The organism is Streptacidiphilus alkalitolerans (assembly GCF_042511045.1).
GTDB lineage: Bacteria > Actinomycetota > Actinomycetes > Streptomycetales > Streptomycetaceae > Streptacidiphilus > Streptacidiphilus alkalitolerans.
In genome coordinates this window covers 1-48,709 of sequence record NZ_JBHEZX010000030.1, presented here as the reverse complement: position 1 = coordinate 48,709, position 48,709 = coordinate 1, and the positions used below count along the sequence as shown (strand labels likewise).

The window sequence follows — 48,709 nt, the reverse complement described above, 5'->3', positions numbered from 1 at the left end:
CCCGTTCGCCACTGATCCACCCCGAAGGGCTTCACCGTTCGACTTGCATGTGTTAAGCACGCCGCCAGCGTTCGTCCTGAGCCAGGATCAAACTCTCCGTGAATGTCATCCGGATATCCGGAAAGCACCCGCGTTGAGCGGCACAGCAGCCAGCGGAATAGCCGACCCTGTGCACTGCGTCCTCGCTAGTGTTTACTACTCTATTTTTTCCCAAAGGAACCACGACCAACCACCACAAAAGCAGCTGGACGGGGTATCAACATTTGGCGTTGACTTTTGGCACGCTGTTGAGTTCTCAAGGAACGGACACTTCCTTCAGGCGGCTTTCACACCGACCCTCCGGGCGCTTCGTTCTGTTTCTCAGCTTAGCGGATTCCTGCTGTACAAGCCAATTCCGCTAATTCCCTGAAAAGCGGCACAGCAAAACAGAGCCATGCCATCTGATCAGGGGTTTCGTCGCCACAACTGTCTGCAGGGCAACTCGAAGAACACTACGCGACCCGTCACCCACCCGCAAACCGAGGTCGTTACGGCAGGCTGCGCCGGGGGCGCACGCCCCCGCGGCGTGGGAGGCGGTCGATCATGACCGGTACGCCGTCGCGCTGGTTGAGGCGCCGACGGCGGTCCGCGGTGCAGAAGAGGCAGGCGTTGTCGGCGGTGGGGTCGGTCGGCGCCCCCGGGTGGATGTCGCAGCCGGAGGTGTTGCGGGGGCGGGAGAGCTCGCGGGCCACGATGAAGGACTGGTGCACGGTGTCGGCCAGTTCCGTGAACTCGGCGTCGCTGGAACGCAGCGACAGGCCGTAGGCCACCTCCGTCGTCCTGCGAAGCAGCTGCTTGAGCAGCTCGAAGCTGTACGGGCCCTCCGGGACCGGGTAGCCGAGGTTGCTGGTGCGGGACGCGGGCCCCGGGACGCCGGCCGCCGTGGTGCCGCGGCGGCGGGCCTCGTTGCAGAGCAGGCAGCGGGTCCAGCCCTGGGGCGGCTCGGGGTCGATGGCACCGTTGGGGTGGCGGTCGCAGCCCGTGTAGGTCTTCGCCGGGGCGAGATTGCGGGCGATGGTGAAGAGGAGGTAGGTCTCGTCGGCCACCGTCTCCAACTCGGCCGGGTGCGCGTCCGCGTAGAGGGCGCGGACCGAGCCCTCGATGGCGGCGAGCTTGGTGCGCAGCTCGCCGAGCAGGAACGGCCTACCGGTGGGCACGGTGTACTGCTGGCCCCGCCTCGTCTCGTTCATGGCCCCAGCGTGCCACGCCCGCGCCCGTCGGATCCACGTTGTGCGGCGCGGTGCCGCACTGGTGTGCGGTGCTGGGCGCCCTGGGCGAAGCGCTGCGCCACGCCAAATGCCACGCCAAGTGCCGCGCCGAGTGCGGCGCTCTACCGCGCTAGGTCACAGGCAGCTCCGCGAGCAGGGTCCTGACCTGCGTCGCGAGCTGGTCGGCGGCGCAGGCCCCGGCCAGGACCAGGGCGCTGCGCAGTTGCTCGGCGGCTTCCTCGGGGCGGCCCGCGTCGCGCAGCGCCAGGCCGAGGTCGACGGCGGCGCGGGTGTGCTCGTACGGGGCGGTGCAGCGTTCGAACTGGGCCAGCGCGCGGGTCAGCAGGTCGAGCTTGCGCTCGCCCTCGGCGTACGAGGCGCAGGAGCGGAGCTCCATGCCGATGGCGGAGGCGGTGCCGTAGCGCTCGGCCCGGGCCAGGGCGTCCTCGGCCAGGGTTCGGGCCTGGTCCGGGTGGCCGAGCGCGGCGTGGGCCGCGGCCAGTGTCCGCTGCCAGCCGCACCAGCCGGGGTTGCTCATCTCCCGGCGGTCCAGCCGGTCCCCGGCCCCTGTGAGTTCGGCCACGGCGCCGTCCGGGTCGCCCAGGGTGAGCAGCAGTGCACCGCGCACGGTCTGCGAGTCCGGGAAGACCACGGCCGCCGAGTAGGGGGCCTGGAAGTGGTAGCGCTCGGCCAGCTCGCGTGCCTCTTCCACGCCGCCCCTGGCGAGCAGGACGGCGATCAGCGTGCCGACCGCGTACCAGTGCACCGGGATGCCCTCGCCGACGCGGTTGGCGGTCGCCAGGCCCTCGCGGGCGCTCTGCTCGGCCTCGGCCAGATTGCCGGTGCGGTAGCGGATGTAAGCCAGGATGGTGTGTCCGAAGGCGAGGTGGGCGCCGCGCCAGCCGGCCTCCTCGTACTCGGCGATGCCCTTGGCGAAGAACCGCTCCGCCTTCTCCGGCAGGTCGGCGAACATGTAGACGAGCGAGGCCAGGGTCGGTACCTCGAAGGCCCACTCCTGGTCGGTCCAGCTGAGGCCGCCCTGCTGCTGGGCCAGGTCGGCATAGTGGACCGCGGTCGCCACCGGTTCGCCGCGGACCACGGCGTCCCAGGCCCGCAGCCCGAACACATAGCGCTCGGCGATGCCGATGCGCTCCTCCTCGCGCTCCAGCAGCAGGGCCAGGTCGGCGAGCCGCTGGGAGCGGTCGCCGGAGCCCTGCTCCTCGGCGTCGAAGGCGCACCACATGAAGTTCCAGACCAGCAGCCGCAGCCGGGCCTGCGCCGAGTCGGCGGCATCGGCCGCGTCCGCCGTGGTCGATGCCGCTTCGAGCAGGTGGTTGCTGTGCGCCAGGGACTGGGCCAGCCGCACGGTGATGCCCTCGTGCAGCTGCTCCGAGCACACCGGCTGCTCCAGCGCCGCCCGCAGGTGGCCGACCGTGGCGGCCGGGTCGTAGAGCAGGGTGGAGCAGCCCAGTTCGAACAGCACCTCGGCCCGCTGGGCCGGGGACGGGGGCTCCTTGAGCGCCCTGGCCAGGCAGCGCTGCGCGGTCTCGGGTGCACCGGCCTGCATGAACAGCCGTGCGGCCGAGCGCAGTTGCTCGACCAGGGTGCTGTCGCCCTGCGGCGGGACCTCCAGCCAGTGCCGGGCCGCGGTGACCGGGCTGCCGCCCGCGCCCAGCACGGCCCAGCCGGCCTCGGCGTGCATTCCGGTCCTGAGCTCCTCGGGGATGCCCCGGTAGACCGAGGTGGCGACCAGCGGGTGGATGAACTCCAGGATCTGATGGCCGGTCAGTATCCGTTCCGCGCGCAGCCGGTCGGCGGCGTCGGCCGCGTCGGACGGCGAGAGCGAGGCGACCGAGGCGGCCAGTTCCAACGGGGTGTGGATGCCGAGCACCGAAACCGCCCAGGCCAGCCGCACCGAGGAGTGGCCGAGCCGCTCCAGCCTGGCGACCAGGCCGCTGCCCCGGTTGGCGGCGGCCAGCCCGCGCAGCAGCGGGCAGGACTCCTCGACCGGGGTGATGCCGCGTTCCAGGGCCTTGGCCAGCAGCTCGACCGTCTCGAACGGGTTGCCGCCGGTGACCGCCCACACCTCGCGGCAGAAGGCGTCGTCCGTCCGCACCTCGGGGGTTCCGAACATCCGGTTGACCAGGGCAGCGACCGCGTCCGGGGTGAGCGCGGCCAGCCCGAGCGGTTTGGTGCCGTTGCTGTCGGCGATGGTGCGGAAGGCGGCCGGGACCTCCGGCAGCTCGTCCGGCCGGTAGGCGACCACCAGCAGCACCGGCAGTTCGTCGACCCGTCCGGCGAAGGAGGCCAGCCAGCTCAGCGACTCGGCATCGGCCCAGTGCGCGTCGTCGACGACCAGGACCAGCGGGCCGTGCTGGATGGCGAGGTTGGTGACGATCCAGTCCAGGCCGTCGCGGACGCCCTGCGGGTCGGGCGCGACGGCGGCAGCGGCTCCGGCGACCGGGGCGGCGGCGGTCAGGCCGAGCGCCGGGCCGACGATGTCGTTCCAGCCGCCGAGCAGTTCCCGCTGCTGCTGCTCGCCCACCCGGGCCAGCAGTGGCCGCAGCAGTGTGCGCACCAGGTGGAAGGCGGACAGTTGCTCCTGCTCGCCGCCCCGGGCGGAGAGGGCCAGCAGACCGCTGTCGGTCGCGGTCCGTTGGACGGCGGCCAGCAGGCTGGTCTTGCCCAGCCCGGCCGCTCCGGTGTAGACCAGCAGCCGCCCGCCCGGGTCGGACGGGCCCGCGCCCGCCGCGAGGTCCGCCAAGGCCCGTCGCGCGGCCCCGAGTTCGCTGTCGCGTTCCAGCAACAACCCGGTCTCAGCTGCGTACTTACGCTCTGCCACGACTGTGAGCGTAGCGCGGAGCCGCGCGGCGGGCAGGGTGCTTGCGCACCTTCTCTCAGCCTCTCAGCGGTGCTCGAGCTCCGGCCGCGCCGCCTCGGCCGGGGCCTGAGCCGCCTGCTGCGCCGACTCCAGCCGCTCGGCCTTGCGGGAGGCGAGCAGGCTGGTCACCGTGGTGACCGCGAGCACGATGACGATGAAGCCGAGCGAGAAGGGGATGCCGATCTCCGGGGCCCAGTGCGCACCGGCCTCGTGCAGGGCGTGCAGCAGCAGCTTCACGCCGATGAAGCCGAGGATCACCGACAGGCCGTAGGAGAGGTGGACCAGCTTCTTCAGCAGCCCGCCGATCAGGAAGTACAGCTGGCGCAGGCCCATCAGCGCGAAGGCGTTCGCGGTGAAGACGATGTACGGGTCCTGGGTCAGGCCGAAGATCGCCGGGATGGAGTCCATCGCGAAGAGCACGTCGGTGGTGCCGATGGCCAGCATCACGATCAGCATCGGCGTGATCAGCCGCCGCCCGTTCTCCCGGACGAAGAGCTTGGTGCCGTGGTAGCGGTCGGTCGCGGGGAAGCGCTGCTCAACCGCCTTGAGCAGGCGGTTCTCCTCGAACTCCTCCTCCTCGTCGTCGTCCGACCTGGCTTCCTTGATCAGCTTCCAGGCGGTCCAGATCAGGAAGGCGCCGAAGAGGAAGAAGACCCAGGAGAAGCTGGCGATGATGGCGGCGCCGGCGGCGATGAAGACCGCGCGCAGCACCAGGGCGATCAGTACGCCCACCATCAGCACCCGCTGCTGGTAGATGCTGGGCACCGCGAACTTCGCCATGATCAGCACGAAGACGAAGAGGTTGTCGACGCTGAGCGACTTCTCGGTGATGTACCCGGCGAAGAACTGCCCGGCGGGTTCGGATCCCGAGTGCCACCAGAGGAACCCGCCGAAGGCGATCGCGAGCAGGACCCAGACCACGGTCCAGGCCCCCGCCTCCTTGAGCGAGACGTCGTGCGGCTTACGGCCGCCGATGAAGAAGTCGGCGGCGATGAGTGCGATCAGCACCCCGATGGTGGTGGCCCACATGGCCACGGACACGTGCATGAGTGATTGCCTCCGGAGGTCGTGACGGCCTGCCGGAGGTCTCCTCCGCCCACCGGTCCGCAGAAGCGGCCGGGTGGGCCGACATCTCCGGGCAGTGACCAGATCCGCTGCCGTGCTGACGGAGATGCCGTTCTAGGGAGTACTCCCCTCCGAGCTCCCATCTTCCCCAAGAGACGGTAAAACAGCGGTAAAGGTCATGCCCGGAGGCACGCCAGGAGAACGTCAGAGGTACGGCTGGATAGCCGGAAGCATGTCCTGGAAGGTCCGGCCGCGGGCGGGCGCGCCGATGGCCGACATCTGCCAGCCGCCGGCCGCGTCCCGCTGGACCTTGGCCATCACCTGGCCGGTGTGCGCACCGCCGCCGCTGAGGCTGTAGCGGGCGAGCTCCTGCCCGTTGGACTCGTCCACCAGGCGGCAGTGGGCGTTCTCGACCTCCTGGAAGGTCTGCCCGGTGTAGGAGTTCACCGTGAAGACGATCTGCTTGACGTTCTCGGGGACCCGGGAGAGGTCCACCAGGATCGACTCGTCGTCCTCGCCGCCCGCACCGCCGGTCAGGTTGTCGCCGGTGTGCCGGACCGACCCGTCATTGCTGACCAGGTGCTGGAAGAAGACCACGTCGACCAGGTTCTGCTCGCCGAACATCACCGCCGAGGCGTCCAGGTCGATCGACCGGGCCCGGCGGCCGAACAGGCCCTTGCGCGGAGCGGCCTGCCAGCCGAGGCCCATCCGCACGACCGTCAGCTCACCGCCGCCCGACTTCTTCAGGCTGACGCTCTGACCCTTGTTCAGACTCACCGACATGGTGCGCACCCTCCCCGTTCCGGACGTTCAGCCGTCGCTCGGTCGTCCCTCGACAAACCTTACGCATTCCCCGGCTACAGCGGGCACTGCGGTCATGCCATTCCCGCCTCACGCATTTGGCGGAGCTCCTTCTTCAGTTCGTTGACCTCGTCGCGCAACCGTGCGGCCACCTCGAACTGCAGCTCGGCCGCGGCATTGTGCATACGCTCCGTCAGTTCGGCGATCAGGTCGGCCAGCTCGGCGGCCGGCAGGCCCTTGGCGTCGGCCGCGCCGCGCTTGCCGACCGCGCCCAGCGCGGGGACCGGCGCCTTGCTGCCCCGTCCGCCCTTGACCCCGCCCGGCTGGCGGTAGCCGGTGCTCAGCAGTTCGCCGGTGTCGATGTCCTCGCGGGCGATCGAGTCCAGGATGTCGCCGATCTTCTTCCGCAGCGGCTGCGGGTCGATGCCGTGCTCGGTGTTGTACGCGATCTGGATGTCGCGGCGGCGGTTGGTCTCCTCGATGGCCTTCTCCATCGCCGGGGTGATCCGGTCCGCGTACATGTGCACCTGGCCGGAGACGTTGCGGGCGGCGCGGCCGATGGTCTGGATCAGCGAGGTGCCGGAGCGCAGGAAGCCCTCCTTGTCCGCGTCCAGGATGGCGACCAGGGAGACCTCGGGCAGGTCGAGGCCCTCGCGCAGCAGGTTGATGCCGACCAGGACGTCGTACTCCCCGGCCCGCAGCTCGCGCAGCAGCTCGACCCGGCGCAGCGTGTCGATGTCGCTGTGCAGGTACCTGACCCGGATGTCCAGGTCGAGCATGTAGTCGGTGAGGTCCTCGGACATCTTCTTGGTGAGGGTGGTGACCAGGACCCGTTCGTCCTTCTCCACCCGCAGCCGGATCTCGTGGATCAGGTCGTCGATCTGGCCCTCGGTGGGCTTGATCACCACCTCCGGGTCGATCAGGCCGGTCGGCCGGATGATCTGGTCGACCTGGCCGTCGCCGCGGGAGAGCTCGAACTTCCCGGGCGTGGCGGAGAGGTAGACCGTCTGTCCGATCCGCTCCAGGAACTCCTCCCACTTCAGCGGGCGGTTGTCCATCGCCGAGGGCAGCCGGAAGCCGTTCTCGACCAGCGCCCGCTTGCGCGAGGCGTCGCCCTCGTACATCGCGCCGATCTGCGGGACGGTGACATGGGACTCGTCGATGACCAGCAGGAAGTCCTCGGGGAAGTAGTCCATGAGGGTGTTCGGCGCGGTGCCGGAATCACGGCCGTCGATGTGCCGGGAGTAGTTCTCGATGCCCGCGCAGCTGCCGATCTGACGCATCATCTCGATGTCGTAGGTGGTGCGCATCCGCAGCCGCTGGGACTCCAGCAGCTTGCCCTGCTTGTCCAAGGTGGCGAGGGTCTGCTCCAACTCCTCCTCGATCCCGTTGATGGCGCGTTCCATCCGCTCCGGGCCGGCGATGTAGTGCGAGGCCGGGAAGACGTAGAGCTCCTGGTCCTCGGTGATCACCTCGCCGGTGAGCGGGTGCAGGGTGGTCAGCGCCTCGATCTCGTCGCCGAACATCTCGATCCGGACCGCGAGCTCCTCGTACACCGGGAAGATCTCGATGGTGTCGCCGCGGACCCGGAAGGTGCCGCGGGTGAAGGCGACGTCGTTGCGGGTGTACTGGATGTCGACGAAGCGGCGCAGCAGGGCGTCCCGGTCGACCTCCTCGCCGACCTTGAGCCGGACCATCCGGTCGACGTACTCCTGCGGGGTGCCGAGGCCGTAGATGCAGGAGACGGAGGCGACCACGATGACGTCGCGCCGGGTCAGCAGCGAGTTGGTGGCGGAGTGGCGCAGCCGCTCCACCTCCTCGTTGATGGAGGAGTCCTTCTCGATGTAGGTGTCCGTCTGCGCGATGTACGCCTCGGGCTGGTAGTAGTCGTAGTACGAGACGAAGTACTCGACCGCGTTGTTGGGGAACAGCTCGCGGAACTCATTGGCGAGCTGCGCGGCCAGGGTCTTGTTCGGCGCCATCACCAGGGTGGGCCGCTGGAGCTTCTCGATCATCCACGCGGTGGTGGCGGACTTGCCGGTGCCGGTCGCGCCGAGCAGGACGATGTCCTTCTCACCTGCACGGATGCGCTTTTCCAGGTCGGCGATGGCGGTGGGCTGGTCGCCGCTGGGCTGGTAGGGACTGACGACCTCGAAGGGCGCCACGGATCGCTCAAGATCGGTGATGGGTCTCACGCAGTCAACCGTACGACCTGCCACTGACAATTCCCGGCGGTTCCCTGCGCCGGGCTACCGCCGGGCCGGGACGGGGGCCTCCGCAAGCCGGGGCGGGGGCCCGGTTCAGGCCACCGCGGCGCTGTCGCGGGCCAGCGCGACCAGCCGGGACACCGCGCGCAGGTACTTCTTGCGGTAGCCGCCGTTCAGCATCTCCTCGCTGAATATCCGGTCGAACGGCAGCCCGGAGGCCACCACCGGCAGCTCCCGGTCGTACATCCGGTCGGCCAGCACCACCAGGCGCAGCGCCGTGCTCTGGTCCTGGACCGGGACGACCCCGGTCAGGCAGACCGCGCCGACGCCGTCCAGCAGCGCCCCGTAGCGGCTCGGGTGGACCGCGGCGAGGTGCGCGAGCAGCTCCTCGAAGCCGTCCAGCGAGGCTCCGCCGCCCAGCCGGGCGGCCACCGCCCCGACCTGGGCGTCCGAGTAGGGGGCCGGGGCCTCGGGCAGGCCGCGGTGGCGGTAGTCCTGGCCGTCGATCCGGACGCTGCGGAAGCGCGAGGACAGGCCCTGGATCTCGCGCAGGAAGTCGGCGGCGGCGAAACGCCCCTCGCCGAGCTTGCCCGGCAGTGTGTTGGAGGTGGCCGCGAGCTTCACCCCGGCCTCGGCCAGCCGGCTGAGCAGAGTGGAGACCAGCACGGTGTCGCCCGGGTCGTCCAGTTCGAACTCGTCGATGCAGAGCAGCTTGTGTCCTGACAGCGCCGCGACGGCCTGCTGGAAGCCGAGCGCGCCTACCAGGTTGGTCAGCTCCACGAAGGTGCCGAAGGCCTTGGGGCCCGGTGCGGCGTGCCAGAGCGAGGCCAGCAGATGGGTCTTGCCGACGCCGTAGCCGCCGTCCAGGTAGACCCCGGCCGGGCCGGCCTGGACCGGGGCGGGGCGGCCGAACCAGCGCTTCTTCGCCTCCGGCGCGTCCAGGGTGGCCGCGAACGCCTCCAGCACCCGGACCGCCTCGGCCTGGCTGGGCTGGGCCGGGTCCGGGTTGTAGCTGCTGAACCGGGCGCCCTGGAAGCGCGGCGGCGGCACCATTTCGGCGACCATCCGGTCGGCGGGCACGACCGGGCGGCGCGAGGTCAGCGCGACCGGCTGGGCGTCCGGCTGGCTTTCGGTCGCGGCGTCGCGGAGGACGGCGGGGAGGTCGGCGGGAGCAGGCACAGCTCCCAAGCGTACGGTCCCGCAGGGCGTGGAAGACTCCTGGTTATGCGACGACTGCTGCCCACAGCATCCGATGTGACAGACCTCACCACCCTGCAGGGTCTGGCCGAGGCGTACGCCTACCCCGAGGCGGTCACCCGCGGCCGGCCCTGGCTGCGCGCCAACATGGTCTCCAGCCTGGACGGCGCGGCCCGGCTGGACGGGCTGTCCGACGGGCTGTCCTCCGAGGCCGACAAGCGGATCTTCGGCGTGCTGCGCGCGCTCGCCGACGTGGTGCTGGTCGGCGCGGAGACCGTACGCGCCGAGGGCTACCGCCCGGCCCGGGCGCGGGCCGAGTTCGCCGCGGCCCGGGAGGCGAACGGCCAGGCCGCGGTGCCTGCCATCGCCGTGGTGACCGGCCGGCTCGACCTCGACCTGAAGTCCCCGCTGTTCACCGAGCCGCTGGTGCCGACCCTGGTGGTCACCGCCGCGAGCGCCCCCGCCGACGCGCTGCGGGCGGCCCGGCAGGTGGCCGACGTGGTGATCGCCGGGGACGAGCGGGTGGACCCGGCGGCCGCGGTCGCGGCACTGGCCGAGCGCGGCTGGACCCGGCTGCTGACCGAGGGCGGCCCGGGTCTGCTGGGCCAGTTGACGGCCGCCGGAGTGCTGGACGAGCTGTGCCTCTCGCTGGCGCCGCTGCTCGCGGCCGGCGACGCCCCTAGGATCTCCCATGGCCCCGCGGCACTGGCGGAGCGGATGGATCTTGTTTCGCTGCTTGAGGAGAAAGGTTTCCTCTTCGCCCGCTACGCCCGTAGCGTGAACCCCGCCGACTAGCGGAAGCAGATCTTCCGGGTAGCAGGTGTATTCCCTCCTCAACGGGCAGGATGGACAACCAGTGGGGCCGGGGGAACCGGAACGAGAAGGGACGCGCGTGTTCACGACCGTACTGTTGATCGAGAAGGCTCTCTCGGATGCCGACATCGAGCTGATCACCACGCTGCACGGCGACGAGCAGGTCGCCTTCCACGTCCTGATGCAGCCGCGCGGCAAGCAGGACGAGTTCCTGCGTGCGGTCGACGACGTGGCCTTCGGCTATCTCGACCGGGCCGCGCACGAACGCGAGGAGCCGCAGGGCGAGGACGCGGTGAGCGCCGCCGCGGCCGGCCTCGACCACACGCTGCAGGGGCTGCGCACCGCCGGGGCGACCGCCACCGGGCGGGTGGTGGACGAGAACCCGCTGGAGGATCTCAAGGCGCTGGTGGAGAACGTGGAGGCGGACGAGGTCATCGTGCTCGCCGCGCCGCACTGGATCGAGGGGCTGTTCCACCGCGACTGGGCCTCGCAGGCCAGGCACAAGGTCGGTGTGCCGGTGCTGCAGCTCTTCGCCCAGCAGGACTGAGCCTGCCAGAACCGGGCCCGGGAGGTCGGGCCCGGAAGGACGGGTCCGTGCGGCCGGTACTGGCAGAATCATGCCTGACCGCCCCGCCAGCACCCGACCACGGGAGAGCACCAGTGACGTCCCCCGCCTCCGCCCCCCTTGCCGCACCGCACTTCATCGGGATCGGCGGCGCGGGCATGTCCGGCCTCGCCAAGATCCTGGCGCTGCGCGGGGCCCAGGTCTCCGGCAGCGACGCCAAGGAGTCCACCGTCGTGCTCGCGCTCAAGCAGCTCGGCGCGGAGGTCTTCGTCGGGCACGCCGCCGAGCACCTCCCGGCCAGGGCCAGCTGCGTGGTGGTCTCCAGCGCCATCCGCGCCGACAACCCCGAGCTGGTCGCGGCACAGCAGCGCGGCCTGCCGGTGCTGCACCGCGCCGACGCGCTGGCGGCGCTGATGAGCGGCCACCGCGGCCTGGCCGTGGCCGGCACCCATGGCAAGACCACGACCACCAGCATGCTCGCGGTCAGCCTCACCGCGCTCGGCCTGGACCCGTCCTTCGCCATCGGCGGCGACCTCAACGAGCCCGGCAGCAACGCCCACCACGGCACCGGCGAGATCTTCGTGGCCGAGGCGGACGAGAGCGACCGCAGCTTCCAGAAGTACTCCCCCGAGGTCGCCATCGTCCTCAACGTGGAACTGGACCACCACGCCAACTTCGCCTCCATGGACGAGATCTTCGAAGCCTTCGAAGCCTTCGTGGCCCGGATCACCCCCGGCGGCACCCTGGTCCTGGACGTGGACCACGCCGGCGCGGCCGAGCTCGCCGCCAAGGTCGCCGGGCGCGAGGACTTGCGGATCGTCGGGGTGGGCGAGTCCGAGGCCGCCGACCTGCGGATCCTCCGGATCACCCCGCGCGGGATGACCAGCGAGGTCACCGTGCTGCACCAGGGCGTCGAGCTGGCCTTCACGGTGTCCGTGCCGGGACGGCACTACGCCCACAACGCCGTCGCCGCGCTCGCCGCTGGGATCGCCCTGGGCGTGCCGGCCGCCGAGCTCGCGGAGGCGCTCGGCAGCTACCAGGGCGTCCGGCGCCGGCTCCAGCTCAAGGGCGAGGTGCGCGGCGTCCAGGTGATCGACTCCTACGCGCACCACCCCACCGAGATCGCCGCCGACCTGGAGGCGATCAACGAGGCCTCCGGCGGCGGCCGGGTCCTGGTGGTGTTCCAGCCCCACCTGTTCAGCCGTACCCAGCAGCTCGGCGCGGAGATGGGCGAGGCGCTGTCGCACGCGGACGCGGTCGTCGTGCTCGACATCTACCCGGCCCGCGAGGACCCGGTGCCCGGCATCACCAGCGCCCTGGTGGTCGACGCCGCCCGCGCCCACGGCGCGGACACCACCCACGCCCACTCCCTGGCGGACGTCCCGGACCTGATCGCGGGAATCGCCAAGGAGGGGGACCTTGTTCTCACCATGGGCGCCGGGGACGTGACCTATCTCGGCCCGGAGATCCTCGCCCGTCTCGCCCTCGCCTGAAAGGCAGGTCCCGCCATGTCGTCCTACGAGATCGAGAAGACCGACGCCGAGTGGCGTGCGCAGTTGACCCCGCAGGAGTACGCCGTCCTGCGCCAGGCCGGCACCGAGCGCGCCGGCGTGGGTGAGTACACCGACACCAAGACCGAGGGCGTCTACTCCTGCCGCGCCTGCGGCAACGAGCTGTTCAGCTCGGAGACCAAGTTCGACAGCCACTGCGGCTGGCCCTCGTACTTCTCCCCCCTCGCCGAGGACCGGGTGCAGTACATCGAAGACACCACCATGGGCATGCGCCGGGTCGAGGTGCGCTGCGCCAAGTGCGGCTCGCACCTGGGGCACGTCTTCGAGGGTGAGGGCTACGGCACCCCCACCGACCAGCGCTACTGCATCAACAGCATCTCGCTGAAGCTGCGCCCGACCGAGGGCTAGCAAGCCGGAGGGTCAGGCCCTGAACGGCACCCGGGGGATGCGGATGCCCAGCTCGTCGCGGAGCGCGGTGCGGGCGGCGAGGTAGCCGGGCATGCCGTGCACCCCGGGCCCCGGCGGGGTGGACGCCGAGCAGAGGTAGGCGCCGCGGATCGGGGTCCGGTACGGGTTCCAGCGGGGGGCCGGGCGGAGCACGGACTGACGGAGCGTCATCGCGCCGGCGCCGATGTCGCCGCCGACGTAGTTGGGGTTGTAGCGCTCCAGCTGCGCGGTGGTCAGCGAGCGCCGGGCCAGCACGGTGTCGCGGAAGCCGGGGGCGTGCTCCTCGATCAGCGCGGTGATCGTCTCCGCCGCGTCCTCCGGGCTGCCGTGCGGGACATGGGCGTAGGCCCACAGCGGGTACGCGCCCGGCCGGCCGCGCCCGGGATCGGCCGCGGCCGGGTCCATCACCAGGACGAAGGGCCGGTCGGAGCGGATCCCCCGGGCGTTGCGGCTCTCCTGGGCGAAGACCTCGGCCCGGGTGCCGCCGAGGTGCAGGGTCCCGGCCCGGTGCAGCTCCGGATGGGTCCAGGGGACGCGCTCGGAGAGCAGGAAGTCGGTCTTGGCGGCGCCGGGGCCGTACCGCACGGCGGCCAGCGCCCGGGCGTAGCGGGCGGGCAGTTCCGGTCCGGCGATCCGCAGGAACTCGCGCGGGCCGAGGTCGGCCAGCACGATCCCGGCCGGGCGGACCTGGTCCAGGCGCTGGATCCGGACCCCCGTGCGGATGCTGCCGCCGTGGGCCAGCAGGTCGTCGGCCAGGGCCCGGGCGATGCTCGCGCTGCCGCCCTCGGGCACCGGCCAGCCGCTGGTGTGGGCGAGGTGCCCGAGCAGCAGGGCGACCCCCGCGCCCGGGACGCTGGGCAGCGGGCCGAGGACATGGGCGGCCACCCCCGCCAGCAGGGCCGGGGCCAGGTCGCCGCGGAACTGCAGCCGGGCCAGCGGGGTCCCGTGCCGCAGCACCCTGGGGGCGAGCAGCAGCGGGGCGGCCGGGCCGCGCGGCGGGTGGCGCAGGTCGGAGAGCAGCAGCTCGACCAGTTCGCCGCTGCGGGCCGCCAGCGGGGCCATCAGCCGGGTCCAGGCGGGCCCGTCCGGGCCGAGCCCCTCGGCGGTGGCGGCCAGGTCGCGCCAGGCCAGGGCCGCACGTCCGTCCGCGAGCGGATGGGCGTAGGAGAGCTCGGGGGTGAGCAGCCGGACGCCGCGCCCCGGGAGGTCGAAGGCGCGCATGAAAGGCGAGGCGGCGGCCATCGGGTGGACCGCGGCGCAGATGTCATGGACCACGTCCGGTTCGAACAGCGGCACCGAGCGCAGTCCGCCGCCGTAGCTGTCGGCCGCTTCGTACACGGTGACCCTGAGCCCGGCGCGGGCCAGAGTGACGGCGGCGGCCAGACCGTTCGGGCCGGAACCGATGACGGCGGCGTCGCCGGGGGCCGTGGCGCTGCTGCGCGGGAGTCGGGGCACCGGGCCAGCAAAACACAGGCCGCGACGCCGACGCGAGGGGCGAATGGGACCCATGCGGGCAAGTGGCACAACAGGCTCAGGCAAAGCTCAAATCTAGCTCTGAGAATCGCGGCGGCCTCTTCCCCGCTGTCGGAAGGCGAGACATGCTCAGCGTTATGGAGCCGGGTGCGGGGGACCCGGCTCCTCTCGCTTTCCGGAGGTGCGGGATGAGCATCGATCTGGAGTACGCCGAGTTCGCGGTGTCCGGCGCGGCGGTGGGCGCGGCGGCGGTGCGCCAGCTGTGGTGCGCGGCCAGGACCCGGCGCCGACGGGGCGCCAACCGGATGATGGCGGCGGCGCTGCTGCTGAACCTGCTGCTCGGTGGCGCGGCCACGCTCGACTGGGCCGACGACAGCATCAAGGGGACCCAGACCGGAGCGTATCCGCCGCTGCTGTGGCCGCTGGCGCTGTTCGCGGTCGGAGCGGTGGTCTCGCTCGCGGTGAACGCACGCCCGGGGCCCGCGGCGGGCCCGGTGCGCACCGCCGTCCCGGTGCGGTTCCGGGACAGCGGTGTGCGGGAGCGCGAACGGCGCCGCGCCGCCTAGGGTCTGCTCCTGGCGGCGATGTGACCGGCCGTCAGGCCAGGCCGGCCAGCAGGTCGGCGATCGGCTTGCGGCGCCCGGTGAAGAAGGGCACCTCCTCGCGGACGTGCAGCCGGGTCTCCGAGGCACGCAGGTCGCGCATCAGGTCCACGATCCGGTAGAGGTCGTTCGCCTCGAACGCCAGCAGCCACTCGTAGTCGCCGAGCGCGAACGAGGCGACCGTGTTGGCCCGCACGTCCGGGTAGCCGCGGGCCAGCATGCCGTGCTCCATCAGCAGCCGGCGGCGCTCGGCGTCCTCCAGCAGGTACCACTCGTACGAGCGGACGAAGGGGTAGACGCAGATGTAGTCGCGCGGGGTCTCGTCGGCCAGGAACGCCGGGATGTGCGACTTGTTGAACTCGGCCGGGCGGTGCAGCGCCATGTTCGACCAGACCGGCTCCAGCGCGCGGCCGAGCCGGGTGCGGCGGAAGCGGTTGTACGCCTCCTGCAGGTCGTCGCTGTTCTCGGCGTGCCACCAGATCATCAGGTCGGCGTCGGCGCGCAGCCCGGAGACGTCGTAGGTGCCGCGGACGGTGACGTCCTTCTCGGCGAGCTGCGCGAACAGCTCCTCGACCTCGGCGGCGTGGACGCCGCGGTCGTCCGGAAGCACGTCCTTCAGCCGGAACACCGACCAGAGGGTGTACCGGATGACCTTGTTGAGGTCGCGTGCCTTCTTCGTGGGTTCGGTGCTCTCGGTCATGCGGACATTCTCCCCTCCGCCGTGAGTGCTCCCCGCACCAGGTCCGCCGCCTTCCAGCCGCTGGCCACACAGGCCGGGATGCCGACCCCCTGGTAGGCCGCGCCGCACAGGGCCAGGCCCGGCAGCTCGGCGGTCAGCTTCTCGATCCGGGCCACCCGGTCCAGGTGGCCCACCGGGTACTGCGGCAGCCCGCCGCGCCAGCGGGTGACCGTGCTCGCGTACGGGACGGCGGCCAGGCCGGCCGCCGCGCCCAGGTCCCGGAGCGAGCGGGCGACCAGCTCGGCGTCGTCCAGGTCGAGGTCCTGCTCCTCCTGGTGGCGGCCGACCGAGGTGCGCAGCACAAAGCTGTCCGGGGCGGCCTCGGCGAGCCAGCGCCACTTGTTGCTGGAGAAGGTGGACGCCTTGATCGCCCGGCCGTCCACCGGCGGCACCAGGAAGCCGCTGCCTTCGAGCCGCCCCAGTTCGGAGCGCTGGAAGGCCAGCGTGACCAGGGCCATCCCGGCGTACTCGACGGCGGCCAGCTCGGCCGCGGCGGCCGGGGCCTCGGCGGCGAGCAGCCGGGCGGCGACCGGCGCGGGCACGGCCAGCACCACGGCGTCGGCGGTCAGCTCGGCCGTATCCGTCCGGACGCTCCAGCCCTCGGCGGTACGGCGCAGCGCGCGCGCCTCGGTGCCCATCCGCAGCTCGACCCCGGCGGCCCGGCAGGCCTCGGCGACGGCGAGCGGCAGCCGCCCGATGCCGCCGTCGATGCCCTGGAACACCGGCGCCGGGTTGGCCGGGGCCGCCGCCTGCAGCGCGCGCACCCCCTCGATCAGCGAGCCGCCGCGGCGGGCCAGCGGCAGCAGCTGCGGGACGGCGGCGCGCAGCGAGAGCTGGTCCGCGTGCCCGGCGTAGACCCCGCCGAGCAGCGGTTCGACCAGCCGTTCGACCACCTCGCGGCCGAGCCGCTCGCCGATGTAGGCGCCGACCGCGACGTCGTCGGCGACCTCGGCCGGGGGGCGGGTGAGGTCCTCGGCGATCCTGGCCATGCCCTGCGCCGAGACCACGCCGGAGGCGGCCAGCGCGTCCAGGTCGCCGGGGACGCCCATCAGGTGGCCGGTGGGCATCGGGCGCAGCTCGCCCCTGGTCCAGATCGCGGCCCTGGCCGTGGCCGGCGGCTGCAGGGCCTCGCCGAGGCCGACGGCGCGGGCCAGCGCCACCGCCTCCGGACGGCGGGCCAGCATCGACTCCGCGCCCAGGTCCACCGGGATGCCCGCGAGCTCGCCGCTGCGGAGCTTGCCGCCGGGCCGGTCCCCGGCTTCGAGCAGGACCACGGTGGCGCTCGGTGTACTGCCGTCCGCGCCGCTGAGGCGGGCGGCGGCGGCGAGACCGGCGATGCCGCCGCCGATCACGATCACCCGGGGGCGTGCGGGGGTCCCATCAGCGCTGCTGTGCATGCCTTTCACTCTCCCACAGCGCGATTCCGACTCCGGATCGAGACCCTGATGTGACGCACCGTCCGGAACCCGCCCCCGCCCGGCCGAGTCCAATCCGCAGATCGGCCCGCGAGGGGCGGGCCGTACAGCGGGAGGGGACACCATGGGCGCTACGGCGGGCACAGGGGGCGCGCACAGACGGAAGGGCGCGGCACTGGCGGCGGTGGTACTGGCGGCAGGGCTGGCGCTGGGCGGCTGCGGTGCCGCGGGTGGGCACAGCAACTCCAGTGCCGGGGGCAAGGCCGCGGTCGCGCCGCAGGCGGCGGACGGCGGCGCGGCGAGGAACGCGGCCGGCTCCGACGCGGCTCCGGGCGGCACCGGCACCGCCGGCAAGGCCGGGACCGGGACCAAGGTCACGCCGAACGCCCCGACCGGCCGGTCGATCATCTACACCGGCGAGATCCAGCTGCGGACCAGGGGGAGCGGCGGCGCGGACGGTGTCGACGCCGCCGTCGCCAGCGCCGAGCAGCTGGTGAGCGCGGCGGGCGGGTTCATCGACTCGGAGGTGGCCGGCAGCGACGGCCTGCTGCCCGAGCCCTACGCCGACCAGGCGCCGGCCGGGGACACCGGGGTGGGCAGCGCCGCGTCCCGGCCGCTGCCGCAGCCCGACGCGGTCGGCGGCGAGTCGGCGCAGCTGGTGCTGCGGATCCCGGTGGACTCCTACGACCGGGTGTACCAGCAGCTGCTGAAGCTGGGCACGGTGCTGGCGCACCAGCGCCAGGCCCAGGACGTCACCCAGCAGGTGGTCGACACCAGCAGCCGGGTGAAGACCCAGCAGGCCAGCGTGGCCCGGGTCCGGGCGCTGATGGACCGGGCCCAGAGCATCGCCGACATCACCGCGCTGGAGCAGGATCTGACCCAGCGTCAGGCGGACCTGGAGTCGCTGGAGTCGCAGCTGGCCGCGCTGCAGTCGCAGACCGCGATGTCCACGGTGACCCTGCAGCTGTACTCGAAGGCGGTGCCGCCCCCGGCCGCCGGGTCGAAGAGCGGCGGGCTCTCGGTGCTCGGCGCGCTGAAGGACGGCTGGCACGCCCTGTACGAGACGGTACGGGCCCTGCTGATCGCGCTGGCGGCCTCGCTGCCGTTCCTGGTGCCGCTGGCCGTGCTGGCCTGGCTGGTGCGGCTGCTGCTCCGGCGGCGCACCGTGCCGGCGCCGGAGCGGCAGCCGCTGCTCCAGGAGCCGGAGCCGGAGGACTGACCCGTCGGCGACCGGGCGCCGCCGCTCGGAGGAACCGGGCGGCGGCACCCCTGCGCGCGGACCGTCAGACCGCGCTGCGCTCGTGCACGTGGGCGACCAGCTTGGTCAGCGCGTCCGGGTCGGTGCTCGGCAGCACCCCGTGGCCGAGGTTGAAGATGTGCCCGCGCCCGCTCGCCTTCGCCGCCGCCAGCACCTCGTCGGCCTTGGCGCGGACCACGGCCTCCGGGGCGAACAGCAGGGTCGGGTCCAGGTTGCCCTGCAGCGCCTTGCCGGGGGCGACCCGGCGGGCGGCCTCGTCCAGCGGCACCCGCCAGTCGACGCCGACCACGTCCGCGCCGGCGTCGCCCATCAGGCCGAGCAGCTCGCCGGTGCCCACGCCGAAGTGGATCCGCGGCACGCCGTACCCGGCGACCGCCTCGAAGACCTTGGCGCTGGCCGGCATCACCGAGCGGCGGTAGTCGTCCGGGGCCAGCGCGCCGACCCAGGAGTCGAACAGCTGGACCGCGGAGGCGCCGGCCTCGATCTGCACCTTGAGGAACGCGGCGGTGATCCCGGAGAGCCGGTCCAGCAGCTCCTGCCACAGCTCCGGGTCGCCGTACATCAGCGCCTTGGTGTTCTCGTGGTTCTTCGAGGGGCCGCCCTCGACCAGGTAGCTGGCCAGCGTGTACGGGGCCCCGGCGAAGCCGATCAGCGGGGTCGCGCCCAGCTCGGCCACCAGCAGGCCGATGGCCTCGGTGACATAGGAGACGTCGTCCGGCTCCAGCGCGCGCAGCTGGGCCAGACCGGCCCGGTCGCGGATCGGGTTGGCCACCACCGGGCCGACGCCCGGCTTGATGTCCAGGTCCACGCCGATGGCCTTGAGCGGCACCACGATGTCGCTGAAGTAGATGGCCGCGTCCACCTGGTGCCGGCGCACCGGCTGCAGGGTGATCTCCTTGACCAGCTCCGGCATCATGCAGGAGTCGAGCATGGCGATGCCCTCACGGACCTTCAGGTACTCCGGCAGCGACCGCCCGGCCTGGCGCATGAACCACACCGGCGTATGCGGCACCGCCTCCCCCCGGCAGGCGCGCAGGAACGCGGAGTCGTGAAGCGCCCCGGTCGGCCCGGTGCTTCGGTTGCTGTTCTCGGTCACGGTCCCACTCACACTCTCGCTCACGGTGCAAATCCTCGCACGCGGCGAACCCGGCCCACGCCGCGCCCGTGGTGCCTCCGCGACGGGAAGGTGCCAGCGTCCTAGTCTTCCGACATGGCAGCCGTCAGCAGGGACCCAAGCGAGGACGGAGCGCCCGGCGTTCCCCCGGCCTTCCGGGAGGCTGTCGAGGCACTGCGCGGCGCGCGGCTGCGTCCCGAGGTGGTGATCGGCGACACCCCGGCGCCCCGGAAGCTGGCCCCGTACGCCTTCGCGCTGACCGCGACGATCGAGGTGGACGGCGAGGAGCTGGCGGACGGACGCCTGGTCCTGCTGCACCAGCCGGGCGGCCACGAGGCCTGGGACGGCGAGTTCCGGCTGGTCTCGCTGGGGCGCGCCGAGCTGGAGGCCGAGATGGCCGACGACCCGCTGCTCTCCGACGTCGGCTGGTCCTGGCTGATGGACGCCCTGGAGCAGCAGGGCGCCCGCTTCACCGAGCCGAGCGGCACGGTCACCCGCTGCTCCTCGCACTACTTCGGCGCGCTGGCCGAGCGGGAGACCTCGACCGAGATCGAGATCCGGGCCTCCTGGACGCCGGTGCAGGACGGGGCCCCCGGTTCCGCCGCGGGCTTCGCCGAGCATCTGCGGGCCTGGTGCGAGCTGCTGTGCCTGTGCGCGGGGCTTCCTCCGGCGCCGGGGGTGCCGGAGCCGGCGGCGGCGCGTTCCGGCGGTGTGGTGCCCATGCCCACCCGGCGACGCCCGGTCTGATGAACAGCTGACCCGACTACCGAGGATTTCGGTCAGGCGTTCGGCGTGTCGACCGCTTTTGATCACTTTAGGGTGACTTACGCTCGGTCGAGCTGGTCAAAATGCGCGTTGTGCCCGATTTGATACTCACTCAATCGTGATCTTTCGCTAAAGCCGGGCACGTTTCATGCCGAAGCAGTCAGTGACCCTTTCCACACGAGGACCCCACCCCATCAGCACCCGCCCGGGTCCCCGCGCCATCCCCTCAGGAGGCCTGGTGTCTGTTCTTCTGGAGCACCCCGCAAACCTGGTCGCCTACCGTCCGACCAAGCCCACCGCGATGGTTGTCGTTGCCGACCCCCGGGTACGCAGCACCGTCACCCGCCAACTGTGGGCACTGGGCGTTCGCGACGTGATCGAGGCTTCCTCCCTCGCCGAGGCCCGTCCCCGGGTCGGCACCCCCCGCGACATCTGCGTGGCCGACGTCCACCTCCCGGACGGCTCCGGCCTGGCGATCCTCGCCGAGACCCGTGCCGCGGGCTGGCCGAACGGCCTGGCCCTCTCCGCCGCCGACGACATCGGCGCCGTCCGCAGCGCCCTGGCCAGCGGCGTCAAGGGCTACGTGGTCACCGGCACCCGGGTCAACGCCGGACTGCCGCAGCGTCCCGGCATGGCCGGCGCGCCGGGCATGAACGGCCGGCAGCTGCCCGGCCACCTGCGCCGCCCCGGCATCCCCGGCGCTCCCGGCGCCGCGCCGGGCGCGGCCCCCGGCGTCCCCGGCACTCCCCCGCCGCCCGCCTACCGCGAGCTGTCCGGCCGTGAGGTCGAGGTGCTGCGACTGGTCGCCGAGGGGCAGTCCAACAAGGCCATCGGGGTCGCGATGGGCCTGTCCGCGCTGACCGTGAAGAGCCACCTGGCCCGGATCGCCCGCAAGCTGGGCACCGGCGACCGGGCCGGCATGGTCGCCGTCGCGCTGCGTACCGGAATCATCCACTAGTACGCCCTGTGCCCCGGTTGTCCGAGGGAACGTTCCTCCTCCTCGGACCGCCGGGGCGCAGCCATGTTCACGTGCTCACGCACGGGCGGGCGCGGGGGCGCACGGGCGTAGGCTTGGCGCGTGACCGACGCCCCAGAAACCACCACCGACAGCCAAGAAGCCACCCCAGCGCTCACCACTCCCCCGCCTGCGGCTGGGACCACCGGTGTGGTTGACGCGCTGGAGGCCGTCGGTCCGGTCCCGCTGCTGGAACCCCGCGAGGGCATCCCCCCGGTGGTGGCGGACGCCGCCGCCCTCGCCGCGATCGTGGCCCGTTTCGCCGCCGGAACCGGCCCGGTCGCGATCGACGCGGAACGCGCCTCGGGCTACCGCTACGGCCAGCGCGCCTACCTGGTGCAGCTGCGCCGCGAGGGCGCCGGCAGCACCCTGATCGACCCGGTCGGCTGCCCCGACCTGTCCTCCCTGGGCGCGGCGCTGGCCGACACCGAATGGGTGCTGCACGCCGCCACCCAGGACCTGCCCTGCCTGGCCGAGCTGGGCATGCACCCCACCTCGCTGTTCGACACCGAGCTGGCCGGGCGGATCGCCGGCTTCCCGAGGGTCGGCCTCGGCCCGATGGTCGAGGGGGTGCTCGGCTTCACCCTGGAGAAGGGCCACTCCGCCGTCGACTGGTCCACCCGCCCGCTGCCCGAGCCCTGGCTCCGCTACGCGGCACTGGACGTCGAAGTACTGGTGGATCTGCGGGACGCACTGGAGCAGGAGCTCGCCGACCAGGGCAAGCTGGAGTGGGCCAAGCAGGAGTTCGCCGCCATCGCCGCGGCCGGCCCGCCGCCGCCCCGGGTCGACCCGTGGCGCCGCACCTCAGGGGTGCACAAGGTGCGCAGGCGGCGCCAGCTCGCCGCGATCAAGGAACTGTGGCAGACCAGGGACCGGGTGGCCCGCGAGCGCGACATCTCCCCCGGCCGGATCCTCTCCGACGCCGCGATCGTGGCCGCCGCCCTGGCCATGCCGGTCAACCTGCAGGCGCTGCAGGCCCTGCCCGGCTTCGGCCCGCGGGTGCACCGCCGGGCGCTGGAGCAGTGGTTCGCCGCCCTGGACGCGGCCCGGGCCATCCCCGAGGCGCAGCTCCCGCCGCCGTCCGCCCCGCACGAGGGCCCGCCGCCGCCCCGCTCCTGGGCCGAGAAGGACCCGCTGGCGGCGGCCAGGCTGTCGGCCGCCCGCGCGGCCGTCGGCACGCTGGCCGAGTCGCTGAACCTGCCGCAGGAGAACCTGCTCTCGCCGGAACTGGTGCGCCGGGTCTCCTGGACCACGCCCGGCGACGGCGGCCCCGAGGCGGTCGGCACGGCGCTGCGCGGCCTCGGCGCCCGGGCCTGGCAGGTGGAACTGGCTGCCCCGGTGCTCTCCCACGCCTTCACCGAGGCCCGTGCCGCCGTGGCGGCGAACCGTACCCAGGCGCCCGGCAACTGAGCCGGGGACGTGACCCCGGCCACTCCTGGGGCCCCGGACCGGTCCGGTATGGGCAAGCTAGTTACTAGCGGGTAGCATCAGCGTTGTGTCGCCGCCGACGCAGGTCGCCTGCGGCTGCCCGCACCGGTCCAGCTGGGCCGCCACGTCATTTGGGCCCCCACTTGGGGACTTGGGAGGAGAGCCACCGTGCCTCGTACCGCGAGGGACGTCGTCTTCGTCGACGGCGTCCGCACCCCGTTCGGCAAGGCCGGACCGAAGGGCATCTACGCGGAGACGCGCGCCGACGATCTGGTGATCAAGGCGATCCGCGAGCTGCTGCGCCGCAACCCGAGCCTGGACCCCGCCCGCGTGGACGAGGTCGCCATCGCCGCCACCACCCAGATCGGCGACCAGGGGCTGACCCTGGGCCGCAGCGCCGCGCTGCTCGCGGGCCTGCCCAAGACGGTCCCCGGCTACTCCATCGACCGCATGTGCGCCGGCGCGATGACCGCCGCCACCTCGGTGGCCGGCGGCATCGCCTTCGGCGCCTACGACATCGCCATCGCCGGCGGCGTCGAGCACATGGGCCGGCACCCGATGGGCGAGGGCGTCGACCCCAACCCGCGCTTCCTGTCCGAGAAGGTCGTCGACGAGTCGGCGCTCTTCATGGGCATGACGGCGGAGAACCTGCACGACCGCTTCCCGCACCTGACCAAGGAGCGCTGCGACGCCTACGCCGTGCGCAGCCAGGACAAGGCCGCGAAGGCGTACGCCAACAACAAGATCCAGCCCGACCTGGTGCCGGTCGCCGTGCGCCGCACCAACGAGGCGGCCGGCGAGACCGGCTGGGGCCTGGCCACGGTCGACGAGCCGATGCGCCCGGGCACCACCCTGGAGATGCTGGCGGGCCTGAAGACCCCGTTCCGCCCGCACGGCCGGATCACGGCGGGCAACGCGGCCGGCCTGAACGACGGCGCGACGGCCTCGCTGATCGCCGCCGAGGACGTGGCCCGCGAGCTGGGCCTGCCGGTCAAGATGCGGATGGTCTCCTACGCCTTCGTCGGCGTGGAGCCCGAGGTGATGGGCATCGGCCCGGTCCCGGCGACCGAGAAGGCGCTGGCCAAGGCCGGTCTCGGCATCGCCGACATCGGCGCGTTCGAGATCAACGAGGCCTTCGCCATCCAGGTCCTCTCGATGCTGGACCACTTCGGCCTGGCGGACGACGACGAGCGGGTCAACCCGTACGGCGGCGCGATCGCCTACGGCCACCCGCTGGCGTCCTCCGGCGTCCGGCTGATGACCCAGCTGGCGCGGCGCTTCGAGGAGCGCCCCGACGTCCGCTACGGCCTGACCTCCATGTGCATCGGCATGGGCATGGGCGGAACGGTCATCTGGGAGAACCCGAACTTCGAAGGCGGCAAGTGATGAGCGACACCACCGCGCTGCTGAAGCGCGCTCACGAGCTGTTCCCGGACGAGGTCGTCACCTCGGCCCACGTCCGCCACCTGGACCTGCCGCTCGGCGCCGGCCGGCTGGCGCTGATCACCCTGGACAACGGCTTCGACCACACCAAGCCGACCACCTTCGGGCCCGGCTCGCTGGCCAAGCTGTCCGAGGCGCTGGACCAGGTCGAGGCCGAGGCCGCGGCGGGCTCCATCGCCGCCGTCGGCATCACCGGCAAGCCGTTCATCTTCGCGGTCGGCGCCGACCTCAAGGGCGTCGAGGTGCTCAAGGAGCACAGCGACGCGCTGGCCATCGGCAAGGGCGGCCACGACGTCTTCAAGCGGATCGCCGCGCTGCCGGTCCCCACCTTCACCTTCTACAACGGTGCGGCGATGGGCGGCGGCGTCGAGATCGGCCTGCACTGCGACTACCGCACCGTCAGCACCGGGGTCCCGGCGTTCTCGCTGCCCGAGTGCTTCCTCGGCCTGGTGCCCGGCTGGGGCGGCTGCACCATCCTGCCGAACCTGATCGGCCCGGCCAAGGCGATCTCGGTCATCATCGAGAACTCGCTGTCACAGAACCGTCAGCTCAAGGGCAAGCAGGTGTTCGACCTGGGCATCGCCGACGCGGTGTTCGCCCCGGCCGACTTCCTGGAGCAGTCGCTGCTCTGGGCCGCCACCGTGCTCAAGGGCGAGACCGTGGTGGAGCGGCCCGAGATCGACCGCGGCGAGGCCTGGGACGCCGCTGTGGCGCACGGGCGGGCCGTCGCCGACTCCAAGGTGCACGGCGCCGCTCCGGCCCCGTACCGGGCGCTGGACATCATCGCCGCGGCCAAGGACGGCGACTACCAGGCCGGCTTCGACGCCGAGGACGCGGCGCTGGCCGACCTGATCATGGGCGGCGAGCTGCGCAGCGGCATCTACGCCTTCAACCTGGTGCAGAAGCGCGGCAAGCGCCCGTTCGGCGCGCCGGACAAGTCGCTGGCCCGTCCGGTCACCAAGGTCGGCGTGGTCGGCGCGGGCCTGATGGCCTCGCAGCTGGCGCTGCTGTTCGTCCGTCAGCTCAAGGTGCCGGTGGTGCTCACCGACATCGACCAGGCGCGGGTCGACAAGGGCGTGGGCTACGTCCACGAGGAGATCGACAAGCTGCTCGGCAAGGGCAGGATCAACCAGGACACCGCCAACCGCTTCAAGGGCCTGGTCAGCGGCTCGCTCGACAAGGCCGCGGCGTTCGGCGACGCGGACTTCGTGATCGAGGCGGTGTTCGAGGAACTGGGCGTCAAGCAGCAGGTGTTCGCGGACGTCGAGGCCGTGGTCTCGCCGACCTGCATCCTGGCCACCAACACCTCCTCGCTGTCGGTCACCGAGATGGCCGCCAAGCTGGAGCACCCCGAGCGGGTCGTCGGCTTCCACTTCTTCAACCCGGTGGCGGTGCTGCCGCTGCTGGAGATCGTCCGCGGTGAGCGCACCGACGACGCCTCACTGGCCACCGCGTTCGGCGTGGCCAAGCAGCTGCGGAAGACCGGCGTGCTGGTCAAGGACGCTCCGGCGTTTGTGGTGAACCGGATCCTGACCCGCTTCATGGGCGAGATCCAGCACGTCATCGACGAGGGCACGCCGATCGACGTGGTCGAGAAGGGCGTGGAGCCGCTGGGGCTGCCGATGTCGCCGATCGTGCTGATCGAGCTGGTCGGCCCGGCCATCGCGCTGCATGTGTCGGAGACCCTCCACGCGGCCTTCCCTGAGCGGTTCTCGGTGTCCGAGAACCTGGCCCGGGTGGTCAAGGCCGGCAAGCGCGGGTTCTACAGCTGGGCGACGGGTCAGCAGGAGATCGACCCCGAGGTCGCGGCGCTGCTGCAGGTCGGCGACGTGGTGCTGACGCCGGAGCAGGTGCTGGACCGGGCGCTGACGGCGGTCGCCGAGGAGATCGCGCTGATGCTGGACGAGGGGGTGGTCGCCGAGGCTCAGGACATCGACCTGTGCCTGATCACCGGCGCGGGCTGGCCGTTCCACCTCGGCGGGATCACGCCGTACCTGGACCGCAGCGGCGTTTCGCTCCGCGTCAACGGGAAGCCGTTCCTGGCCCCGGGGATCGCCAGCGTTCCGGTGTAGCCGTCAGTTCTGAGCAGGGGCGCGGGGCTGCTGCGCGGCGATACGTGCACGTAAGTGCATGGCTTGTCGCGCAGTTCCCCGCGCCCCTGCTGTATTGCCTGGCTGAGGCCTCGCGGCAGGTGACCGCCTCAGGGGCGCGGGGAACTGCGCGGGCTAGGCTCGCAGCGCGTGGATGAGGCCGCCGGGGCCCTCGTCGCCCCGGGGTTCGGTGGTGATGGGGCGGCCGTAGGCCGCAGCGCGGTCACGGAGGGTGTGGGCCTCGGCGGCCCAGCCGTGTGCGGCCAGCCAGCCGATCGGGTCGTCGGGCATCTCCGACACCCACATCGACGCCGCCGTCCCCGCCGCGGCGTCCGCCGCGAAGCGGGAGACCACGCCGCGGGAGCCCAGGGTCAGGCCCATCCGGCTGCCCGGCGCGGACTGCTCGCCGATCAGTCCGATCAGCCGCTCCACCGCCTCCTCCGGCAGGTAGATGAGCAGGCCCTCGGCGATCCACACGGTCGGCTGCGAGCGGTCGTGGCCCGCGGCGGCCAGCGCCGCCGGCCAGTCCTCGCGCAGGTCCACGGTCACGGTGATCCGCTCGCAGCGCGGGACGGCCCGCTCCTGGCGCAGCACCGAGTCCTTGAACTCCAGCGGCTCGGCCGTGTCGACCTCGAACAGCCGGGTGCCCTCGGGCCAGTCCATCCGGAAGGCCCTGCTGTCCATCCCCGCACCGAGCAGGACGACCTGCCGGACACCGGCCGCAGCGGCCTGGTCCAGCAGGTCGTCCAGGAACTTCGTTCTGATGATGATCGAGAAGGCCACGCCCAGCCAGCGCCGCCGGGCGGCCTCGTCCAGGTCCGGCAGGGGCGATTCCGGCCCCAGCCCTCCCGCGGTGGCGAAGGCCAGCGCCAGCGGGTCCCGGAACAGCGGGTTCTCCCGTCCGGTCTCCAGCGCCCGCACCCGTGCCACACCGACAGCCGTCGCCCACACCCCGGACGGCTTCACCCGTCCCTGCGCTTCAGTCATACGGGCAGCCTAGCCAGCCCGCGGTCAGCTCGCGGAGGGGGTGGCCGAGGGGGTGGCGGTCGTGGCGGCGTCGATCACCAGCGAGAAGAGCTTCTCGGGCGTCAGCTGCGCCGAGCCGCCGATCACCGTCCGCGCCGTGTCCTGGCCGGTGGCCTGCATGGTCAGCACCGGCACGCTGCCCAGGTTCGCCGAGGCGAAGTCGCTGGTCGAGTCCTTGACCCAGACATTGTGCGCGCCGCTGTCGACGCAGTTGCGGAACACATCCGTGTCCAGCTTCTTGACCTGCTTGGACAGGGCGATCAGCTGCGCCTTGTCAGCGAAGGCGTCGGTGTCCGCCGAAGGCTGGTTGGCCAGCAGCACGGTCCGGTAGGCGCTGAAGTGCCCGGCGTCCTGGGCGCAGCCGAGCGCGTTGGCGGCGTTCAGCGACCCGGTGCCGCCCTTGGCCGCGTCCACGTCGGCCACCTCGCGGTACAGCAGCTTGACGGTGCCGGAGGCGAGCAGCCGGTCCATGGTCGGCCGGTAGGTCTGCTCGAAGGTGGCCGAGGCCGGGTCGCGCAGGTCCTCGTAGAGGGTCAGCGTGACCGGGGTGTGGCCGCTGACCGGCACGGCGAGGTGGCTCGGTCCTGTGCCCGAGGTCGGCGGGGTGAGCTTCTTGGCCGAGTGGTCCCTGACCACGGCGCCGACCGCGCCGGCTGCCGCGAAGACCACGACCACCATGGCCGCCGCACCTATCCAGCGCCGGGTGTGGGTGGCCTTCGGGGCCGTCCCGGCGGCTGCGGCGGTGTCCGTCCCTGAGGGGGCGTTCTTGGTCTTCTTGCCGACGGAGCGCTTCACTCGAAATCTCCTCAGGAATCCTGCTGCTGTGCCTGCGACAGAATGCCATGTTCCGGCAGGAGCTGCGGACCCGGGGTTCTTACTGTGCTTCGGCCGGACAGGCGCTACTGGTGCCGCAGCCGGTAGAACACGGCGGTGCCGTCGCTGCCGATCCTGATGTAGTGGGCCGCGAGCAGGGCCCGCATCGGCTGGATGTAGCGGGGCGAGTACGGTGCGTTGCCGGACTCGTCGACGATCACCACCGGCAGCCGCTTGGCCATCTCCTTGCCGAAGACCTTCCAGGAGTCGGAGACGCCCTGGTTCACGCCCACGCTGTCCGGTTCCCGCCCGCCGGCGAAGTTGGTCAGCAGCCCGGCGGTGAGGTAGCGGGTGGCCGGGGTCCGCCCGGAGAGCCAGTAGACCTCCGGGTTCATGCCCCAGACCAGCACCGTGTCCTGCGGCGCGGTCTCCTCGGAGACGTCGGTGGCCACCGAGACGGAGTGCTGCAGCGGCTGGTGCGGCCAGACGAAGCCGAGGCCGACGAAGACCGTGCCCGCCAGCGCGGTGTAGAGCAGGACCGGCCGCCAGTTCAGCGAGCCCCTGGCCACCGCGCCGACCCCGAGCAGCACCAGCGGCGGGACCAGCTGCAGGTAGTAGTGGCCGAAGAAGTGGAAGCCGGTGATCACGCCGAGGGCCGAGGCCGCGAGCCAGATCCACAGGTCGGCGTCCTCGCGGGCCCGGCGCCAGCGGCGGGCCAGCGGGACCAGCAGGCCGAGCGCGGCGGCGGCCAGGATCGCGGCGTTGCCGAGGGCCCGTTCCAGCATGGTCAGCCAGGCGCCGTCGAGCGAGGCGTAGTCGCTGCTCCCGGTGACCACCCAGAACAGGAAGTTCTTCACCCCGGTGGACAGCGCGATCACCAGCACCGGCAGCCCGAAGCCGAAGGCCAGCGCGGGCAGCGAGCCGCGGGCCGGCTGGCCGCCGTCCCTGCGGGCCTCCCGGCGGAGCATCCAGAGCACGGCGAGCAGCACCGCGCCGCCGGTCTGCTTGGTGAGCGCGGCGACCGCGGTGGCCGCGCCCGCCTGGGCCCAGCGGCGGTTCTGGGCGAACCAGAAGGCGGCTGCCGTGGCCGGCAGCATGAACACCTCGAAGGTGGCGGCCTGGGTGTCCTCCGGGGAGAGGCCGACCGAGACCAGCAGGTAGAGCACCCCGGCGGCGGCGCCGGCCCGGTTGCCCCAGCGCTGCCGGGCGATGGCCGCGAGCAGCACCGCGGTGCCGAGGTGCGCGCCGATGGCGAGCACCCGCAGCGGCCACAGCGAGGCTGAGCCGAACAGCCAGAACGCCCCCTCGTAGAGCCAAGGGAGCAGCGGGGGCTTGCGGTCCACCACGGTGTCGTAGAGCACGCCGCCGCCGGCCAGCATCCGGGCCTGGGTGGCGAGGTAGCCCTCGTCCGGGCTCCACACGGTACGGGCGAACGAGGGCAGGTGGGTGAGCACCGCCAGCGTGCCCAGCAGCGGGACCAGACGGGCCCAGTAGCCGGTGCGCAGCCGCTCGCGGGCGCGCGCCGCCAGCTCACCCAGCGTGGGCTGGGCCAGGGGCAGCGCGGCGGAGCTGCTGCCCATCCGGATCAGCGGCTCCCTGCGGTCTGACGGCTCGGTGGACACAGAGGTCACGCTACCCCGTGACCCCCGGCCCACGCAGGCGGGTTATCACCCGGCCCTGCCTGCGGCGGGAAACCGCAGCTCAGGGCCGGTGACGGGACTCAGAGCGCCAGGTCGCCGGCGCCCAGCTTGGCCACCAGGGCGGCCACCCGCTCGGCGATCGCGGGGGCGGTCAGCCCGATCTGCTCCAGGATCTGGTCGCGGCTGGCGTGGTCCAGGAACTCCTGCGGGATGCCGAAGTCCCGCAGCGGGACGTCCACCCCGGCGTCGCGCAGGGCCTGGGCGATGGTCGCGCCGACGCCGCCGACCCGGCCGTTGTCCTCGACCGTGACCACCACCCGGTGCTCGGAGGCCAGGCCGGGCAGCGCCGGGTCGACCGGCTTGACCCAGCGCGGGTCCACCACGGTGCTGCTGACGCCCTGGGCGGCGAGCAGCTCGGCCGCCTGCAGGCAGGTCGCGGCCATCGCGCCGACGGCCACCAGCAGCACGTCCGCGCGGACCGGTCCCACCGCCTCGCCGCTGTCGCGGAGCACGTCCATGCCGCCGATCCGTCCCACCGCGGGGATGGCCGGGCCGACGGTGCCCTTGGAGTAGCGGACCACGGTGGGGGCGTCCTCGACCGCGACGGCCTCCCGCAGCTGGGCCCTGAGCTGGTCGGCGTCGCGCGGGGCGGCCAGTCGCAGCCCGGGGACCACCTGCAGGATCGACATGTCCCACATGCCGTTGTGGCTGGCCCCGTCGGTACCGGTGACACCGGCCCGGTCCAGCACGAAGGTGACCCCGCACCTGTGCAGCGCCACATCCATCAGCACCTGGTCGAAGGCCCGGTTCAGGAAGGTCGCGTACACCGCGACGACCGGATGCAGCCCGCCGGTGGCCAGGCCGGCCGCGCTGACCGCGGCGTGCTGCTCGGCGATGCCGACGTCGAAGATCCGGTCGGGGAACTCCTTGGCGAACGGGGCCAGGCCGACCGGGTGCAGCATGGCCGCGGTGATGGCGACCAGGTCGCGGCGCTCGCGGCCGAGGGCCACCATCTCCTCGCCGAAGACCGAGGTCCAGTCCTGGCCGGCGGCCTTGCCATCAGGTCGCAGCACCGGCAGGCCGGTGTCGGGGTGGATCACTCCCACGGCGTGGAAGCGGTCCTCCTCGTTCTGCTCGGCGGCGCGGTAGCCGCGGCCCTTCTGGGTCAGGCAGTGCACGATGACCGGGCCGCCGAAGCCCTTGGCCCGCTTCAGCGCGGACTCCAGCGCCTGCTCGTCGTGGCCGTCGATCGGGCCGATGTACTTGAGGCCGAGGTCCTCGAACATGCCCTGCGGGGCGATGAAGTCCTTGAGGCCCTTCTTGGCGCCGTGCAGGGTCTCGAAGATCTGCTGGCCGACCACCGGGGTGCGCTGCAGCGAGGCCTTGCCCCAGGAGAGGAAGCGCTCGTAGCCCTGGGTGGTGCGCAGGGTGGCCAGGTGGTTCGCCATACCGCCGATGGTGGGCGAGTAGGAGCGCTCGTTGTCGTTGACCACGATGATCAGCGGGCGGTCCTGGGCCTCGGCGATGTTGTTCAGCGCCTCCCAGGCCATGCCGCCGGTGAGCGCGCCGTCGCCGATCACCGCGACCACGTGGCGGTCCTCGTGCCCGTGCAGCTCGTTGGCCTTGGCCAGGCCGTCGGCGTAGCCGAGCACGGTGGAGGCGTGCGAGTTCTCGATCACGTCGTGGTCGGACTCGGCCCGGGACGGGTAGCCGGACAGGCCGCCCCTGACCCGGAGCTGCGAGAAGTCCTGGCGGCCGGTGAGCAGCTTGTGCACATAGCTCTGGTGGCCGGTGTCGAAGAGGATCCGGTCCTTCGGGGAGTCGAACACCCGGTGCAGCGCGAGGGTGAGCTCGACCACGCCGAGGTTGGGACCGAGGTGGCCGCCCGTCTTGGACACCTCCTCGACCAGGAATCCCCTGATCTCCTCGGCCAGCACAGTGAGCTGGCCTGGGGTGAGCGGGTCCAGGTCGCGGGGTCCCCGGATGCGGGTCAGCAGGGCCACCCGTTCCTCCTTCGTAGTTGACTCCGTCTTTGAGCCAGGAGAGCTGAGTCTAGGACATACGACTGCCCGGCACCGGAGCGGTACGGTGCCGGGCAGTCGGTTTTTCCACCGGCCCGGCCGGGGCGGACCTCCCCCTCGGAGGTCCGGCCCGGCCGTCACGGCCGGAGGTTCGGTGCACGAACGCGGTGCGGGTCGGACGCCGGGTCAGGCGCGGCCGGCCGACTTCTGGGTGCGGCGCGCCAGCGAGTCGACGATCACGGCGGCGAGGAGCACCGCACCCATGATCATGTAGTTGGCGTCCTGGGTCAGGCCCAGCAGGTTCAGGCCGTACTGGATGGACTCGATCACCAGCACACCGAGCAGGGCGGACCAGACCCGGCCCCGGCCGCCGAAGAGGCTGGTGCCACCGATGACCGCGGCCGCGATGGCCATCATCAGGTTGTTGGGGTCGGCGCCGCCCTGGCCGGCCGCGTTGGTGGTACCGGCGATCGCCATGCCGGCCAGCGCAGCGAAGGCACCGGAGATCGCGAAGACCGAGATCCGGATCGCGGCGACGTTGATACCGGCGCGACGGCTGGCCTCGATGTTTCCGCCGACCGCGAAGACCTTGCGGCCGTAGGAGGTACGGCGGAGCACGAAGTCGGTGATGATCAGCAGCGCCAGGAACAGCACCGTGGCGTCCGGGATGCCCCGGTCCTGGTTCAGGATGTAGGCGATGCCGAAGGCGCCGACCGCCAGCAGGCCGACCCGCAGGCCGATCTCACTGGTGGGGCGGAACGGGACGCCGGCCTTGCGGCGGCGGCCCTGCTCGATGATGTTGCCGATCAGCATGGAAGCCACACCGAGCGCCGCCAGGATGTACGCCCCGGCGATGTCGCCGTTCAGGAAGAACGAGCTGCCCTGCAGGTAGTGGTTCAGCCCGGTGTCGGGCAGGTTGATGGTGCCGGTGGTGCCGAGCAGCCAGAGCATGACGCCCTGCCAGCCCAGGAAGCCGGCCAGGGTGACCACGAAGGCCGGGACGCCGAGCTTGGCGAAGACCGTGCCCTGCAGCGCGCCGATCACGGCCCCGGTGAGCAGGGTGACCAGCACGGCCACCCATGGGTTGATCCCGTGGTTGACCGCGAGCACCGCGAAGACCGCGGCGGACAGGCCGCTGAGCGAGCCGACCGAGAGGTCGATCTCGCCGAGCAGCAGCACGAAGACCAGGCCGACGGAGAGCAGGCCGATGCCGACCCCGTAGTAGGCCACGTAGGTGGCGGTGCTGGCCTTGAGGTAGGTGCTGTCGTTGAGGCTGAAGGCGAGCCAGATGATGATCAGGCCGATGACGACCGGCAGCGAGCCGAGCTCGCCGCCGCGCACCTTGCGCTTGAACTCGGTGGCGTAGCCCTTGAAGCCCTCTTCGCGGACCAGCAGGCGCGGGTCGATGGCGGGGGCCACCGCGGGCGCGGGAGTGTCGATGCTGTGCTTGCTCACTGGGTGGCCTCCGCCGTACGTGCCTGGCGTCGGGTCACCGCGTTCTCGGTGGCACCGGTGATCGCGGCGATGATGGTTTCCTGGGTGCTCTGCTGGACCGTGAACGTCCCGTTGTTGCTGCCGAGGCGCAGCACCGCGACGGTGTCCGCGACGGCGCGCACATCGGCCATGTTGTGGCTGATCAGGATGACGGCGAGGCCGCGCTCGCGGAGCCGCTCGACCAGGTCGAGGACCTGGGCGGTCTGCTCGACGCCGAGGGCCGCGGTGGGCTCGTCGAGGATGACGACCTTGGGGTCGCCGATCAGGGAGCGGGCGATGGCCACCACCTGACGCTGGCCGCCGGAGAGGCTGGCGACCGGGATGCGGACGCTGGGGATGCGGATGGAGAGGGTGCTGAGCAGCTCCCGCGCCTTCTGCTCCATGCTGACCTCGTCCAGGGTGCCGCGGTGCATCAGCTCGCGTCCCAGGAAGAGGTTGGCGACGACGTCCAGGTTGTCGCAGAGCGCCAGGTCCTGGTAGACGGTCGCGATGCCGAGGTGCTGGGCGTCCTGCGGGCGGGTGATGCTGACCGGCTGGCCCTCCCACTCGATGACACCGTCATCGATGGGGTGGACGCCGGCGATCGTCTTGACCAGGGTCGACTTTCCCGCGCCGTTGTCGCCGACCAGCGCGACCACCTCGCCGGCGTGGACCTCGAGCTCGACATCGGACAGCGCCTGGACGGCGCCGAACCGCTTGGAGACCCCGCGCAACGCCAGTACGGGTGCGCTTGTCACGTGAACCAACTCCTTAACCACCCGGTGCCTCGGGTGGGTTGCCGCGCCGTCCCGGGCGCAGACTCGTGCGGGTAAAGATGAAGATGCTGCTGCAGCCGTGTGGGACGGCACAGATGACTTCCCTACGGGGCGGGGACCACGGCTCGATCAGCAGTCATGGTCCCGCGCCGCGCCCCGCGCGGGAATCCCTCCGGCTGTGTTCCGGAACAGATACCCGGCGCGGGGCGAACCGAAGCGGCCCGGCCTGATGGGGCCGGGCCGCTTCGAGGACTACTTGATGCCGGCCGCGGTGCAGGCGGCGGCGAAGTCCGCGGTGCAGATCTGCGCGACGGTGTAGAACTTGTCCGCGACGATCGTCGACTCGACGTTGGCCTTGGTGATCAGGACCGGCGTCAGCAGCTGCGACGGGACGCTGTCACCCGAGGCGTTGGTCTTGGTGGCGGTCGCGACGGAGGAGATGTCGGTCCCGTTCAGCAGGTCCACCGCAAGGGTGCCGGCCGCGTCGGCCTCGGGGGCGTAGGCCTTGTAGATGGTGTAGGCCTGGGTGCCCGCGATGATCCGCTGCACGGCGTCCAGCTGAGCGTCCTGGCCACCGATCGGCAGCTTCTCCAGGCCCGCGGTCTTCATCGAGGAGATGATACCGACGGCCATGCCGTCGTTGGCCGAGTAGAAGCCGACGATGTTCTTGGCACCGACCGCGGCGATACCGGCGGTCGCCTTCTGCGCCGCGACGTCGGGCTTCCACAGGCCCGAGGCGTCGTAGCCGACGGTGAGCTTGCCGGCGATGGCCTCGGTGAAGCCCTTCTTGAAGTCCGCGGCGTTCGGGTCGGCCGAGTCGCCGTCGATCTCGACGATCTTGGCGGTCGGGGTGGCCTTGGAGCCGAGGGCGTCCAGCAGGCCCTGGCCCTGCAGCTTGCCGACAGCCTCGTTGTCGAAGGAGACGTAGGCCGAGACCGGGCCGCTGGCGAGGCGGTCGTAGGCGACGACCTTGATGCCCTTGTCCTTGGCGGCCTGCACCGAGGACTTGATCTGGGCGGAGTCGACCGCGTCGATGATCAGGACCTTCGCGCCCTGGTTGATCGCGGTGGTGACCTGCTGGGCCTGGGTCGCGGCCTGGCCGTTGGCGTTGTAGTACTTCACGACCGCGCTGGGCGCCAGCGCCTTGATCTTGGCCTCGATCAGCGGCTTGTCGAACTGCTCGTACCGGGTGGTGGTCGTCTCCGGCAGGAGCAGGCCGATGACCTGCGAGCCGCCGGCCGAGGACGAGGCCGAGGCGGAAGAGGAAGAGCTGCTGCTGCCGGCCTTGCCGCAAGCAGCCATACCGAGCGCCATCGAGATCGCAGCGGTCGCGACCACGGTACGGCGAAGAGAAGTGTTCATCTTGGGGGTGCCTCCCTGACGCGGTCGCCACTTTGCGACCGAGGTGTCACGGAGTCAACATCGCAGGTGAGGCTGACGTCAATAAGTAAATCCTCAACACCCCGAATCCGAACCTTTTCGTTATCTTCCTGAAGGCACGACTGCAACCGAACGTCCGGAGTCCCTACCCTCAGTGCTCGACAATGCCCCAGAGTCACCCATCTCGGACATCACCAGCGCCAAGGCTCCAAGCACCTCGGCCCGGCCGCCCAGGGTGCCCGGGACCACCGACAACTGCCGCGCGGCGCTGGGGATGGCGTACCGGGCCACCGACTCCCGGATCGGGTCCAGGACCAGGTCTCCCGCCTCGGCCAGATCGCCGCCGAGGATCACCCGGCGCGGGTTCAGCAGGTTGCAGAGATTGGCCACGCCGGTGCCGATCTGCCGCCCCACGTCGGCCAGCACCCGCCGGCAGCCGAGGTCCCCGCGCTGGGCCAGCTGGACCACCCGGGACAGCGTCAGATCGGTCCCGTGGCTGCTTGCGAGCAGGTTCAGGACGTGGCGAGACCCGACGAAGGTCTCCAGGCAGCCGCGGTTGCCGCAGCGGCACACCGGGCCGGACTCGTCCAGGGTGATGTGTCCGATCTCACCGGCCGTGCCGCCGGGCCCGCGGTAGATCTGACCGGAGATCACCAGACCGGCCCCGACACCGCTGGCGACCTTGATGTACGCGAGGTCGGACAGGCCGCGGCCGGCCCCCCAGACCAGCTCGCCGAGGGCGCCCAGGTTGGCGTCGTTGTCGACGTAGACGGGCATCCCCAGCCGGCTGGAGAGCTCCCGCCCGGGGGCGATGCCGGTCCAGCCGGGGAGGATCGCGGTGGAGCCCAGCGCGCCGGTCTCCCCGTCGATCGGCCCGGGGACGCCGAGGCCGACGCCGATCACCTTGTCGGTGCGGAAGCCGGTCTGCTCCAGCAGCCGGGCCACCAGCGTCTCGGCCCGGCCGAAGCCCTGGTCCGCCGAGGCGTCGGTGTCTATCGGCTCGCTCTCCTCGGCCAGCACCCGGTGCGCCAGGTTGCCGACCGCGACCCTGAGGTGGGAGTGTCCGAAGTCGACGCCCACCACGATCCCGGCGTCGGCGCTGAGCGAGACGCTGCGGGCCCGTCGGCCGCCGGAGGAGGTCGGGGTGACCACCACCGTGCCGACCTCTTTGAGCTCCCGGACGATGTTCGACACCGTCGCGGCGGAGAGTCCGGTGGTCCTGGCGATCTCCGCCTGGGTGAGCGACCCGGCCATCCGGACCGCTCTGAGCACCCGCTCCAGGTTGGCTCGATGAAGCGAGGACTGTGATCCTGGCGTGTCCGCGGACATGTTCCACCCTCCCGAGTCCTGGCAACCCGACCGTCCACCAGGGCTCCGCCGCGTCGTTGCGGCCAAGCTCAGTACAACTTGTGAAGCCTAAGCTCAACCAATAGGGCCCAGTCCCGTCAAGACTGAAGACTGATTGTTGCGAAACCTATGCCGCAGACGGGGATGAATCGGACGGCTCAGCGCGCTCCCCGGTGCGCGGCGATCCGGTCCCGGTACCAGCCGTAGGAGGCCTTGGGGGTGCGGACCTGGGTCTCGAAGTCCACATGGACCAGTCCGAAGCGCTGGTGGTACCCCTCGGCCCACTCGAAGTTGTCCAGCAGTGACCAGGTGAAGTAACCGCGGACGTCCACCCCCTGCGCGACGGCCGCGGCGACGGCGTCGATGTGCGCGTCGAGGTAGTCGATCCGGTCCTGGTCCCTGATCTCGCCGTCGACCGGGCGGTCCGGCTGGGAGCAGCCGTTCTCGGTGATCCACACCGGTGGCAGGGCGTCGCCGTAGCGCTGCCTCATCTGCAGCAGCAGCTCGGTCAGCCCGTCCGGGACCACCGGCCAGCCGAAGCCGGTGCGGGCGTACCCGGGGCCGGGCTCGGCCAGGTCGAACGGCAGGATGCCTGCGGAAGGGGCTGCGGGGCCGGCCGGGGCCGTCGGGGCGGCTGGGGCGACCACCCAGGTGGGGTTGTAGTAGTTCAGGCCGAGGCCGTCCAGCGGGGCGGCGATGGCCGCCAGGTCGCCGTCCCTGACCAGGCCGCCCCAGGTCGGCTCGGGCGCGCCGTAGCCGGAGAGGTCCGGGTAGCTCCCGAGCAGCAGCGGGTCGTTGAACAGCCGGTTGTGCAGGATGTCGTAAGCCTCGACGGCGGCCAGGTCCTCGGCCGAGCGCCCGCCGGGGCGGACCGGCGAGCAGTTGTTGGCGATCATCACCTGCGCGGCGCCGTGGGCCCGCAGCGCGGCGGTGGCCAGGCCGTGCCCGAGCAGCTGGTGGTGCGCCACCGGCAGGGCGTCCAGCAGCAGTGCCCGGCCGGGGGCGTGGATGCCGAAGGCGTAGCCGTAGGCCATGTGCACAAAGGGCTCGTTCAGGGTGATCCAGCGGGTCACCCGGTCGCCGAGCCGGTCGGCGGCGACGGCCGCGTACTCCGCGAAGCGGTGGGCGGTGTCGCGGTTCAGCCAGCCATCTGCGTCTTCGAGGGCCTGCGGGAGGTCCCAGTGGAACAGGGTGGGGACGGGGGCGATCCCGTTCGCGAGCAGCTCGTCCACCAGCCGGTCGTAGAAGTCCAGGCCGGCCTGGTTCACCGGGCCCGAGCCGGTGGGCAGGATCCGGGGCCAGGAGAGCGAGAAGCGGTAGGCGTCCAGGCCGAGGCCGCGCATCAGCGCGACGTCCTCGCGGTAGCGGTGGTAGTGGTCGCAGGCGGTGTGGCCGGTGTGGCCGTCGCGGACCGCGCCGGGGCGGGCGGTGAAGGTGTCCCAGATCGAGGGCCCCTTGCCGTCCTCGGCGGCGGCGCCCTCGATCTGGTAGGCCGCGGTGGACGCGCCCCAGCTGAACCCGGGCGGCAGCGGCGTGGTCGGCGTCGGAGTCGGCTTCGGCGTCGGCTCGGCCATCGGTGAGTACTCCAGTCGCTGCTCGCCCATTAATATGAGCAATGCTCGCGTTATCTGCTCGCCAACGCAACAACCGATCCGGCAGAGTAGGCCCATGCACACCGCAGTACGCCGTCGCCCGGTCCAACGCCGCAGCCTGGAGCGCTTCGAACGGATCCTCGACTCCTGCGGGGAACTCCTGGACGAGGTCGGCTACACCGGCCTCACCACCAAGGAGGTCGCCCGCCGGGCCCAGGTGCCGATCGGCACGCTCTACCAGTTCTTCCCCGGGATCGAGGGGCTGCTCGGCGCGCTGGCCCAGCGCAACCTGGAGCACTTCACCGAGCGGCTGTCCGGCCGGGTCGAGGCCGAACGCCCGGTCGACGTCGGCGCGCTGGTCGACCTCGCGGTCGACGAGTACGTGCTGATGCACCGGGCCACCCCCGGCTTCGGGGTGGTCGACTTCGGCGCGGTCGGCTGGGAGGACGCCGAAAGCACCCACATGCTGGACGCGGTGCTCGACAACAACACCGCTGTCGCGGACCGGCTCTGGACCTTCGCCGCCGACCTGCTCACCGACTCCTCCGGGCCCGATCCGCGGCTCGCCCTGCGGATCGCGCTGGAGTGCGCCGACGCCGTCCTGCGGCTCGCCTTCCGCACCGACCCGGACGGCGACCCGGTGCTGGTCGCCGAGTGCAAGCGGCTGCTGCGCGGCTATCTGGCCCCGTCCGGCTGACCGCGCACAGCCGACCGCGCACGCGCCGACGCCCGCCGCGAGGGGCGCGGCGGGCGTCGGCGTCGGGCTGGGTCACGCGGTGTCACGGGGCAGGCTAGAAGCCGGTGTTGAGGCCCTTGTCCAGGGCGGCGACCTCGTCGCCGGTGGCGGTGTCGTTGTCCAGGGACCAGGCCATCACGCCGCCGAGCCCGAGGTCGCGGGCGTAGGCGCCCTTGTCGCGGAGCACCTGCGGGGTGTCGTAGGTGTAGAAGGACTGGGTGGCGGCGTCGTACTTGGTGGTGGCGCCGGTGGTCCGGTCGAAGTGGACCGTGCCCGGGGTGCCCACCAGCACGTTGTACGGGATGCTGCCGAGGGTGCCGGTGGCGGGCTGGTACAGGCCGTTGTTCGTCGGGCCCACCCCGCTCCAGCCGTAGCCGTACAGCGGCGTGCCGAGGACGATCTTCTTCGCCGGGACGCCGTGCTTCAGGTAGTCGTACAGCACGCCGTCGACGTTGTAGTTCAGGTCCGCGGCCTTGGCCGGGTCCTTGGGGTCGCCGTGCAGGTTGGCCGCGTTGTTGGTCGGGCCGGTGGTCTCCCAGTTGCCGTGGAAGTCGTAGGCCATCACATTGAACCAGTCCACCGCCTTTGCGGCCTTGGACAGTTCGAGCTGGGCGATCTTCGGCCGGCCGGCCGAGGTGTCCGCGGTGAGCAGGTAGTGCTTGTGGGTCTGCTTGCCCAGCGCGTCCAGCTGCTTGCGGAACTCCTGGAGCAGCAGCGTGTAGTTGTGGCCGTCCTGCGGGCTGACCTGGTTGCCGTCCGCGCCGCCGCCGCCCGGGTACTCCCAGTCGATGTCGATGCCGTCGAAGATCCCGGCCGCCGCGCCCTGGCCGCCGTTGACGCCGTCCAGCACGGGCAGGTCGCCCTTGATGAACTGGTCGATGCAGGAGGAGACCAGCTTCTGCCGGGAGGCCGGGGTGGCCGCCGCGCTGGAGAAGTAGGTGGACCAGGTCCACCCGCCCAGGGTGATGATCGGGTGCAGCTGCGGGTACTTCGCCTTCAGCTCGCGGAGCTGGTTGAAGTTGCCCTTGAGCGGCTGGTCGGCGGTGTCGGCAACGCCGTTGACGGCCTCGTCGGCGCCGACCGGGCGCTGGTAGTCGGCCCAGGCGTCGCCCTGGCCGGCCGCGTTGGCCTCGAAGCAGGTGCCGTCCGCGCCGACGTTGCCGAAGGCGTAGTTGAGGGTGGTGAGCTTGGCGGCCTGGCCGCTGGTGTCGACCTTCTTGGCGGAGAAGCCGCTGTAGATCGACCACTGGGTGAAGAAGCCGACCCGCTGGCCGACCAGCGGGCGGGCGGAGTGGCCGGGGAGGCCGTGTGCGGAGGCGCTCGGGCCCGCGGCGAGAACCGTGCCGGTGGCGAGCGCGAGGACGGAGATCAGCCCGGTGGCCTTACGGCCGGAAACGGACGAACGCATGAGCGACCCTCTCGGGGGGTGAGCAGCGCAAAATTGGTCTGGACCAGGTGAAGAACAGGTATAGGCCAATTGCGCCACTCAGCACAAGAGGTGAATAGGAAACAGCTGTGCCCCCGATTCGGGGGCACAGCTGTTTTGGTGTCTCCTGGAGAACTACTTGGCGATCAGCGACCGCAGCACGTACTGCAGGATGCCGCCGTTGCGGTAGTAGTCCGCCTCACCGGGGGTGTCGATCCGCACCTTGGCGTCGAACTCCACGTCACCCGCCTTGACCTTCACGGTCTCCGGGATGCCGCCGTCGTTCAGCGCGGTCACGCCGGTGATGGAGAAGGTCTCCTCGCCGGTCAGGCCCAGCGAGTCGGCGCTGGCGCCCTCCGGGAACTGCAGCGGGAGCACGCCCATGCCGATCAGGTTGGAGCGGTGGATCCGCTCGTAGGACTCGGCGACGACGGCCTTGACGCCCAGCAGCGCCGTGCCCTTCGCGGCCCAGTCGCGGGAGGAGCCGGAGCCGTACTCCTTACCGGCCAGGATCACCAGCGGGGTGCCCGCCGCCTGGTAGTTCTGCGCGGCGTCGTAGATGAACGACACCGGCGCGTCGGCCTGGCTGAAGTCGCGGGTGTACCCGCCCTCGGTCCCCGGCGCGATCTGGTTGCGCAGGCGGATGTTGGCGAACGTTCCGCGGATCATCACCTCGTGGTTGCCGCGGCGCGAGCCGTACGAGTTGAAGTCGCGCTTCTCCACGCCGTGCTCGGTGAGGTACTGCGCCGCCGGGGTGCCCGGCTTGATGTTGCCGGCCGGGGAGATGTGGTCGGTGGTGACCGAGTCGCCCAGCTTGGCCAGCACCCGGGCGCCGGCGAAGTCCACCACCGGGCTCGGCTCGTGCGCCATGCCCTCGAAGTACGGGGGCTTCCGGACGTAGGTGGACTCGCTGTCCCACTCGAAGGTGTTGCCGGTGGGGATCGGCAGCGACTGCCAGCGCTGGTCGCCGGCGAAGACGTCCGCGTAGTCCTTGGTGAACATGTCCTGGTCGATCGACGAGGCCACGACCTCGGCGATCTCCTGCTCCGACGGCCAGATGTCGGCCAGGTAGACCGGCTTGCCCTCGGCGTCGGTGCCCAGCGCGTCGCGGGTGATGTCGACGTTCATGTTGCCGGCGATGGCGTAGGCGACCACCAGCGGCGGCGAGGCCAGGTAGTTCATCTTGACGTCGGGGTTGATCCGGCCCTCGAAGTTGCGGTTGCCGGAGAGCACCGAGACCGCGGCCAGGTCGTGCTCGTTGATCGCGGCCGAGACCTCCTCGATCAGCGGGCCGGAGTTGCCGATGCAGGTGACGCAGCCGTAGCCGACCAGGTCGAAGCCCAGCTTCTCCATGTAGGGGATCAGGCCGGCCTTCTCGTAGTAGTCCATGACGACCTTGGACCCGGGGGCCAGGGTGGTCTTGACCCAGGGCTTGGCGTGCAGGCCCCGCTCCACGGCCTTCTTGGCGAGCAGGGCCGCGCCCAGCATCACCGAGGGGTTGGAGGTGTTGGTGCAGGAGGTGATCGAGGCGATCACCACCGCGCCGTTGTCGATCTCGTAGGTCGAACCGTCGGCCGCGGTGACCAGCGTCGGCTGGTGGAAGCCGTTGGTGACGGCCGGGGAGTCGGAGGCCGGGAAGGACTCCTTGCCGGACTCGTCGTCCACCGCGATGTAGTCGCGCACCGCGTGGCGGAAGCGCTCGGCGGCCTCGGCCAGGATCACCCGGTCCTGCGGGCGCTTCGGCCCAGCGATGGACGGGACCACGGTGGCCAGGTCCAGCTCGATGTACTCGGAGTAGACCGGCTCGACCTCGGGGTCGTGCCACAGGCCCTGGGCCTTGGCGTACGCCTCGACCAGGGCGAGCTGCTGCTCGCTGCGGCCGGTCAGCTTGAGGTAGGTGATGGTCTCGGCGTCGATCGGGAAGATGGCGCAGGTGGAGCCGAACTCCGGCGACATGTTGCCGATGGTGGCCCGGTTCGCCAGCGGGATCGAGCTGACGCCCGCCCCGTAGAACTCGACGAACTTGCCGACCACGCCGTGCTTGCGCAGCATCTCGGTGATGGTCAGCACCAGGTCGGTGGCGGTGGCCCCGGCCGGCAGCGCGCCGTTCAGCTTGAAGCCGACCACGCGCGGGATCAGCATCGAGACCGGCTGGCCCAGCATCGCGGCCTCGGCCTCGATGCCGCCGACGCCCCAGCCCAGCACGCCCAGGCCGTTGACCATGGTGGTGTGCGAGTCGGTGCCGACACAGGTGTCGGGGTAGGCCTGGCCGTTGCGGACCATGACCGTGCGGGCCAGGTGCTCGATGTTGACCTGGTGCACGATGCCCGTGCCCGGCGGGACGACCTTGAACTCGTCGAACGCGGTCTGGCCCCAGCGCAGGAACTGGTAGCGCTCGCGGTTGCGGCCGTACTCGATCTCGACGTTCTGCGAGAAGGAGTCCCTGGTGCCGAACTTGTCGGCGATGACCGAGTGGTCGATGACCAGCTCGGCCGGGGCCAGCGGGTTGATCTTCGCCGGGTCGCCGCCCAGTTCCTTGACGGCCTCACGCATGGTCGCCAGGTCGACGACGCAGGGGACGCCGGTGAAGTCCTGCATGATCACGCGGGCGGGCGTGAACTGGATCTCCTGGTTGGGCTGCGCGGTGGCGTCCCATCCACCCAGCGCCCGGATGTGGTCGGCGGTGATGTTCGCGCCGTCCTCCGTGCGGAGCAGGTTCTCCAGGAGCACCTTCAGGCTGTAGGGGAGGCGCGCGGCGCCCTCGACCTTGTCCAGCTTGAAGATCTCATACGACTCGTCGCCCACCTGCAGCGAGCTGCGGGCGTCGAAGCTGTTGGCGGACACGACTGTCTCCCTGAGTGTCTTACCGAGGATATCTTGATGTCGAGATAACCATAGTGCATGCCGCTCCCCGACGCGCGACCGCTGTCATCCAATCGAGGCGTTTACCCAGCGAAACCATTCGTTCCACCCTCCGTCTCAGTGAACCTAGTCGTGCGGGTGATCACACTGGGGGTCTGGGCGGCTGTACCGGTTGGGGTGGATCTTGCAGAGCCGTACATCGAGCTGTCGTACGTGGACGCGGTACACGAGCCGCAACGCCGTCCACTGCTGGATTGCGTGACGGCCCGGTTCGAGGACGTGGGGCCGGTGCGGCCGTTTCGCTGGTCTCGTGGTGAGCGTCACTTCGCGGGCTGGTACCTGGGCAGCAACGACCGGGCAGCACGTCGGCTTCGAGTCCTGGCTGGAGCGCGACCGGCTTCTGCTCCTGGACTTCGATCTGAGGGTGGCCGGGATCGCCTCGCAACCTTTCTGGCTGCACTGGCATGTCGGCCAGCGGGAGCGCCGACCACGCCCCGGACTACTTCGTACGCCGCGTGGACGGCTCGGCAGTGGTGATCGATGTCCGCGCGGACGAGCGGATCGAGCCGAAGGACATGGAGGCGTTCGAGGCAACGCGGATGGCTTGTGCTCAGGCGGAGTGGGGGTTAGAGCGGGCCGGAACGCCGAAGGCGGCGCTGATGGCGAGTGCTCGGTGGCTGTCGCGCTACCGGCATCCACGATGCCTGGACCGCACGGCTGCGAACCGCCTGCGGGAGGTTTTCGCGAACCCGGGGCCGCTGCTGTCGGGGGCCGACGCGGCGGGTGACCGGCTCGCGACACTGCCCGCGCTGTTCCATCTGCTCTGGCGCCAGGAACTGGTCGCCGAGGATCTGTCGATCCATCTGACGGGCCCACGCACGATCGTGGGCGTGGTCGGGAGGGATGCTCGATGAGCGGGAAAGGGCGGCTCGCAGAGTTCCCCGGGACGGCGGCTGAACAGGAATTTTGGTGGGAGGGCCACATCTTGGAGGTGCTGCACGGGCTGCCGCTGGGGCCGTCGGATGAGACAGTGCCTCGGCCTGAGTTCGACCCCGGGCAGCACTCGTTGGCTGAGCGCGAGCGGTCCAAGGCGGCCGCGTTGACGGCGGCCAGGCACAAGGTGACAGCCAGCGGGATCAAGCAGCGGCGCCAGCGCTACCAGCGTGACGGCCTGGTCGGACTGGCCGACGGCCGGTCGGCCAAGCAGATGCCAGCCTTCGGCAAGGTCGATGCGGCAGTGGCGGGGGGCGATGCGGCAGGCGATCGACTTGACGGCCGAGGACTCCTTGAAGACGATCGGATTCCTCGCCTGGCGGACCAAGGAGATCCTGGTCGGCCGTGAGGACGCCGCAGGTGTTAAGGGCCCTTCCCGGGCCACTCTGTACTGGCTCTACAGCAAGCTGGCGATGGGCACGCACACGCCGGTCGGTCAAGGCACGGCCGTCCGGCCCGTTCGGGGAAATTCCGACCAGTGCGCCGGGCGAGCTGATGCAGATCGACTCGATCCCGCTGGATGTGCTGGTGCGGCCGGACGACGGGATCGCGGAGAAGTTCAAGCTGACGGCGATGGTCGAAATCGTGACGAGGTCGATCACGGCGGCAGTGCTGCGGCTGCCAACTACCAAGGCCGCGGACGCTTCCGCGCTACTGGCCCGCAACGTCACCCCGGAGGCGATGCGGCCCGGCTGGTCAGAGGCCCTGCGGATGTCCCGTGTTCGAGCGCGGCCCGCTCGGCGGGCTCCAGTTCGGCAGTGCGGAGGAAGTCGGCGACCTTGCCCGGCATGTCGAGCGTGACCGGCAGCTCCGGGGCGGGCGCGTCCTCCTCGATGGCGGTGTGGTCGGGCAGGAGGTCAGCGACGACGGTTCGGATCGCGCCGCGCCTGACCCGGTGGTCTCGGGCGAGGGCCGCGATGGAGTGGCCTTCCAGGTACGAGGTGCGTACGTCGGCGGTCTTCGCGGCCGCCACGGCGGGCGGCGCACGCAGGCCTGGCTGTCCAGCAAGAGATGACCCCCACCGCTGAGCGGTGGGGGTCATCTCTGTGCTCTCTTCGTGCGTTACCGGGAAGCCCTGCGCGAGGCGGCTCGCCGGGGCGTGCCGAGCGTGGGGAGCCGCTTGGTGTCGAGGGGCCGCAGGACCGTTCCGATCCGGCCCTCGATCCTGCGCACGAGGTCTTCCTCGGTGTCCGGGGCCAGCGGGACCACCATCAGGCGGGTCCACCGAGCGGCGCGTCCGCGCAGTACGTGCTCGTGGACGCGGTCACCGACCGACCCCTCGCGGATCGCGCTCCCGGTGTAGCGGATTACGTTCTCAAAGTCGGCGGCGATGTAGACGCCCGTCGAGAACTCTTTCCAAGCCCCACCCTCGGTGATCTGCAGGACCGTCGAGGCAGCCGGAACGCGCCGCAGCAGCGCGGAGCCGGCGAGATCGCACGCGGTGCCGTAGTTCTCCGGGGTCAGCGTGTACGCGGAGCGCTTCATCGGGCGTCACTGATCTCGTCCAGGTCAGCCCGCATCCGGTCGGCTCGGCGGCGCGCGCCTCGCCACTCCGAGACGAGGTCAGTGATCTCGACGAGCGTGTCCCGCACGTTGGAGTTGCTGAATCCCAACGTGTCCACCAGCGCCACGCCATCCTCGCCGGTCACGTTGCCGACCCTCTGGGCCGCGGAGAGCAGGTCGTCGATGCGCTCCTGGAAGTCCTTGAGCGCCGCAGCAAATCGGTCTTCGGGGGTTTCGTGGGTGATGCCCTCTCCCTCGGACAGGTCGGCGAGTTCGCGCAGACGCCCTGGGGTGAGGATCTCGGCGGCCGGGATGAGGGTGTCCTGTGGCATGGTGCCGTCGGCCAGCTCCTGCGGGTCCCGTCCGGCCCGGCCGTCCAGCACAACCTGGCACAGCTGGCGCAGGCCGACGTCGGACTTGGTCAGCTGCCGCATGATCTGCTGGGGCTCGGCGTTACTGCCGCGGCCGCCGAACTCGGAACGGGTCAGCAGCTGGGTGCGGCCTCCGACCAGGTGGTAGCTGGCAAGCGCAGCGAGCTCGGCGGTGGCGGGACCAGCAGCGTCACCGGCCTGTACGAGTTCGCGGAGCGCCTCGGCCAGCAGGTCGAGCGGGTGGCCGCAAGTCAGCTCGACGCCGCGCAGGACCGACCAGCGCCAGGCCCGGTCGAGCGCGGATCGCAGGGCCGTGAGCCGCTTGTCCGCGGGGAAGCCCCGCAAGGCGACCTCGGCGGCCAGCTGGGTGCGCTCCTCCAGCTTGGGCTTCGCACCAGTGAGGTCGGCGATGGCGTCGTTGACCGCGCGGGCCTGGCGCTTGTTCGGGTGGGGGTTGAGAGTCCCGCAGGCCAGAACAGCGACCTGGTCAGGGAGGAGGCCGTGCTTGCGGTCCGTGCCATCGAGGATGTCCCGGACGCTTTCGGCGGTCATCCCGGAGGGGATGATCAGCAGGCCGCGTTCGTAGAGGTTGTCCACCGCGGCGTTCGCCTTGGCGTTCAGGGTGGTGGCGATGGAGAAGGTCATGGGCGGCGCCATGTGCAGGTGCGCCACGAACCGCCGGCGAGCCCGGTCGAACCCCCGCGGGGCGGAGTAGCCGATGATCACCCGGGCGTTGGGCATGATCGAGCAGCGGACCATGCGTGCCTGGTCGTCCGTGACGATGTCGCTTCCAGCCCACTCCACGAGGTCGCGGAGCAGGAGGCTCGCGCGACGGCTGCCGGGCCGCAGGTTCCAGGCAGCGTCCTTGAACGTGATGCCGAGTCCCTGGTGGCTGGCGACAGTACGGCCGAAGGCGTCCGTGGACTCCAGTCGTGTCACCGTGCCAAGGTCCGTGGTCAGCCGGACGGCGCTCAGCCATCCCGGCGTTTCGATACCGCGGTCCAGGATGGAGCCGATGTGCGGGTTGTTGTTCACCATGTCGGTGATCCGCGGGGCCATCGCGTCGATCATCTTGTCGGCCGAGTCCATCTCGAAGGTGAGCAGCGCCTCCCCCTCGACAGCTCCGAATCGAGGCATGGGGATCGTGCCGCGGGCGCGCTCGTCCTCGAACCGGATGTTGTCCGGCGACGGCAGGATGCGCCAGGTCACGACGTCGAACTCGATGTACGTGAACTCCTCGGAGCCGAAGCGCTGGATCTTCGGCGAGCGCAGAGCCCGGCGAAGCTGCTGCTGGTCGGCGGCGGCCGCAGCCAGCACCTCGGCCATCTCGGGGCTCAGCCCGATCGCGACACCTGCGGCGACGCTCTTGTCGATCACCGCCTGCGAGGCAGGCGGACGCAGACGCGCACCGATGAGTCGGTGGTCGACAGTGTCCGACTCGGTGGAGAAGGGGAGTGGCGGCTCGGCCGCAGACGTGGGTACGTGGGACACGGGAGTCTTCCTCAGTCTCTCGATCTGCTCGCCGATGTGGCGACAGAGGGCGAGGGCTGGGACCTGACTCGGCACCGTTGCCCCCACCTGCCCTCCCGGCCGGGTGGCCGTCCAGGGTTGTGGCGCACCACCGCCCAACTCACCGTTCCTTCAGGGCACTCGCCGGTTACTGACGAGCGTTGCCTTGGTACGACCTGGTCACCTAGCTGGCAACCGCCGTACTGGAAAGATGAACTGACGATGATGCAACTAGCCGAGAAGAGTAGCACCAAGTGCCCCATGTCGAACAGGGTTGTCGTCAGGGTCAGTTCCACCACCCTCGGCTGAAAGCGACCCGCTTTGGCTGGCCGCCCTTCACCCCAGCGGCCGGATCGTCGGCGGCCACGGTCTGCAGCGGCCGGTGGCCCTTGTCGTCGAGCTGGGCGAGTTCGCGCTCGTAGTCGGCGGTGATGGAGCCGTAGTAGTTCACCGCTGAGCTGCGGTCCGGGGAGATGTGCGCCAAGACCTCGGCGTCCACCTCGCGGCCGGCCCCGTGCAGCTGGTCGACGGCCAGGCCCATGCACTCCGTGTGCCAGCAGATGACCGCGTTCGTGACGACGGTCAGGCACCACGCCTGCTCGTTCTGCCGCTCGGGCTAGCGGCAGGTGATCTTGCCCTCGCAGGCATAGTGAAGCTGGCGGCGCGGGGCGTGGATGCACTCGCCCTTGTTCAGCTGCCGGGCGATCCTGCGCCGGCAGCCCTCGTCCGACAGGAACTTCGCCCCCTAGATCGTAGGTCGCTCACGTCGTCGCGTTCGTCCATCACCAGCGGCAGAGCCTCAGAGACGTCAAGGCTCTTGCCGACCAGGCGGCAGAACTCCGCACGGTGTTCGCCCCACTGGGCGGGGGTGAACAGGTAGGCGGCCGAGTTGTCGTAGCGGCGCGAGCCGGGCACGAACATGTCCTCCGAGCGCAGGCCATCGCGCAGCGCGAGCAGCGTGCACAGCTCCCAGTAGTGCCGGTGGGCGGTCGCGTCCCCTTGGCCGCGGCCTCGTCCGGGTAGCCCTGCCACCGGGACGGTACTAGGGTCTGTTTCATAAGTGGATCAAGGTCTGCAATGATCCACTCGTGGGGCGTGGGGATCTGACGAGTGAGCAATGGGCCAGACTGGAGCCGTTGTTGCCGGTGGGCAAGAAGCCGGGGCG

39 protein-coding genes, 1 rRNA gene and 1 pseudogene are annotated in these 48,709 nt (G+C 71.3%); 14 read left to right on the top strand and 27 right to left on the bottom strand.

All coding sequences use genetic code 11. The features are described from left to right. From ACEZDG_RS37215 to zapE, 7 genes are all read right to left on the bottom strand, one after another. Positions 1-103, bottom strand: a 16S ribosomal RNA gene (locus ACEZDG_RS37215); the annotation flags it as partial. Positions 104-527: 424 nt separating this feature from the next. Next, positions 528-1,229 (bottom strand): hypothetical protein, encoded by a 702-nt coding sequence (locus tag ACEZDG_RS37210; RefSeq protein ID WP_380519265.1) that lies wholly within the window; start codon positions 1,227-1,229, stop codon positions 528-530. A 148-nt stretch (positions 1,230-1,377) separates the two neighbouring features. After that, complete coding sequence (locus ACEZDG_RS37205) at positions 1,378-4,089, bottom strand: ATP-binding protein (protein WP_380519263.1); 2,712 nt, start codon at positions 4,087-4,089, stop codon at positions 1,378-1,380. A 63-nt stretch (positions 4,090-4,152) separates the two neighbouring features. Beyond that, on the bottom strand, positions 4,153-5,175 hold the full coding sequence (locus ACEZDG_RS37200; protein ID WP_380519261.1) for a TerC family protein: 1,023 nt from the start codon (positions 5,173-5,175) through the stop codon (positions 4,153-4,155). A gap of 222 nt (positions 5,176-5,397) precedes the next feature. Then, positions 5,398-5,976 carry a TerD family protein gene (locus tag ACEZDG_RS37195; protein WP_380519259.1) on the bottom strand — a complete coding sequence of 193 codons (579 nt, stop codon included), beginning with the start codon at positions 5,974-5,976 and terminating at the stop codon, positions 5,398-5,400. A 92-nt stretch (positions 5,977-6,068) separates the two neighbouring features. After that, the gene (uvrB, locus tag ACEZDG_RS37190) at positions 6,069-8,189 is read right to left on the bottom strand and encodes an excinuclease ABC subunit UvrB (RefSeq protein WP_380519257.1); all 2,121 of its coding nucleotides are present in this window, start codon (positions 8,187-8,189) and stop codon (positions 6,069-6,071) included. A 105-nt stretch (positions 8,190-8,294) separates the two neighbouring features. Beyond that, the gene (gene zapE, locus ACEZDG_RS37185) at positions 8,295-9,266 is read right to left on the bottom strand and encodes a cell division protein ZapE (RefSeq protein ID WP_380519270.1); all 972 of its coding nucleotides are present in this window, start codon (positions 9,264-9,266) and stop codon (positions 8,295-8,297) included. 159 nt (positions 9,267-9,425) lie between these two features. Between zapE and ACEZDG_RS37180 the strand changes: the two genes are divergently transcribed. The 4 genes from ACEZDG_RS37180 (at position 9,426) to msrB (ending at position 12,695) form a co-directional block, all read left to right on the top strand. Further along, positions 9,426-10,193 carry a pyrimidine reductase family protein gene (locus ACEZDG_RS37180; protein WP_380519254.1) on the top strand — a complete coding sequence of 256 codons (768 nt, stop codon included), beginning with the start codon at positions 9,426-9,428 and terminating at the stop codon, positions 10,191-10,193. 97 nt (positions 10,194-10,290) lie between these two features. Next, positions 10,291-10,758: an indole-3-glycerol phosphate synthase gene (locus ACEZDG_RS37175; protein ID WP_380519251.1), complete on the top strand. Its 468-nt coding sequence runs from the start codon at positions 10,291-10,293 to the stop codon at positions 10,756-10,758. 113 nt (positions 10,759-10,871) lie between these two features. Next, positions 10,872-12,269, top strand: a complete 1,398-nt coding sequence (gene murC, locus ACEZDG_RS37170; protein ID WP_380519249.1) for a UDP-N-acetylmuramate--L-alanine ligase — start codon at positions 10,872-10,874, stop codon at positions 12,267-12,269. 15 nt (positions 12,270-12,284) lie between these two features. Then, positions 12,285-12,695, top strand: coding sequence for a peptide-methionine (R)-S-oxide reductase MsrB (gene msrB, locus ACEZDG_RS37165; protein WP_380519247.1), 411 nt, complete (start codon positions 12,285-12,287; stop codon positions 12,693-12,695). Between the two features lie 12 nt (positions 12,696-12,707). Here msrB and ACEZDG_RS37160 read toward each other — a convergent pair whose 3' ends face one another. Further along, positions 12,708-14,189, bottom strand: coding sequence for a phytoene desaturase family protein (locus tag ACEZDG_RS37160; protein ID WP_380519245.1), 1,482 nt, complete (start codon positions 14,187-14,189; stop codon positions 12,708-12,710). 206 nt (positions 14,190-14,395) lie between these two features. On the opposite strand from ACEZDG_RS37160, the gene ACEZDG_RS37155 reads away from it, so the two are divergent. Further along, on the top strand, positions 14,396-14,773 hold the full coding sequence (locus ACEZDG_RS37155) for a hypothetical protein (RefSeq protein WP_380519243.1): 378 nt from the start codon (positions 14,396-14,398) through the stop codon (positions 14,771-14,773). Between the two features lie 31 nt (positions 14,774-14,804). Here the strand turns inward: ACEZDG_RS37155 and hemQ are convergent, their stop codons facing one another. Then, positions 14,805-15,509, bottom strand: a complete 705-nt coding sequence (hemQ, locus tag ACEZDG_RS37150; RefSeq protein ID WP_380519240.1) for a hydrogen peroxide-dependent heme synthase — start codon at positions 15,507-15,509, stop codon at positions 14,805-14,807. After that, on the bottom strand, positions 15,506-16,945 hold the full coding sequence (gene hemG / locus ACEZDG_RS37145; protein ID WP_380519238.1) for a protoporphyrinogen oxidase: 1,440 nt from the start codon (positions 16,943-16,945) through the stop codon (positions 15,506-15,508). Before hemG ends, hemQ begins: the two co-directional genes overlap by 4 nt. A 142-nt stretch (positions 16,946-17,087) precedes the next feature. Here hemG and ACEZDG_RS37140 point away from each other — a divergent pair, with 142 nt between their 5' ends. Next, entirely contained in the window at positions 17,088-18,182 is a 1,095-nt protein-coding gene (locus ACEZDG_RS37140; protein WP_380519237.1) for a DUF4349 domain-containing protein, read from the top strand. Between the two features lie 64 nt (positions 18,183-18,246). Here ACEZDG_RS37140 and hemE read toward each other — a convergent pair whose 3' ends face one another. Further along, on the bottom strand, positions 18,247-19,317 hold the full coding sequence (hemE, locus tag ACEZDG_RS37135) for a uroporphyrinogen decarboxylase (protein ID WP_380519269.1): 1,071 nt from the start codon (positions 19,315-19,317) through the stop codon (positions 18,247-18,249). A 114-nt stretch (positions 19,318-19,431) separates the two neighbouring features. Here hemE and ACEZDG_RS37130 point away from each other — a divergent pair, with 114 nt between their 5' ends. The 5 genes from ACEZDG_RS37130 to ACEZDG_RS37110 all read left to right on the top strand — a co-directional run bounded on the left by ACEZDG_RS37130 (position 19,432) and on the right by ACEZDG_RS37110 (position 26,058). Beyond that, positions 19,432-20,082 (top strand): DUF3000 domain-containing protein, encoded by a 651-nt coding sequence (locus ACEZDG_RS37130; RefSeq protein WP_380519235.1) that lies wholly within the window; start codon positions 19,432-19,434, stop codon positions 20,080-20,082. 256 nt (positions 20,083-20,338) lie between these two features. Next, positions 20,339-21,058: a LuxR C-terminal-related transcriptional regulator gene (locus tag ACEZDG_RS37125; RefSeq protein ID WP_380519234.1), complete on the top strand. Its 720-nt coding sequence runs from the start codon at positions 20,339-20,341 to the stop codon at positions 21,056-21,058. 120 nt (positions 21,059-21,178) lie between these two features. Further along, complete coding sequence (locus ACEZDG_RS37120; RefSeq protein ID WP_380519231.1) at positions 21,179-22,525, top strand: HRDC domain-containing protein; 1,347 nt, start codon at positions 21,179-21,181, stop codon at positions 22,523-22,525. Positions 22,526-22,711: 186 nt separating this feature from the next. Further along, entirely contained in the window at positions 22,712-23,929 is a 1,218-nt protein-coding gene (locus tag ACEZDG_RS37115; protein WP_380519229.1) for a thiolase family protein, read from the top strand. Next, positions 23,929-26,058 (top strand): 3-hydroxyacyl-CoA dehydrogenase NAD-binding domain-containing protein, encoded by a 2,130-nt coding sequence (locus ACEZDG_RS37110; protein ID WP_380519227.1) that lies wholly within the window; start codon positions 23,929-23,931, stop codon positions 26,056-26,058. Before ACEZDG_RS37115 ends, ACEZDG_RS37110 begins: the two co-directional genes overlap by 1 nt. A gap of 153 nt (positions 26,059-26,211) precedes the next feature. Here ACEZDG_RS37110 and ACEZDG_RS37105 read toward each other — a convergent pair whose 3' ends face one another. The 9 genes from ACEZDG_RS37105 to ACEZDG_RS37065 all read right to left on the bottom strand — a co-directional run bounded on the left by ACEZDG_RS37105 (position 26,212) and on the right by ACEZDG_RS37065 (position 38,126). Next, on the bottom strand, positions 26,212-27,063 hold the full coding sequence (locus ACEZDG_RS37105; protein WP_380519226.1) for a class I SAM-dependent methyltransferase: 852 nt from the start codon (positions 27,061-27,063) through the stop codon (positions 26,212-26,214). A 24-nt stretch (positions 27,064-27,087) separates the two neighbouring features. Continuing rightward, a complete protein-coding gene (locus tag ACEZDG_RS37100) occupies positions 27,088-27,897 on the bottom strand; it encodes a DsbA family protein (protein WP_380519224.1) in 810 nt (269 codons plus the stop codon). Between the two features lie 104 nt (positions 27,898-28,001). Next, positions 28,002-29,537, bottom strand: coding sequence for an ArnT family glycosyltransferase (locus ACEZDG_RS37095; RefSeq protein WP_380519222.1), 1,536 nt, complete (start codon positions 29,535-29,537; stop codon positions 28,002-28,004). A 98-nt stretch (positions 29,538-29,635) separates the two neighbouring features. Further along, a complete protein-coding gene (gene dxs / locus ACEZDG_RS37090) occupies positions 29,636-31,558 on the bottom strand; it encodes a 1-deoxy-D-xylulose-5-phosphate synthase (RefSeq protein WP_380519220.1) in 1,923 nt (640 codons plus the stop codon). Positions 31,559-31,762: 204 nt separating this feature from the next. Continuing rightward, positions 31,763-33,031, bottom strand: a complete 1,269-nt coding sequence (locus tag ACEZDG_RS37085) for a sugar ABC transporter permease (RefSeq protein WP_380519218.1) — start codon at positions 33,029-33,031, stop codon at positions 31,763-31,765. Beyond that, entirely contained in the window at positions 33,028-33,816 is a 789-nt protein-coding gene (locus tag ACEZDG_RS37080) for an ATP-binding cassette domain-containing protein (RefSeq protein WP_380519216.1), read from the bottom strand. Before ACEZDG_RS37080 ends, ACEZDG_RS37085 begins: the two co-directional genes overlap by 4 nt. 261 nt (positions 33,817-34,077) lie before the next feature. Next, positions 34,078-35,187, bottom strand: a complete 1,110-nt coding sequence (locus ACEZDG_RS37075; protein ID WP_380519214.1) for a substrate-binding domain-containing protein — start codon at positions 35,185-35,187, stop codon at positions 34,078-34,080. 120 nt (positions 35,188-35,307) lie between these two features. Continuing rightward, entirely contained in the window at positions 35,308-36,534 is a 1,227-nt protein-coding gene (locus ACEZDG_RS37070) for an ROK family transcriptional regulator (RefSeq protein ID WP_380519212.1), read from the bottom strand. Positions 36,535-36,710: 176 nt separating this feature from the next. Continuing rightward, on the bottom strand, positions 36,711-38,126 hold the full coding sequence (locus tag ACEZDG_RS37065; protein WP_380519267.1) for a GH1 family beta-glucosidase: 1,416 nt from the start codon (positions 38,124-38,126) through the stop codon (positions 36,711-36,713). 94 nt (positions 38,127-38,220) lie between these two features. Between ACEZDG_RS37065 and ACEZDG_RS37060 the strand changes: the two genes are divergently transcribed. Then, positions 38,221-38,841: a TetR family transcriptional regulator gene (locus ACEZDG_RS37060; RefSeq protein WP_380519210.1), complete on the top strand. Its 621-nt coding sequence runs from the start codon at positions 38,221-38,223 to the stop codon at positions 38,839-38,841. A gap of 94 nt (positions 38,842-38,935) precedes the next feature. Here ACEZDG_RS37060 and ACEZDG_RS37055 read toward each other — a convergent pair whose 3' ends face one another. Beyond that, positions 38,936-40,288, bottom strand: a complete 1,353-nt coding sequence (locus tag ACEZDG_RS37055) for a glycoside hydrolase family 18 protein (protein WP_380519208.1) — start codon at positions 40,286-40,288, stop codon at positions 38,936-38,938. A gap of 153 nt (positions 40,289-40,441) precedes the next feature. Further along, a complete protein-coding gene (gene acnA, locus ACEZDG_RS37050) occupies positions 40,442-43,150 on the bottom strand; it encodes an aconitate hydratase AcnA (protein WP_380519206.1) in 2,709 nt (902 codons plus the stop codon). A 548-nt stretch (positions 43,151-43,698) separates the two neighbouring features. On the opposite strand from acnA, the gene ACEZDG_RS37045 reads away from it, so the two are divergent. Both ACEZDG_RS37045 and ACEZDG_RS37040 read left to right on the top strand, forming a co-directional pair. Continuing rightward, positions 43,699-44,082: a TnsA-like heteromeric transposase endonuclease subunit gene (locus ACEZDG_RS37045; RefSeq protein WP_380519204.1), complete on the top strand. Its 384-nt coding sequence runs from the start codon at positions 43,699-43,701 to the stop codon at positions 44,080-44,082. Beyond that, positions 44,079-44,510, top strand: a complete 432-nt coding sequence (locus ACEZDG_RS37040; protein ID WP_380519202.1) for a hypothetical protein — start codon at positions 44,079-44,081, stop codon at positions 44,508-44,510. The genes ACEZDG_RS37045 and ACEZDG_RS37040 overlap by 4 nt, the downstream gene beginning before the upstream one ends. 318 nt (positions 44,511-44,828) lie before the next feature. Here ACEZDG_RS37040 and ACEZDG_RS37035 read toward each other — a convergent pair whose 3' ends face one another. The 5 genes and pseudogenes from ACEZDG_RS37035 to ACEZDG_RS37015 all read right to left on the bottom strand — a co-directional run bounded on the left by ACEZDG_RS37035 (position 44,829) and on the right by ACEZDG_RS37015 (position 48,576). Then, positions 44,829-45,134, bottom strand: a complete 306-nt coding sequence (locus ACEZDG_RS37035; RefSeq protein WP_380519200.1) for a hypothetical protein — start codon at positions 45,132-45,134, stop codon at positions 44,829-44,831. A gap of 89 nt (positions 45,135-45,223) precedes the next feature. Next, positions 45,224-45,646, bottom strand: coding sequence for a hypothetical protein (locus ACEZDG_RS37030; protein ID WP_380519198.1), 423 nt, complete (start codon positions 45,644-45,646; stop codon positions 45,224-45,226). Then, a complete protein-coding gene (locus tag ACEZDG_RS37025; protein ID WP_380519196.1) occupies positions 45,643-47,526 on the bottom strand; it encodes a hypothetical protein in 1,884 nt (627 codons plus the stop codon). Before ACEZDG_RS37025 ends, ACEZDG_RS37030 begins: the two co-directional genes overlap by 4 nt. A gap of 304 nt (positions 47,527-47,830) precedes the next feature. Further along, positions 47,831-48,238 (bottom strand): annotated as a pseudogene (locus ACEZDG_RS37020) (Tn3 family transposase). Beyond that, on the bottom strand, positions 48,235-48,576 hold the full coding sequence (locus tag ACEZDG_RS37015) for a hypothetical protein (protein WP_380519195.1): 342 nt from the start codon (positions 48,574-48,576) through the stop codon (positions 48,235-48,237). Before ACEZDG_RS37015 ends, ACEZDG_RS37020 begins: the two are co-directional and overlap by 4 nt. Between the last annotated feature and the right edge of the window lie 133 nt (positions 48,577-48,709).

What these genes read in the sequence shown, in the direction of transcription:
- ACEZDG_RS37140 (WP_380519237.1), top strand. Translation starts at nt 17,088, where the DNA reads ATGGGCGCTACGGCGGGCACAGGGGGCGCGCACAGACGGAAGGGCGCG.
- ACEZDG_RS37180 (WP_380519254.1), top strand. Translation starts at nt 9,426, where the DNA reads ATGCGACGACTGCTGCCCACAGCATCCGATGTGACAGACCTCACCACC.
- ACEZDG_RS37055 (WP_380519208.1), bottom strand. Translation starts at nt 40,288, where the DNA reads ATGCGTTCGTCCGTTTCCGGCCGTAAGGCCACCGGGCTGATCTCCGTC.
- ACEZDG_RS37195 (WP_380519259.1), bottom strand. Translation starts at nt 5,976, where the DNA reads ATGTCGGTGAGTCTGAACAAGGGTCAGAGCGTCAGCCTGAAGAAGTCG.
- ACEZDG_RS37075 (WP_380519214.1), bottom strand. Translation starts at nt 35,187, where the DNA reads ATGAACACTTCTCTTCGCCGTACCGTGGTCGCGACCGCTGCGATCTCG.
- ACEZDG_RS37110 (WP_380519227.1), top strand. Translation starts at nt 23,929, where the DNA reads ATGAGCGACACCACCGCGCTGCTGAAGCGCGCTCACGAGCTGTTCCCG.
- ACEZDG_RS37130 (WP_380519235.1), top strand. Translation starts at nt 19,432, where the DNA reads ATGGCAGCCGTCAGCAGGGACCCAAGCGAGGACGGAGCGCCCGGCGTT.
- hemQ (WP_380519240.1), bottom strand. Translation starts at nt 15,509, where the DNA reads ATGACCGAGAGCACCGAACCCACGAAGAAGGCACGCGACCTCAACAAG.
- ACEZDG_RS37105 (WP_380519226.1), bottom strand. Translation starts at nt 27,063, where the DNA reads ATGACTGAAGCGCAGGGACGGGTGAAGCCGTCCGGGGTGTGGGCGACG.
- ACEZDG_RS37065 (WP_380519267.1), bottom strand. Translation starts at nt 38,126, where the DNA reads ATGGCCGAGCCGACGCCGAAGCCGACTCCGACGCCGACCACGCCGCTG.
- ACEZDG_RS37210 (WP_380519265.1), bottom strand. Translation starts at nt 1,229, where the DNA reads ATGAACGAGACGAGGCGGGGCCAGCAGTACACCGTGCCCACCGGTAGG.
- msrB (WP_380519247.1), top strand. Translation starts at nt 12,285, where the DNA reads ATGTCGTCCTACGAGATCGAGAAGACCGACGCCGAGTGGCGTGCGCAG.
- ACEZDG_RS37200 (WP_380519261.1), bottom strand. Translation starts at nt 5,175, where the DNA reads ATGCACGTGTCCGTGGCCATGTGGGCCACCACCATCGGGGTGCTGATC.
- ACEZDG_RS37155 (WP_380519243.1), top strand. Translation starts at nt 14,396, where the DNA reads ATGAGCATCGATCTGGAGTACGCCGAGTTCGCGGTGTCCGGCGCGGCG.
- zapE (WP_380519270.1), bottom strand. Translation starts at nt 9,266, where the DNA reads ATGGTCGCCGAAATGGTGCCGCCGCCGCGCTTCCAGGGCGCCCGGTTC.
- ACEZDG_RS37030 (WP_380519198.1), bottom strand. Translation starts at nt 45,646, where the DNA reads ATGAAGCGCTCCGCGTACACGCTGACCCCGGAGAACTACGGCACCGCG.
- ACEZDG_RS37060 (WP_380519210.1), top strand. Translation starts at nt 38,221, where the DNA reads ATGCACACCGCAGTACGCCGTCGCCCGGTCCAACGCCGCAGCCTGGAG.
- ACEZDG_RS37070 (WP_380519212.1), bottom strand. Translation starts at nt 36,534, where the DNA reads ATGTCCGCGGACACGCCAGGATCACAGTCCTCGCTTCATCGAGCCAAC.
- hemG (WP_380519238.1), bottom strand. Translation starts at nt 16,945, where the DNA reads ATGCACAGCAGCGCTGATGGGACCCCCGCACGCCCCCGGGTGATCGTG.
- ACEZDG_RS37040 (WP_380519202.1), top strand. Translation starts at nt 44,079, where the DNA reads ATGAGCGGGAAAGGGCGGCTCGCAGAGTTCCCCGGGACGGCGGCTGAA.